General features: G+C 40.1%; 59 protein-coding genes and 2 pseudogenes (2 of these 61 only partly in view). 40 read left to right on the forward strand and 21 right to left on the reverse strand.

The window, feature by feature from the left end:
* The 4 genes from F885_RS15870 to F885_RS15855 all read left to right on the forward strand — a co-directional run.
* Window positions 1-935, forward strand: partial view of an OsmC domain/YcaO domain-containing protein gene (locus F885_RS15870; protein WP_005313677.1) — the end only. 1,270 nt of this gene lie to the left of the window's left edge; the window shows 935 of its 2,205 coding nt (coding positions 1,271-2,205); the start codon falls outside the window, past its left edge; the stop codon is at window positions 933-935.
* Window positions 936-1,214: 279 nt separating this feature from the next.
* Entirely contained in the window at window positions 1,215-1,526 is a 312-nt protein-coding gene (copM, locus tag F885_RS15865; protein ID WP_005188315.1) for a CopM family metallochaperone, read from the forward strand.
* A gap of 107 nt (window positions 1,527-1,633) precedes the next feature.
* Complete coding sequence (fdx, locus tag F885_RS15860) at window positions 1,634-1,975, forward strand: ISC system 2Fe-2S type ferredoxin (protein ID WP_005188318.1); 342 nt, start codon at window positions 1,634-1,636, stop codon at window positions 1,973-1,975.
* 105 nt (window positions 1,976-2,080) lie between these two features.
* The gene (locus F885_RS15855; RefSeq protein ID WP_004653564.1) at window positions 2,081-2,269 is read left to right on the forward strand and encodes a heavy-metal-associated domain-containing protein; all 189 of its coding nucleotides are present in this window, start codon (window positions 2,081-2,083) and stop codon (window positions 2,267-2,269) included.
* 99 nt (window positions 2,270-2,368) lie between these two features.
* Here F885_RS15855 and cueR read toward each other — a convergent pair whose 3' ends face one another.
* From cueR to F885_RS15840, 3 genes are all read right to left on the reverse strand, one after another.
* Window positions 2,369-2,827: a Cu(I)-responsive transcriptional regulator gene (gene cueR, locus F885_RS15850; protein ID WP_005313681.1), complete on the reverse strand. Its 459-nt coding sequence runs from the start codon at window positions 2,825-2,827 to the stop codon at window positions 2,369-2,371.
* A gap of 11 nt (window positions 2,828-2,838) precedes the next feature.
* Window positions 2,839-5,325, reverse strand: coding sequence for a heavy metal translocating P-type ATPase (locus F885_RS15845; RefSeq protein WP_005313684.1), 2,487 nt, complete (start codon window positions 5,323-5,325; stop codon window positions 2,839-2,841).
* Between the two features lie 177 nt (window positions 5,326-5,502).
* Window positions 5,503-7,035 (reverse strand): flavin-containing monooxygenase, encoded by a 1,533-nt coding sequence (locus tag F885_RS15840; protein WP_005313686.1) that lies wholly within the window; start codon window positions 7,033-7,035, stop codon window positions 5,503-5,505.
* Between the two features lie 115 nt (window positions 7,036-7,150).
* Between F885_RS15840 and F885_RS15835 the strand changes: the two genes are divergently transcribed.
* The 5 genes from F885_RS15835 (at window position 7,151) to F885_RS20990 (ending at window position 12,050) form a co-directional block, all read left to right on the forward strand.
* The gene (locus tag F885_RS15835; RefSeq protein ID WP_005313688.1) at window positions 7,151-8,176 is read left to right on the forward strand and encodes an AraC family transcriptional regulator; all 1,026 of its coding nucleotides are present in this window, start codon (window positions 7,151-7,153) and stop codon (window positions 8,174-8,176) included.
* Window positions 8,177-8,279: 103 nt separating this feature from the next.
* Entirely contained in the window at window positions 8,280-8,993 is a 714-nt protein-coding gene (locus tag F885_RS15830) for a response regulator transcription factor (protein ID WP_005313691.1), read from the forward strand.
* A gap of 85 nt (window positions 8,994-9,078) precedes the next feature.
* The gene (gene iaaH, locus F885_RS15825; RefSeq protein ID WP_005313703.1) at window positions 9,079-10,542 is read left to right on the forward strand and encodes an indoleacetamide hydrolase; all 1,464 of its coding nucleotides are present in this window, start codon (window positions 9,079-9,081) and stop codon (window positions 10,540-10,542) included.
* Window positions 10,543-10,721: 179 nt separating this feature from the next.
* Window positions 10,722-11,747, forward strand: a complete 1,026-nt coding sequence (locus tag F885_RS15820) for a M20/M25/M40 family metallo-hydrolase (RefSeq protein WP_005313705.1) — start codon at window positions 10,722-10,724, stop codon at window positions 11,745-11,747.
* Between the two features lie 153 nt (window positions 11,748-11,900).
* Window positions 11,901-12,050 (forward strand): hypothetical protein, encoded by a 150-nt coding sequence (locus tag F885_RS20990; RefSeq protein ID WP_004806924.1) that lies wholly within the window; start codon window positions 11,901-11,903, stop codon window positions 12,048-12,050.
* A gap of 52 nt (window positions 12,051-12,102) precedes the next feature.
* Here F885_RS20990 and F885_RS15815 read toward each other — a convergent pair whose 3' ends face one another.
* The 3 genes from F885_RS15815 to F885_RS15805 all read right to left on the reverse strand — a co-directional run bounded on the left by F885_RS15815 (window position 12,103) and on the right by F885_RS15805 (window position 14,894).
* A complete protein-coding gene (locus tag F885_RS15815) occupies window positions 12,103-13,485 on the reverse strand; it encodes a heavy metal sensor histidine kinase (RefSeq protein ID WP_005313707.1) in 1,383 nt (460 codons plus the stop codon).
* On the reverse strand, window positions 13,475-14,158 hold the full coding sequence (locus F885_RS15810; RefSeq protein WP_005203769.1) for a heavy metal response regulator transcription factor: 684 nt from the start codon (window positions 14,156-14,158) through the stop codon (window positions 13,475-13,477). Before F885_RS15810 ends, F885_RS15815 begins: the two co-directional genes overlap by 11 nt.
* A gap of 130 nt (window positions 14,159-14,288) precedes the next feature.
* On the reverse strand, window positions 14,289-14,894 hold the full coding sequence (locus tag F885_RS15805) for an HvfX family Cu-binding RiPP maturation protein (protein ID WP_005313710.1): 606 nt from the start codon (window positions 14,892-14,894) through the stop codon (window positions 14,289-14,291).
* A gap of 163 nt (window positions 14,895-15,057) precedes the next feature.
* Here F885_RS15805 and F885_RS15800 point away from each other — a divergent pair, with 163 nt between their 5' ends.
* From F885_RS15800 to F885_RS15735, 14 genes and pseudogenes are all read left to right on the forward strand, one after another.
* Entirely contained in the window at window positions 15,058-15,366 is a 309-nt protein-coding gene (locus F885_RS15800) for an HvfA family oxazolone/thioamide-modified RiPP metallophore (RefSeq protein ID WP_005313719.1), read from the forward strand.
* Between the two features lie 69 nt (window positions 15,367-15,435).
* A complete protein-coding gene (locus tag F885_RS15795) occupies window positions 15,436-16,296 on the forward strand; it encodes an HvfB family MNIO-type RiPP peptide maturase (protein WP_005313725.1) in 861 nt (286 codons plus the stop codon).
* Window positions 16,247-17,005 carry an HvfC family RiPP maturation protein gene (locus F885_RS15790; protein ID WP_005313729.1) on the forward strand — a complete coding sequence of 253 codons (759 nt, stop codon included), beginning with the start codon at window positions 16,247-16,249 and terminating at the stop codon, window positions 17,003-17,005. The genes F885_RS15795 and F885_RS15790 overlap by 50 nt, the downstream gene beginning before the upstream one ends.
* Entirely contained in the window at window positions 17,002-17,622 is a 621-nt protein-coding gene (locus tag F885_RS15785; protein ID WP_005188352.1) for an RNA polymerase factor sigma-70, read from the forward strand. Before F885_RS15790 ends, F885_RS15785 begins: the two co-directional genes overlap by 4 nt.
* Window positions 17,616-17,795, forward strand: coding sequence for a zf-HC2 domain-containing protein (locus F885_RS15780; protein ID WP_004653549.1), 180 nt, complete (start codon window positions 17,616-17,618; stop codon window positions 17,793-17,795). Before F885_RS15785 ends, F885_RS15780 begins: the two co-directional genes overlap by 7 nt.
* Before the next feature lie 200 nt (window positions 17,796-17,995).
* A complete protein-coding gene (locus F885_RS15775) occupies window positions 17,996-18,985 on the forward strand; it encodes an acyl-CoA desaturase (RefSeq protein WP_005313755.1) in 990 nt (329 codons plus the stop codon).
* The gene (locus tag F885_RS15770) at window positions 18,982-20,295 is read left to right on the forward strand and encodes an NAD(P)/FAD-dependent oxidoreductase (RefSeq protein ID WP_005313760.1); all 1,314 of its coding nucleotides are present in this window, start codon (window positions 18,982-18,984) and stop codon (window positions 20,293-20,295) included. Before F885_RS15775 ends, F885_RS15770 begins: the two co-directional genes overlap by 4 nt.
* Window positions 20,261-21,076 carry a DUF1365 domain-containing protein gene (locus F885_RS15765; protein WP_005313763.1) on the forward strand — a complete coding sequence of 272 codons (816 nt, stop codon included), beginning with the start codon at window positions 20,261-20,263 and terminating at the stop codon, window positions 21,074-21,076. Before F885_RS15770 ends, F885_RS15765 begins: the two co-directional genes overlap by 35 nt.
* Complete coding sequence (locus tag F885_RS15760) at window positions 21,051-22,250, forward strand: SAM-dependent methyltransferase (protein WP_005313764.1); 1,200 nt, start codon at window positions 21,051-21,053, stop codon at window positions 22,248-22,250. Before F885_RS15765 ends, F885_RS15760 begins: the two co-directional genes overlap by 26 nt.
* Before the next feature lie 34 nt (window positions 22,251-22,284).
* Window positions 22,285-23,064 carry a DUF1295 domain-containing protein gene (locus F885_RS15755; RefSeq protein ID WP_005313767.1) on the forward strand — a complete coding sequence of 260 codons (780 nt, stop codon included), beginning with the start codon at window positions 22,285-22,287 and terminating at the stop codon, window positions 23,062-23,064.
* Between the two features lie 8 nt (window positions 23,065-23,072).
* Window positions 23,073-23,537, forward strand: a pseudogene (locus F885_RS15750) (SAM-dependent methyltransferase); the annotation flags it as partial.
* Between the two features lie 42 nt (window positions 23,538-23,579).
* Window positions 23,580-24,509 carry an IS5-like element ISAba10 family transposase gene (locus F885_RS15745; protein WP_005313773.1) on the forward strand — a complete coding sequence of 310 codons (930 nt, stop codon included), beginning with the start codon at window positions 23,580-23,582 and terminating at the stop codon, window positions 24,507-24,509.
* Between the two features lie 47 nt (window positions 24,510-24,556).
* A pseudogene (locus F885_RS15740) lies at window positions 24,557-25,153 on the forward strand (class I SAM-dependent methyltransferase); the annotation flags it as partial.
* A 33-nt stretch (window positions 25,154-25,186) separates the two neighbouring features.
* Window positions 25,187-26,515, forward strand: coding sequence for a sensor histidine kinase (locus F885_RS15735; protein WP_005313780.1), 1,329 nt, complete (start codon window positions 25,187-25,189; stop codon window positions 26,513-26,515).
* On the opposite strand, the gene F885_RS15730 is transcribed toward F885_RS15735, so the two are convergent.
* The 5 genes from F885_RS15730 to F885_RS15710 form a co-directional block, all read right to left on the reverse strand.
* Complete coding sequence (locus tag F885_RS15730; RefSeq protein ID WP_004806955.1) at window positions 26,512-27,207, reverse strand: response regulator transcription factor; 696 nt, start codon at window positions 27,205-27,207, stop codon at window positions 26,512-26,514. The two genes, F885_RS15735 and F885_RS15730, sit on opposite strands and share 4 nt — an antisense overlap.
* Window positions 27,208-27,222: 15 nt before the next feature.
* Window positions 27,223-27,717, reverse strand: a complete 495-nt coding sequence (locus F885_RS15725; protein WP_005313783.1) for a chalcone isomerase family protein — start codon at window positions 27,715-27,717, stop codon at window positions 27,223-27,225.
* Between the two features lie 60 nt (window positions 27,718-27,777).
* Entirely contained in the window at window positions 27,778-28,146 is a 369-nt protein-coding gene (locus tag F885_RS15720; RefSeq protein WP_005313786.1) for a hypothetical protein, read from the reverse strand.
* Between the two features lie 34 nt (window positions 28,147-28,180).
* A complete protein-coding gene (locus tag F885_RS15715; RefSeq protein ID WP_005203749.1) occupies window positions 28,181-28,747 on the reverse strand; it encodes a nuclear transport factor 2 family protein in 567 nt (188 codons plus the stop codon).
* A 156-nt stretch (window positions 28,748-28,903) separates the two neighbouring features.
* On the reverse strand, window positions 28,904-29,203 hold the full coding sequence (locus F885_RS15710) for a DUF3817 domain-containing protein (protein ID WP_004806966.1): 300 nt from the start codon (window positions 29,201-29,203) through the stop codon (window positions 28,904-28,906).
* Window positions 29,204-29,635: 432 nt separating this feature from the next.
* Here F885_RS15710 and F885_RS15705 point away from each other — a divergent pair, with 432 nt between their 5' ends.
* Window positions 29,636-30,610, forward strand: coding sequence for an NAD(P)H-dependent flavin oxidoreductase (locus tag F885_RS15705; protein ID WP_005313788.1), 975 nt, complete (start codon window positions 29,636-29,638; stop codon window positions 30,608-30,610).
* A gap of 118 nt (window positions 30,611-30,728) precedes the next feature.
* Here F885_RS15705 and F885_RS15700 read toward each other — a convergent pair whose 3' ends face one another.
* Both F885_RS15700 and F885_RS15695 read right to left on the reverse strand, forming a co-directional pair.
* Window positions 30,729-31,973, reverse strand: coding sequence for a saccharopine dehydrogenase family protein (locus F885_RS15700; RefSeq protein WP_005313791.1), 1,245 nt, complete (start codon window positions 31,971-31,973; stop codon window positions 30,729-30,731).
* 36 nt (window positions 31,974-32,009) lie between these two features.
* A complete protein-coding gene (locus F885_RS15695) occupies window positions 32,010-32,906 on the reverse strand; it encodes an acetoacetate decarboxylase family protein (protein WP_005313793.1) in 897 nt (298 codons plus the stop codon).
* Window positions 32,907-33,331: 425 nt separating this feature from the next.
* Between F885_RS15695 and F885_RS15690 the strand changes: the two genes are divergently transcribed.
* The gene (locus F885_RS15690; RefSeq protein ID WP_005313795.1) at window positions 33,332-34,162 is read left to right on the forward strand and encodes an alpha/beta fold hydrolase; all 831 of its coding nucleotides are present in this window, start codon (window positions 33,332-33,334) and stop codon (window positions 34,160-34,162) included.
* Between the two features lie 211 nt (window positions 34,163-34,373).
* Entirely contained in the window at window positions 34,374-35,612 is a 1,239-nt protein-coding gene (locus F885_RS15685; RefSeq protein ID WP_005313797.1) for an NADH:flavin oxidoreductase/NADH oxidase family protein, read from the forward strand.
* Between the two features lie 748 nt (window positions 35,613-36,360).
* On the opposite strand, the gene F885_RS15675 is transcribed toward F885_RS15685, so the two are convergent.
* On the reverse strand, window positions 36,361-37,167 hold the full coding sequence (locus tag F885_RS15675; RefSeq protein WP_005313816.1) for a type 1 glutamine amidotransferase domain-containing protein: 807 nt from the start codon (window positions 37,165-37,167) through the stop codon (window positions 36,361-36,363).
* Between the two features lie 127 nt (window positions 37,168-37,294).
* Window positions 37,295-37,708: a MerR family transcriptional regulator gene (locus tag F885_RS15670; RefSeq protein WP_005203732.1), complete on the reverse strand. Its 414-nt coding sequence runs from the start codon at window positions 37,706-37,708 to the stop codon at window positions 37,295-37,297.
* Between the two features lie 90 nt (window positions 37,709-37,798).
* Here F885_RS15670 and F885_RS15665 point away from each other — a divergent pair, with 90 nt between their 5' ends.
* Window positions 37,799-38,494 (forward strand): type 1 glutamine amidotransferase domain-containing protein, encoded by a 696-nt coding sequence (locus F885_RS15665; RefSeq protein WP_005313818.1) that lies wholly within the window; start codon window positions 37,799-37,801, stop codon window positions 38,492-38,494.
* A gap of 133 nt (window positions 38,495-38,627) precedes the next feature.
* On the opposite strand, the gene F885_RS15660 is transcribed toward F885_RS15665, so the two are convergent.
* The gene (locus F885_RS15660; RefSeq protein WP_005313833.1) at window positions 38,628-39,293 is read right to left on the reverse strand and encodes an FMN-dependent NADH-azoreductase; all 666 of its coding nucleotides are present in this window, start codon (window positions 39,291-39,293) and stop codon (window positions 38,628-38,630) included.
* Between the two features lie 127 nt (window positions 39,294-39,420).
* Here F885_RS15660 and F885_RS15655 point away from each other — a divergent pair, with 127 nt between their 5' ends.
* From F885_RS15655 to F885_RS15610, 10 genes are all read left to right on the forward strand, one after another.
* Window positions 39,421-40,278 (forward strand): LysR family transcriptional regulator, encoded by an 858-nt coding sequence (locus tag F885_RS15655; protein WP_005313836.1) that lies wholly within the window; start codon window positions 39,421-39,423, stop codon window positions 40,276-40,278.
* A gap of 151 nt (window positions 40,279-40,429) precedes the next feature.
* Window positions 40,430-40,951, forward strand: a complete 522-nt coding sequence (locus F885_RS15650; RefSeq protein WP_162180558.1) for a sigma-70 family RNA polymerase sigma factor — start codon at window positions 40,430-40,432, stop codon at window positions 40,949-40,951.
* Window positions 40,952-41,959 carry a FecR family protein gene (locus F885_RS15645; RefSeq protein WP_005313841.1) on the forward strand — a complete coding sequence of 336 codons (1,008 nt, stop codon included), beginning with the start codon at window positions 40,952-40,954 and terminating at the stop codon, window positions 41,957-41,959. It abuts the gene before it with no gap.
* Between the two features lie 196 nt (window positions 41,960-42,155).
* Window positions 42,156-45,314 (forward strand): hemophilin receptor HphR, encoded by a 3,159-nt coding sequence (locus tag F885_RS15640; RefSeq protein WP_005313845.1) that lies wholly within the window; start codon window positions 42,156-42,158, stop codon window positions 45,312-45,314.
* A gap of 188 nt (window positions 45,315-45,502) precedes the next feature.
* The gene (locus tag F885_RS15635) at window positions 45,503-46,294 is read left to right on the forward strand and encodes a Slam-dependent surface lipoprotein (protein ID WP_004806996.1); all 792 of its coding nucleotides are present in this window, start codon (window positions 45,503-45,505) and stop codon (window positions 46,292-46,294) included.
* An 82-nt stretch (window positions 46,295-46,376) separates the two neighbouring features.
* Window positions 46,377-47,867: a hemophilin secretion modulator gene (locus F885_RS15630; protein WP_005313848.1), complete on the forward strand. Its 1,491-nt coding sequence runs from the start codon at window positions 46,377-46,379 to the stop codon at window positions 47,865-47,867.
* Window positions 47,868-47,878: 11 nt separating this feature from the next.
* Window positions 47,879-48,793, forward strand: coding sequence for an energy transducer TonB (locus tag F885_RS15625; RefSeq protein WP_005313851.1), 915 nt, complete (start codon window positions 47,879-47,881; stop codon window positions 48,791-48,793).
* A 32-nt stretch (window positions 48,794-48,825) separates the two neighbouring features.
* Entirely contained in the window at window positions 48,826-49,425 is a 600-nt protein-coding gene (locus tag F885_RS15620) for a biliverdin-producing heme oxygenase (protein ID WP_085946065.1), read from the forward strand.
* 28 nt (window positions 49,426-49,453) lie between these two features.
* Complete coding sequence (locus F885_RS15615; RefSeq protein ID WP_032858955.1) at window positions 49,454-49,900, forward strand: YbaN family protein; 447 nt, start codon at window positions 49,454-49,456, stop codon at window positions 49,898-49,900.
* A gap of 113 nt (window positions 49,901-50,013) precedes the next feature.
* Entirely contained in the window at window positions 50,014-50,688 is a 675-nt protein-coding gene (locus F885_RS15610; protein WP_005313854.1) for a YjjG family noncanonical pyrimidine nucleotidase, read from the forward strand.
* On the opposite strand, the gene F885_RS21175 is transcribed toward F885_RS15610, so the two are convergent.
* Window positions 50,683-51,114 (reverse strand): hypothetical protein, encoded by a 432-nt coding sequence (locus F885_RS21175; protein WP_032859028.1) that lies wholly within the window; start codon window positions 51,112-51,114, stop codon window positions 50,683-50,685. The genes F885_RS15610 and F885_RS21175 overlap by 6 nt on opposite strands.
* A 161-nt stretch (window positions 51,115-51,275) precedes the next feature.
* Between F885_RS21175 and mhpT the strand changes: the two genes are divergently transcribed.
* Entirely contained in the window at window positions 51,276-52,538 is a 1,263-nt protein-coding gene (gene mhpT, locus F885_RS15600) for a 3-(3-hydroxy-phenyl)propionate transporter MhpT (RefSeq protein ID WP_005313858.1), read from the forward strand.
* A gap of 59 nt (window positions 52,539-52,597) precedes the next feature.
* Here mhpT and F885_RS15595 read toward each other — a convergent pair whose 3' ends face one another.
* The 4 genes from F885_RS15595 to F885_RS15580 all read right to left on the reverse strand — a co-directional run bounded on the left by F885_RS15595 (window position 52,598) and on the right by F885_RS15580 (window position 56,516).
* Window positions 52,598-53,029 (reverse strand): SRPBCC family protein, encoded by a 432-nt coding sequence (locus F885_RS15595; protein WP_005313868.1) that lies wholly within the window; start codon window positions 53,027-53,029, stop codon window positions 52,598-52,600.
* Between the two features lie 450 nt (window positions 53,030-53,479).
* Complete coding sequence (gene cydB / locus F885_RS15590) at window positions 53,480-54,484, reverse strand: cytochrome d ubiquinol oxidase subunit II (protein WP_005313870.1); 1,005 nt, start codon at window positions 54,482-54,484, stop codon at window positions 53,480-53,482.
* On the reverse strand, window positions 54,477-55,922 hold the full coding sequence (locus F885_RS15585; protein WP_005313871.1) for a cytochrome ubiquinol oxidase subunit I: 1,446 nt from the start codon (window positions 55,920-55,922) through the stop codon (window positions 54,477-54,479). The genes cydB and F885_RS15585 overlap by 8 nt, the downstream gene beginning before the upstream one ends.
* Before the next feature lie 144 nt (window positions 55,923-56,066).
* Entirely contained in the window at window positions 56,067-56,516 is a 450-nt protein-coding gene (locus tag F885_RS15580) for a DUF2946 family protein (protein WP_005313874.1), read from the reverse strand.
* 292 nt (window positions 56,517-56,808) lie between these two features.
* Here F885_RS15580 and F885_RS15575 point away from each other — a divergent pair, with 292 nt between their 5' ends.
* Together F885_RS15575 and F885_RS15570 are read left to right on the forward strand one after the other, a co-directional pair.
* Window positions 56,809-57,222, forward strand: a complete 414-nt coding sequence (locus F885_RS15575) for a hypothetical protein (RefSeq protein ID WP_005313877.1) — start codon at window positions 56,809-56,811, stop codon at window positions 57,220-57,222.
* A 122-nt stretch (window positions 57,223-57,344) separates the two neighbouring features.
* Window positions 57,345-57,671, forward strand: the 5' portion of a protein-coding gene (locus F885_RS15570) for a D-Ala-D-Ala carboxypeptidase family metallohydrolase (protein WP_005313879.1). It continues 429 nt past the right edge of the window; only the first 327 of its 756 coding nucleotides appear in the window; the start codon lies at window positions 57,345-57,347; its stop codon lies beyond the right edge, outside the window.

A 57,671-nucleotide genomic window follows, 5' to 3' on the forward strand; every position in this document is an offset into this window, starting at 1 on the left:
CAAGCTTTGAAGTGGCATTAGAGCGTAGTTTGACTGAATTGTTGCAAGGCCGTAGTTTTGAAGGTTTAAACGATTTACCGCAACCAACTTTCCAAAGCAATGCCGTTACTGAACCAAACAACTTTGTTGAACACTTCATTGATTCAAGCGGCTTGGTCTCTTGGCGTTTCTTTAGTGCCAAATCAGATTATGACTTTGTCGAGTGGGACTTCACCAATGAAGGTGAAAATTCAAATGCTGAAGAAGCTGCAGAATTGTTCGGTATCCTTGAAGAAATGGGCAAAGAAGTCTACATGGCGGTGTATGAGCACTTAGGTGCAACCGCATGTCGTATCTTGGTGCCTGATTATTCTGAAATCTATTTGGTTGAAGACCTGATTTGGGACAATACCAATCGAGCGATCTTATTCCGTGAAGATATCCTCAATCTACATCGTTTAGATGAAGAACAGCTGGAAGCCTTGGTCGAGCGTTTAGAAGAATGCGAACTGGATGATTACACCGAAATCACCACCTTGATCGGGATTGAGTTCGATGACAATACGGTTTGGGGACAATTAACCCTGCTTGAATTGAAACTGTTGATCTATCTTGCTTTAGAGCAGTTTGAAGAAGCGAAAGAGTTGGTTGAGACTTTCTTGCAATACAATACCAACACGGTAGAACGTGGTTTGTTCTATCAATGCATGAATGTGGTGTTAGAAGTCTTACTCGATGATGAAATGGAGCTTGAAGACTACGAAACCAATTTCCGCCGTATGTTCGGCAATGAACGTATGGATGCTGTGGTTGGTTCTGTTGAAGGCACGGTCCGTTTCTATGGTCTCACACCAACCAGTATGAAACTGGAAGGGCTTGATCGTCATTTACGTCTCATCGACAGCTATAAGAAATTGCATAAAGCACGTGCTAAAGCAGTTGGCTTAACTGGCTAAAACACAATAAATATTGCTTTAAAAAGTGCATGTTGATCATGCACTTTTTTTATTTAGAATCCACAAAACTTTGTTTTTGAGTCACTCAAAATTTTAATAAATTGATGGCTTGACCTTGCAATTATTGGAAGGACTACAGTGTCTTTCATAAAGGTAACTGTGCCACATGAGATAGAAACCCTCATCTATTGATGGTGTCACTTCCTTTATTTTCATCCATATAGCATGCCAATCATATCTGAAATGAATGTGATGCTGCTGAATAGCAAGGAAACAATAATGAGTGAACAACAATTGGCAATAACGCCTAACGAAAATGATGCAAGTGATATTTATAGCCTCTCTACGCGTGCTTATATGGAACTAAGGAGCCGTATGCATGCTGATATGCAAATCAATTACACAGGCAATGCCGACATCGATTTTATGCGTGGAATGATTCCACATCATCAAGTGGTCATAGATATGGCCAAGGTTGCCTTGAAATATTGTTATGATTCAGAAGTTCGCATGTTGGCAAAAAATATTATTTTGGCTCAAGATATTGAAATTAAAGTGATCAATGCTTGGTTACAACGGCATTTATTATAAAGCTTTCGATCTTATTCTTGATTTGATAGTTCCATCAATAAAAGGCTGAATCAAAACAGCCTTTTATGGATTACAGCTTTTCGTAATTAGGTAGAAAGGTAGCGATTATGCCGAAGATAACCGTGCTTCCACATGAAAAAGTCTGTCCAGAAGGCAGTATTCTAGACATTAAAACGGGTGCAAATCTATGTAGAACTTTACTCGATCATGGGATTGAAATTGAACATGCCTGTGATCTTTCAGGAGCTTGTACCACCTGCCATGTCATTATTCGAAAAGGCTTTGAAAGTTTGCAGGAAATGGATGATGTTGAGGCTGACTTGCTTGATCGTGCTTGGGGTTTGTGCCCAGAATCACGACTGTCTTGTCAGGTGAATATTCAGGATCAGCCTTTAGAAATAGAAATCCCTAAATATACGATCAATTATGTTTCCGAAAAGAAGGAATGATCACATAAAATATTGTTGATTTTAATGTGTAAAAGACTTGACCTTACCATTATGGCAACCTTTATAGTGTGTTTATCTTCTTAAATAACTGAATGGAGTTTTACGATGGAATTTCATGTCGAAAATATGACCTGTGGTGGCTGTGCACGTGGTGTAACCCGTGCGATTCAAGCGGTAGATGCCAATGCAAAAGTGATTACTGATCCGCCTAACCGCAGTGTTAAAGTTGAAACCACAGCCTCACAGCAACAAGTAGTCGAGGCTTTATCAGAAGCAGGTTTTCCACCACGTTAATCTGTTCATAAATGAAAAGCGGCTTAAATAGCCGCTTTTTTGTATCAATGGAATAGATAAAAAATAAAAGGCGATCATAAGATCGCCTTTTATGCTGTTTTACTTGCGTCCAGTGAGTGGGGACAGCGAGAGCAAATCATTATGATGATGGATGTCCTTGATTTCATGGCTTGGTTCTTTTAAGCCTTCGAGAATCGGACAGTCGGGGCGATTGTCACCCGCACAGCAGTCGACTAAATTCTGGAGTGTTTGCGCCATTTGCTGCAGGTCTTGGATACGCTGTTCCAGCTTATGGATATGTGCCTGAGCCAGTTGTTTTACATCGGCACTTTGACGATTGCGATTATTCCATAAATCCAGTAAATCAGTGATTTCAGTAACCGAAAAACCCAACTCACGACTGCGTTTGATAAATTTCAATCGTTCCACATCATTCTCTGAATAAGAGCGGTAACCTGCATTGCTGCGTCCTGCCGCAGGAATTAAACCAATTTGCTCGTAATAACGAATCATCTTGGCCGTCACACCTGAAGCTTGAGAAACTTTACCAATATTCATAAGATCCTCCATTAGCCTTTATGCGCAGACGGCGGTTGGAAACGACGTAAACGTAGGGCATTCCCAAGCACAAACACACTGGAAAGTGCCATCGCACCGGCGGCAAAAATCGGTGACATCAAGATGCCATAAGCAGGGTATAACACACCCGCAGCCACTGGAATCAATAGAGTGTTATAGGCAAAGGCCCAGAATAAGTTTTGGTGAATATTACCAATGGTTGCTTTAGACAAAGCAATCGCATTGGCCACACCTTGCAGGTTCCCAGACATCAACACCACATCCGCAGATTCAATCGCCACGTCAGTACCTGTGCCAATTGCAAGGCCGACATCTGCTTGAGCTAATGCTGGTGCATCATTGATCCCATCGCCCACAAAGGCAATATTGCCATATTTTGCTTTCAGTTCCTGCACGGCATTGACTTTACCTTCAGGTAGCACTTCGGCAATCAGTTCATCAATCCCAAGTTGTTTGGCAATGGCATGTGCGGTACGAGCATTGTCACCGGTAATCATTGCTACTTTTAAACCCAACTGATGCAGTGCTTGAATGGCAGCAGGCGTTGTCTCTTTAATTGGATCAGCAACCGCAATAATCCCAGCCAAAGCACCATTAATTGCCACATAAAGTGGAGATTTTCCTTCATCACCCAAACGCTGTGCTGTATGGGAAAATGGGGTGATATCCAGACCAAGTTGAATCATGTAGCGGTCTGCACCGATATAGATGTTCTGGCTTTCATTCACGGTGGCATTAACACCCATCCCTGTGACTGAATCAAATCGATCAACTTGAGGCAGGGTCAGACCTTGATTTTTTGCGGCATCGACAATAGCTTTAGCAATCGGATGCTCAGAAAGCGACTCCACTGCGGCAACGAGGCTGAGTACATGATTACGCTCAAAAGCAGATGTCACCTCAAAATCAGTCAGTACTGGATGGCCTTCGGTCAAGGTCCCTGTTTTATCAACGGCAACCACTTGAGCATCTTTTAACAGTTGTAGCGCTTCACCTTTACGGAACAGGATGCCAAGTTCCGCACCACGTCCAGTACCGACCATAATCGAGGTGGGGGTTGCCAAGCCCATAGCACATGGACAGGCAATAATCAGTACCGCAACTGCATTGACCAGTGCAAAAGTTAAAGCAGGTGATGGGCCGAAAACTAGCCATACGAGGAAGGTGAGTAAAGCGGCAATCATCACTGTGGGCACAAACCATAAAGTCACTTTATCGACCACGGCTTGAATCGGCATTTTAGAGCCTTGCGCCTGCTCGACCAGGCGGATAATCTGTGCCAACATGGTGTTGCCACCGACAGCGACGGCTTTAAAACTTAAAGTACCGTTCTGGTTAATGGTTCCACCCACGACTTGGCTACCAATATTTTTCTCAACAGGAATCGGTTCACCTGTGATCATCGATTCATCGACAAAGCTTTGGCCTTCAATGACTTCACCATCGACAGGGATTCTTTCACCTGGTTTTACAATGACAAAATCACCTGCAAGTACTTGGTCGATTGGAATATCGATTATCTGATTATCTCGAGAAACATGGGCAACTTTTGCCTGTAAGCTGACTAAGCGTTGAATAGCTTCAGAAGTGCGTCCTTTGGCTTTCGCCTCAAGAAAACGACCCAGTAGAATCAAGGCCACAATCACAGCAGCAGCTTCGTAATAAACATTGACCGTGCCAGCAGGTAATAGCTTTGGTGCAAAGGTTGCAACCAGTGAAAATAGATAAGCCGCCAATGTACCGACTGCAACCAAAGAGTTCATATCGGGTGCTAAACGGAATAAAGCGGGAAGACCTTTGAGATAAAAACGACGCCCTGGGATAATCAGCACTAGGGTGGTTAAAACGAATTGGAGGTACCAACTATTTTGCATACCAATGCTTTGTTCAATCAGATGATGAACACCCGGAATTAAGTGTGAGCCCATTTCTAAGATAAACACAGGTAAGGCTAAAATAGTGGCAATAATCAGGTCACGTTTGAGTTCAGTTCGTTCTTGATCTTTTTTCTCAAGTTGTTCACTTTGATCTGGAATGGATGCCTGAATCTCTTTGGCATCGTAACCTGCTTTATCAATCGCTGCGATTAGGCTTTCTATGCTAGCCGTACCCGTTACCGTGGCACGTTCAGTTGCTAAATTGACGTTGGCAGTTTTTACGCCATTAACCGCATTCAAGGCTTTTTCAACACGACTAACACATGAAGCGCAGGTCATGCCTTCAATCGACAATTCAACCTTGTCTGCTGGGACGTCATAACCTATTTGCTCTATGGTTTGAATCAGCACTTGTCGGTCTACGGGCTTAGCAAGCTTGATATCTGCACGTTCTGTGGCTAGATTCACTGATGCAGACTGAACGCCGTCAACTTTTTTGAGTGCTGCTTCAACCCGTCCAACACAACTTGCGCAAGTCATACCTTCGACTTGAAGGCTGACATTCATATTATTAGACGATCTTTTTGTTTGCGTTTCCATAAGTTATACCTATAGAGATAATCTGATTGCTTTCAGCATAGACCTTAACATTATGGGAAGGTCAAGCGGATTTATCAAATTTTAGGATTTTATGCAAACGGAGTTGGGGCAGGCTCATGGATTGTCCTTTATTTCATTCAAGGACAATCCAAATGCAGAATGGTTTAATGAGGGAATTTAAACAGCTATTTTTTTGGCTTGATCGTCTATCTCAGCCTGTGACTGTGCCGATTTTTCTACTTGAGTATAATTTTCCAGATCAAAACGACGAGTACGTTGACGGTATTCCAGTGTAAAACCCGGCCAGTTATTGGTATTTTTTCCTGTCGCGGTTTGGTACCAGCTGGTGCAGCCTTGCGACCACATGGTTGACTTCATACGCTCCTGAATTTCTTGATTAAACTGTACTTGGATTTCAGCTTTCAGATCGGTGAAGGATAAATTGTTTTGGATATGGGTTTGAAGTGCATCTAGGATATAATTCACTTGGCTTTCAATCATGTAGACGATTGAGTTATGCCCAAGATTGGTATTTGGGCCATACAGCATGAAGAAATTAGGGAAACCGCTTACAGTTAAGCCTAAATACGCTTCTGCGCCATCGACCCATTGGTCTTTTAATCTTTTGCTATTGAGTCCTGTAATTTGCATGGGTGCCATAAACTCAGTTGCAGCAAAACCAGTTCCATAAATAATGACATCGATTTCGCGGTGTTTGCCATCTTTATCGACAATACCATTTTCAGTAACTTCCTGAATTGCGGTATTGATGACCTCAACATTAGGACGAACCAAACTTCGATACCAATGGTTTGAAATCAGAATTCGTTTACAGCCAATCGGATAATCAGGCATCAGACGATAGCGAAAATGCGGGTCTTTGATTTCTTCACGGATATGCCGTTGAAAAATATATTCGGCCAAAGGAATTTCATTCAGCGTGGCGGTAAAGCTCTTAAGGCGAATCTCGTTATAACTATATTGAAATACACGATCAAGACTTTGCAAGATCGGTAGTTTTTGAAATGCTTTTCGTTCCAATGTTGAATAAATACGGTCTGGTTTTGGGATGACATAAGGTGCGGAACGTTGATAGATATCTAAATGAGCTACTTGTTTTGCGATCTCTGGGACAAATTGAATCGCACTGGCACCTGTCCCAATGACTGCCACACGTTTATTATTTAAGTCGTAGTCATGCTCCCAACGTGCTGAATGAAAAGCTTTTCCTTTGAAACGATCCAAACCTTTAATTTTCGGGTACGCGGGGCGGTTGAGCTGACCCACCGCAGCAATCAGAAATTCTGCCTCAAATTTTTTCCCAGTTGAACTCTGAATCTGCCAAATACCTTGAGTGGCATCAAAATCAGCACTGGCAATCTCAGTATTAAACCGGATATGCGGATAAAGCTGATGTTTCTCGGTGCAGTGTTTTAAGTACTGATGAATTTCCTGCGATGAACCATAGCGGTTTTTCCAGCCAAGATCTTGTTCAAAAGAAAATGAATATAGGTGAGAAGGAACATCACAAGCAGCACCTGGATAGGTATTGTCACGCCAGACACCACCGACATCATTGACTTTTTCAAATAAGGTAAATTGTTCAAATCCAGCAAGTTTGAGCTGAATGGCTAGCCCTAATCCACCAAATCCAGTTCCAATAATGGCGATACGAATATTTTTATTTGAAGATAATTGTTGTTTAAACATAACGGACTCAAGTGAAAAGTATCATGTATTGCTTGCAGAATAATCGTTTCATGCATTGATTTAGAGGATGGATCAGGACAAAATATTGTGATTAGCGGACATTGAGAAAATAGGTTTGAACTACTTATGGTCATATCAACGTAGTATCCATAGTGTTCGTCTCATGGCAGATTTTGCGGCTGAACTGGGGGTGAGTCATGCACAAATCCTCAAGGGAACAGGACTGGAGCAGCAACAGTTGCTTGATCCAAATATGTTGGTAACTGGGCAACAGGAATTCCAGCTGATCCGCAATTTAGTCGAGACATTTAGCCAGAGACCTTTGCTTGGCTTGGAGGTTGGTCAGCGTTATCACTTTACCACCTTTGGTTCTCTCGGCTTAGGTTTGATTAGTAGTGCCAATATTCGTGAAGCCTTGAACTTTGCTTTGGCCTATTTTCCTTTATCCTTTGCTTTTAGTCAGTTTGTGTTATCAGAACAATCCGAGTCGAATAGTATTCGAATTGATATAGAGGTAGATGAAGGAATTCCTCAAACATTATGGCAATTCATTATTGAACGAGATATTGCCGCACTGATAACCGTCCAACATGATTTGATTCCAGAGAATCTCTGCCAAAAAGTAGTATTTGGCTTTCAGTCCTGTGGAGAACAACAGCCTTATCATGAATTGTTTGGGGTGACGCCTGAATTTGGTGGATTGAAAAGCTTTATTATATTAAATGCCGAAAAAATAGATCAAAAGTTGAGTATGGCAAATGAACTGGTGCTACATTCAGCTGAGCAACAATGCCGAGAAATACTGGATAAGCGGCAATCTCAAAAAAAATATACCGATCAAGTCCAGCATATCCTTATGAATAGCAAAGGGGAAATTCCAGCGATGGAAGAGGTTGCAGATCGTTTATATCTAAACTCCCGCACCTTACGTCGTTATTTGGCGCAAGAACACACAACATTTATTAAAATTAGGGAGGAAGTCCGAAAAATGATGGCAAATTCCTATTTGTCGTCAACACAAACTTCAATTGAGCAAATTTCTGAATGGTTAGGCTATGCCGAACCCGCCAGTTTTATTCATGCTTATAAGCGCTGGTATGGCAAAACGCCCCATGCAAGCCGACTAAAAAATAAAATGTAGAAAATAACGATTCAGTGGCATATAAAAGATAGACAAAAGGGAATAACTGTTCATCTTAATTCTAGAATGGACAGGTATCAGGAAGATAGAAAGGTAGCAGGCGATGCTTTTAGAACACGACTTAAGTCGATCCGAATTTAGTCTTTTGTCAGAAATATTATGGAAATTAGGTTCAGGAAAAGGACAGGAGCGTTTACGTGAAACCGTGTTGGTAGATATCGCGACTTTATTAAGAGCCGATTTTGCTGCGTCTTATATTTGGGATGCAAAACTGCATCTATCTAAACAAGGTATTATGTGGCAAATCGATCCCAAAGCAATTCTAGAATATGACCGTATTTGGCAACACGATGACCCGATTACCTCTCGGCTGCGGGAACGGCAACAAGCGACTTTAGTGAATGAAATCATTTCGATATCAGAACTAAAGAAAACGGATTATTACAATGAGTTTTTACGCCCTTATGGCTTGTATCATGGTTTAAATATTTATTTTGTTCGGGATGGGATAGATATTGGTGATTTGCGTATTTGGCGCGCCAAAGACTCGAATATGTTTAGTGGGCGAGAGAAAAGGATCTTAAATCTAATTGAACCTTATATGACCCAAGCTTTACCCATAGATTTATCGACCCAATACTTTTTGACCCCACGGGAGCAGGAAGTGGTCATGTTAGTGAGTAAGGGATTGAGTGATAAATATGTTGCCAATTTACTGAATATCAGCTTTACCACGGTGAGAACGCATTTAAAAAGTGCCATGAAAAAAATGGGTTGTCATAATCGTACTGAAATGGCTGCATTGATGCATGCTTAATAGCCTCCTCAATTTTGAGGATATCTAACAAACTGAAAACGGTACAAATTATAAACATTATTACTTAAATGGATTTTAAGTCACAATGTTAAAGATGAAAGAAAAAGTATTTTTAGATCAAGGTATTCATCTTGATAAAGCCACAATCAAGGAAATTACAGCACTAGTTACTGAGAGCAAAGTTTCTTGTGAACAATTGCTAGATCACTATTTCGAAAAGATTGATGCGCAACAGTCCCTCAATGCTTTTATCAGTCTTGATTATGCTGCAGCGCTTCGACAGGCGCAATTTTGGGATCAATCTATTGCGGAAGGCAAACCGTGTCCTGCACTAATTGGGGTATTGCTGGCGGTTAAAGATAATATTCATGTTGCTGGTTTTAGCAATACGGCAGGAACACCTGCTTTAACCAGATTCAGACCCAAAGTAACGGCTCCAGTGATTCAAGCATTGATTGATCAAGGTGCGATTGTAGTCGGTAAAGCCAATATGCATGAATTGGCATTTGGCGTGACAGGTTATAATACTGCAATGCATATTGAGGGTGTGATTGGCACTCGTAATGCGGTTAATCCTTTACATATTGCAGGCGGTTCTTCTTCGGGAAGTGCAGTCGCGGTTGCTGCAGGCATGGTACCGATTGCGATGGGGACTGATACCGGAGCATCGGTCCGATTACCCAGTGCATTGAATGGCTGTGTTGGTTTTCGCCCCACGGTTGGACGCTATGCTCAACAGAGTATTACGCCAATCTCGCATACACGGGATACCGCAGGCCCAATGGCACATTCGGTATCCGATATTATATTGATTGATCAATTGATTACTCAACAACAAATCCCTGCTCGTTTGTCGAAGAAATCCATCAGGCTTGGGCTATGCGCATATTTTTGGGAAAATCTGGATGAAGAGGTTCAACAACAGGCTGATCAGGCACTACAACTTTTAAAAAATGCGGGGATTGAAATCATCAGTGTAGAAATGCCTGAGTTAGGGCAGCTGAATCATCGTATTTCATTTCCAGTGGTGATCTACGAAGGCAAATATGATCTGATTGAATATTTAAAAAATCATGAAGTTGGAATAGAACTAGACGCTATCGTAGAGCAAATTTCAAGCCCAGATGTACAGCAACTATTTAAGCAGAATATTTTGCCTGAATTGATTGTAGATAAAACGGGTCAGTCTGTGGCGGTCGAAGCTTTATATCAGGATGCGATCACAACGGCGCGACCACAGTTGCTTTCACTTTATGAAAAAACCTTCAATGAACATCAACTCAATGCTTTAATTTTTCCAACCTCCGCCATTGTTGCACCACTGGCGAATGAGCAAGTGAGTTCAATTGAAAATTTCCAAAGGCTGATTCGCAATACCGATCCAGGAAGCAATATTGGTTTACCAGGGCTGAGTTTACCGATTGGATGTGGCACAAAATCAAAATTACCTGTTGGATTGGAAATAGATGGTTTACCGAATACAGATCATGACATTCTTGCGCTTGGCGAAGTACTCGAACAGATTTTTAGCAGTTTAAATCATGGCTAAAATAACCTCGGTCTCAGTACAAAGCCTGTTTCATTGAGAACGGGTTTTGTCGGTCATTTGGAATAAGCCACGATATGTTCCTGCTTGGAGAACAACACAAGATACAAATCGCAATGGCAAATCACCATGCACAAATCTAGTATTAAGCCTACTTTATAAAAACGGTTTAAATTTGTTTTATGTTTTTTAATAAATTTTTAGGTGTTTGTGTTTTAACTAGCATGTTTGCAATCAGTGGTTGTCAAAAAAACGAGCCGCATTCCAAAGAAAAAATTGAAGATGTGAGTCAATCTGGTTTAAAACTGGATGCAGCACAGATGATGACGCATTTACATGCATTTGAACAAATTGCCAAACAGCATGGTGGCAATCGTGCTGTGGGTACGCAAGGTGGTTTAGCAAGTGCAGATTATATTTTAGATCAGGCCAAGAAAGCAGGTTTTAGTACAGAGCTTCAGACTTTCGAAAATCGGGAAAAGACCAAAGGCAGAAATATTATTGTTGAGATTCCCAGTGAGTCAAAACAAAGCATAATTTTGCTGGGAGCACATTATGACTCGGTCAAAATGGGGCCTGGTATCAATGACAATGCTTCAGGCGTGGCCTTATTGCTCGACTTGATGACACAATTATCAAGCCAAAAAGTAAAACTGAAACACACCATTCATCTGGCATTTTGGGATTCGGAAGAAGTCGGGATTGCAGGTTCTCAAGCTTATGTGAAGAAACTGACTGCTGAACAGTTAAAAGCCATCAAGGCTTATATTAATGTGGATATGGTTGGCACCAAAGATCCTGAAATCCTGATTGCAGATGGTGATAAATCATCTATAGATGAAATGGAAAAAATGCTAAAAGAGCGTGGCATGCAAGAACAGGACTACAAACCTTTACTTGATGGTTTACGTAGTATTCCAAGCCATAGTGGTGATGTCGCATTAGAGAATACGCTCAAAGCATTTTTTAAAGCAAAAAATTTGGAAATTAAAGAAGATGTTGCAACTCTAACCGCAAGTGATACAGCACCGTTCTTAGGTAAAGTGCCTGTGACCTCTGTGATCTTGTTTAATGAGCAAATGAAAGGGGATGAGCTGGAGTTCGCGCCGTGCTATCACAAAGCCTGTGATACGATTGAGCAGGTCGATCCAAAGTCAATGCAATTGGCAGGTGATGCTGTGATTCATTTATTAACATCTTTAGATTGAGACTAATATCACATTGAGAGATCATCTATATTAGATCAACCGTTGTATTATTAAGCATTGATGGAAATGACAAAATTGTCATTTTCAGGTCATGCTGCTGTTGGGCTACCTGTTCTATCTTATAGAGAGTTAAGAGAGAACAGGTAAATAGAAATGAAAGCATTGGTTAAACTCATCTTCATCCTATCGTTTGCATCAACAGCGAGCTTAAGTTATGCAGATGGTGGTTTAATGTTCTTGGAAAAAAACCAAGAACGTAATGCAACTGTACAAGGCAATGATGGCCAAACGCCATCTAAATAATTCTGAGTTTCACAAGGATCATATAACTTCTCCCAAGTTGTATGGTCCTTAATCATTCCGCTTTAAAAATTATTCTAAAGACAATATTTTCTCCTTCGATAAATACATCAATTTTCGCAGCGTGAATTTCGATAATTGACTTGGTAATGGCCAGTCCTAGCCCCGTACCATCTTCGGCCTTGTGTCGCGATGAGTCCAGACGATAAAAACGGTCAAAGAAGCGAGACAGCTGTAAAGGGCTTAAAGTTTGCATTTCAGCAGACACTTTATTTTTAATCTGAATGATCGAATGCTGAGGATCTTGGCTGAGTTTGACTTCTAAAATCGAGTCTGGCTCACCATATTTAATTGCATTCGAGATTAAATTATTAAAGGCTCGACGAATCATTGCAGGTTCGGCCTGAATAGATGCCTGACCTGTTTGCTTGAGTTGTATCTGTTTTTCTGATGCAAAAGCTTCAAAATATTCAAACAGCACCCGCATTTCTTGCTTTAAATCGATTTCTTTTTTGTTTTTTAAGGCGAGGTTATGATCCGATTTAGCTAGAAACAACATATCTGAAATCATTTTTGCTAAGTGTTCGTATTCTTCTAAATTTGAAAAGAGTACATCTTGATATTGCTCAATGGTTCTTGGCTTGGTTAAGGAAACTTGGGTTTGCATCATCAAATTATTGATCGGTGTCCTAATTTCATGGGCCAAATCACTTGAGAACGCAGAAAGTTTATCGACTGAAACCTCCAGTCGATTGAGCATGTCATTAAATGCCGTTGCCAAAGGGGTGAGTTCAATGGGTATATTACTGAGATCAAGGCGATTGGACAGATTATTTGCAGAAATGTTTTCTGACAGTTTTGCCATTTTCCGAATCGGGCCAAGACCTTGCCAAGTGGCCAACCAACCTAAAAACATCAGACCAATTACACCGAGTAGACCAATCATGAGCAACTGCTGTTTAAATGAATGCAGGAAGTAATAATTATCGGTGACTTCAATTGCAGCAATGATTTGCATGTTCTGATTGGTTTCGCCATAGCGAAGAACCTTATTCACCATGATGCCTTGATAACTCTGATCCTTATTTTTCCAATTAATCCATTGCCCATTTTGAGTTTGTATTAATTGGCTGAGATCGGTGTGATTATTCTTTTTGTTATAAATGGTCTGACCATTGGCCAGTTTGATCTGAATCACCAAATTATCATGCCCAATCAAGGCCTCATCTAAACCGTCCTTAAAATTGCTAGGTTTCTGTTGGAAAAGATTTTCAATCAGCTGAATTTTTCCTTCAATTTCTTTTTGATTTTGTTGATAAAAATAATTGACCACATGCTGATTGACGAATATTCCCATAACGATCAAGATCAGAATCGTGAATAGAGTGGAAATAAAACTGATTCGAAAGCCGATTGAACGAAATAATTTAGTTCTCATCTTCGATCTCTAGGACATAGCCCATGCCACGGATGTTTCTAATTAGTTTGGGGCTAAAGTCGGTATCAATTTTATTTCTGAGCCTGCGAATCGCGACCTCGACCACGTTAGTATCACTATCAAAATTAATATCCCAAACCAAAGCAGCGATCAGTGATTTTGGTAAAACTTCACCTTGTCTACGCATAAACAGTTCAAGTAAGGAAAATTCTTTGGCGGTCAGATCAATGCGTTGCCCAGAACGCACCACACGGCGTTTAATTAAGTCGAGATGTAGGTCTGCAACGGCATAGAAGGTTTGCTCTTCTTTAATTTGCCCACGTTTTAATAGGGTTTTAATACGTGCAAGTAGTTCTGCGAAGGCAAAGGGTTTAATCAGGAAATCATCTGCACCTAGTTCTAAGCCTTTGACACGATCTTCGATCTGATCTTTTGCAGTAAGAAACAGCACTGGAAGGAAGGTGTTTACTTTGCGAATTTCCGTGAGGATTTTCCAGCCATCCAGCTTCGGAAGCATGACATCTAAAATAATCAGGTCATATTGTTCTGTCACAGCATGATGCAGACCAGAAATGCCATCTTGACTCCAATCTGTCACATAGCCTGCTTCAGTTAAGCCTTTTTGGAGATAATCACCTGTTTTTTGTTCATCTTCAACAAGAAGTATTCGCATGCTTTCATCGAGCCCAAAGTTTTATCGTGTCATTTTAGCGTCAAAGATAATCAGATATTTATAAATGACAAAATTGTAATATTGCAGTCAGCTTCCTGACTTTATTCACCTTGAAACCATTTTGACAAAGCTACTTCGAAAATTTTCGCTTTATCCAATAATCTAAACTGAAATAACGACCGCCACCCAGCACAATCAGAGCCAATAACATGACTAGATAAGTCACAGCAAACTCAATTCCATTATTTAAAATCACAAATGAGCCGCTGGATGTTAGCCAGTCATAATGACCATAGTTTTCTAGAATTCCCCGAGCTGCTTCCAGTTTTTCAGCAGAGGCAAGCACTTGTGCATTGGCAAAGGGTGCATTGGGATCAGCAATCGCTTGCCAGCCATTTGGCAGGTGTACAGTGACAATCGCCACCAACATGGTAATGATCAATGGAATACTAATCCAACGTGTCAAAAGACCGAACGTCAAAAGTACAGCCCCAGCAAGTTCCGTCGAGGTTGCCAGTGCAGCCATGATATGCGGAAAAGGTAAACCCAAGCCCCAATCGCTATTGCCAAACCATTGCACCGTATCTTGAAAATGCATCAGTTTATTGGTGCCTGCCATCCAAAAGATTGGAACGAGATAACAACGTAAGGCAAGTGCCGCAATGCCGTTCGCATGTTTGAGTGCTGAGCAGAGGTTTTGATAGTGCTGAGCGAGAGAATATAAAAAGTTCTTCATGATCATTTCACACCGAATAGGACTGATTGATCATTAGTCGAATAAGGGAGCGTTTTCTTACATAAACTTTTTTTTATTTTCACTGTAATAAATTGAGCGTTACGCCGTCTAACTTTATGTACCTCTGTACAAACCGAGCATTTACCTTAAAAGGAATACAACAATGAGCAAACTTAATTCAATGACCTCCGTAGCAGCATTATTGGCACTCTCTATTACTGGCGTAACTCAAGTGACTGTTGCAGCAACGACAACGGCAACCGAGACCCATGCAAGCAAAGCTGCTGACGGAAAATGTGGTGAAGCGAAATGTGGCGCCAATAAAGCCAAACAACAACAAAAATCTGCTGAGGCCAAATGTGGTGCAGCAAAAAAAGCAGCAGACGCGAAGTGTGGCGCAGCCAAGAAAGCTGCTGATGCAAAATGCGGTGCAGATAAAAAAGTGGCTGACGGCAAGTGTGGGGCTAAATAGTCCATTCAATCATGGGTGATGTCGGTCTAAAACCTAGATCGGCATCATTCTAATCATAGGAGTTTCACCATGGCTGAATTGGCTGGTGTAGGTCTGGGCTTAAGACGTGAGTTTATTGATGCATTTTTAAATGCTGAAACCCACCCAGATTTTATTGAAGTTGCTCCTGAAAACTGGATGGGCTTTGGTGGTCGGCATGCCAAGCTGCTTGGACAATGTGTTGAGAAAGCACCTTTAATCTGTCATGGATTGTCCTTATCCATTGGTGGGCCTCATCCACTCAATCTTGAATTTATCCAGCAGGTTAAAATTTTTCTACAACGCTATCAGGTGCCGATTTACTCAGAACATTTAAGCTATACCCATGATGGCGGCTATTTATATGATTTATTACCCATTCCGATGACAGAAGCTGCTGCGAATTATGTGGCGGAGCGTATTTTGCGGGTACAGGATATTTTAGGGCAGAGGTTGGTGATTGAAAATGTCTCTACCTATTTAATGCCCAATGCAGAAATGCGTGAAGCGGAATTTGTACGTGAAGTGCTGCTCAAAGCAGACTGTGAATTGCTGCTTGATGTAAATAATGTCTATGTAAATAGCATTAATCATGGCAGTGATGCGTATGCTTTTATTGATGTGATGCCCAAAGATAGGATTCGTTACTTACATGTTGCTGGCCATGAGCAAGTTGAAAAAGATCTATTGATCGATACACATGGCGCAGCAATCAGTGATCCTGTTTGGCAGCTCTTACAATATAGCTATCAAGTTTGTGGAGTTAAGCCGACTTTACTGGAACGAGACTTTAATATTCCATCTTGGCAACAGTTACAAAATGAATTGACCAGTATCAAAAATATGCAACAGGAGGGTCGTGATGAAGGCAAGGCAGATATCCTTTCATACCACGCAGCGACAGTTCTGTGACTGGATTCGTGATCCTGAATTAGAGTTACCACAAAACTTTTCAGCGCACCGTATGCAGGTCTATCGTGATTTGTTGTTTAATAATGTCTGTTCATTTATCAACTTGGTCTTTCCTGTAGCGCGTAGCATCTTACCTGAACAGCAGTGGCAGCAATTATTGGCAGAATTTTTTCAAAAATCACAGTGTCAGTCGCCGTTATATAACGATATCTCGCTGCAATTTCGGGAATATCTCACGGAACAACAACATCCGATATTACAACAATATCCTTGGTTGGCAGAGCTATTGCAGTATGAATGGTTAGAACTTTATTTGGACACAGTCGAAATAGAAAGTCCTACTCTGACAAAAGATAAAAATTGGCAATTGATTACCCAAGTTTGGATACTGGCCTATCAGTATCCCGTTTATAACTGGACAACGACAATTACGCTTGAACAGGTAGAACCTGCGCCAAGTGCTATTATGGTATGGCGAGATGATCTAGATCAGGTCTGTGTTGAACCTTTGTCACCTTTATTCGCCATGTTGCTTGAACAACTGAACCAAGCGAAGTTAACCGATTCAGATCTTTATCAACTGATCAAGACTGTGCTTCCTGAGTTTTATGAACATGAAATTCAACAACAAATCTATGCGTTAAAAGCCTTATTAATTCGGTTAAGATTAATTCATATTCCTTATAATAATGAAGAGATACAGGGATGAGTTCAGCTTCAGCAAAAAATCATGATGATCTATTCAATCAATTGCACAATCCTGCTTTTTTACAAGATTTAAGACAACAGATGCTGAAATTTGCAATTTTACAACTGTCTTCAATACAGCAAGCTGAAGATGTTGTTCAAGAAGCACTGACCAGCGCGTTTCAACATCTAGACTCATTTAGCGGACGGGCGGCATTTAAAACGTGGGTGTTTGCAATTTTAAAAAATAAGATTATTGATTTGATTCGGCAGAAATCTCGTTTAGTCAGCATGAGTGAGTTGTTTAAGGATGAAGAAAGTGAGCTGAGTATAGATGAGCTATTTGATGCTTCTGGACATTGGCATAAATATGAAGCACCACAAGCATGGCAAAGCCCTGAAGAAATGATGGAGCAGCAAGATTTCTGGATTATTTTTGATGCCTGTCTTAATCACTTACCTGCCAAATATGCACAGGTATTTATGCTACGTGAGGTGATCGAGCTGAGTTCCAATGAAATTTGTGAGAAGCTGGAACTGACGGTTTCACATTTTAATGTACTAATGTATCGCAGCCGCACCCGACTACGTGAATGCTTAGAAAATAAATGGTTATTGCAGGAGGATTGCTCATGTTGACATGCCGCCAAGCCACTCAATTATTATCCGAGAAACAGGATAGAGCATTGCTGTTACGAGAGCAGAGTAATCTGCAATTGCACTTATTTGCTTGTCGTTCTTGCCGTCGTTATGGCAAACACATGAAAACTTTAAGTGTGTTATCAAAACAATTTAAAAATGTTGATCATTAAGCTTTTAAACTACTCAGTTTAGGCTATATTAATATGCTCTAGGGGATATAAGAGATTAATTTCTAAAATAATATTTTTTTAAGTTTTTTGCACAAAGATAAAGAATAAGCGCTAGGCCTGAATGCTATGGGCTTCACATAAATTTCATATCGAATTGACTAAGATTATAAGCATAAGAAGAGATGGGTTAGGAACAATCAATGTTAAAGTTTTTTCTGGGATGGATAGACAGTTGGTCGATTACGGATACTTCTGGATTAGCAGAATTCGAAGCATCTAAAACCAGCAAAGATACTCAGATCCAATGGTTGCGAATTATTCCGTTTATTTTATTGCATATCGCTTGCTTAGCTGTGTTTTGGGTGGGCGTTTCATGGTTCGCTGTCTGGTTTATGGTTCTCTTCTATATGATTAGAATGTTTGCAATTACAGCATTCTTCCATCGGTATTTATCACATAAAACATTTCAAACATCACGCTCAGTACAGTTTATTTTTCTTCTGATTGGGACCATGAGCGCACAACGTGGTCCACTCTGGTGGACGGCACATCATCGTTATCACCATCGTTTCACCGACACTGAACATGACCCACATTCATCTACACATGGGTTTTGGTATAGCCATGTTGGATGGTTCTTGAATCAGCAGAACTTTTCCACTCGCAAAGAAATTATTAAAGATTGGCTAAAATTCCCTGAGATTGTTTGGTTAGACCGTTTTAGTTTTGTCATTGTTTTAATAACCGCTTTTGCGATTTATTTGCTAGGCGATTGGTTAGCCTTTGCTTATCCCAATTTGGGTACTTCAGGACCACAGTTGCTGGTTTGGGGATTTGTGGTTTCAACGCTGTTATTGATTCATGCGACTTTATGTATTAATTCGCTGGCTCATCTGTATGGACGTCGAGATTTTGATACCCGAGACAACAGTCGTAATAATCTGTTTTTATCGATCATCACTCTAGGTGAAGGTTGGCATAACAATCATCATTATTATGCTGGCAGTACACGGCAAGGTTTTTTCTGGTGGCAAATTGATGTCACTTATTATGTTCTGAAAGCGATGTCTTTTTGTGGACTCATATGGGCAATCAAGCCTGTGCCTCAACGGATATATGATGCGCATAAAATCCATCTAGACAGTTTGAAAACTAAGATAGAAAAGAACAGTGACGGGGGTGTTTTATGAAAATTGCAATCGTCGGCTCTGGGATATCTGGATTATATGCGGCTTGGAAGTTATCAAAACAGCATCAAGTTACCATCTTTGAAAAAGAAAACTATTTTGGTGGACATACCGATACACATGAGTTTCGGATTGATCAAAAAAAAGTTGCCATAGACAGTGGTTTTATTGTTTTTAACGCACATAACTATCCATTATTTAGTGCGATGCTTGCCGAGCTTGGAGTCAAAGCACAGAACAGCGACATGAGTTTTTCAGTCAATAATCAGGTGACGGGGCTACAATATAATCCTTCAAAAAAATGGTCGTTATTAACGAGACCACAAAATTTTCTAAATAAAAACTTTCGCTTAATGTTATCGGATTTAGTTCGCTTTTATCGAGAAAATAAAGAGATTGCTGTTGATGAACTTGATACAAATTTAAGCATTGAAGAATATCTCAATAAACATGGTTATTCACAAGTCTTTAGAGATGAGCACTTATATCCAATGTGCGGAGCACTCTGGTCAAGCCCTGTGGAGCAGATTGGCAAGATTCCGTATAAGTTTGTCGTTAGTTTTTTTCAGCATCACCGGATGTTGCAATTAAAAGATCGCCCACAATGGCAAACGGTCAAAGGCGGATCAGCATCTTATATCTACGCGATTCAGCGTGAATGCCCAACGCTCATTTGGAAGAAAACTGAAGTACAACATGTAATAAGAAGTGAAAATCATATTTCAATTATAACTGCGCATGGGCAGGAGCAATTTGATTGGGTGATTTTTGCCAGTCATGCCGATGATACTTTAAAGTTGCTTAAAGAGCCTTCCGAGAAAGAGCATGACATATTAGGGTGCTTTGCTTATCAAGATAACGTGATGGTCGTCCATGCTGATAGATCAATCATGCCAAAATCCCAATCGCAGTGGGCCAGTTGGCACGTATATGTTACAGCTCAAAAAGAAGCTTCGGCGGATAGCGTTCATTACGGGTTTAGCTACTGGATGAACAGTTTGCAGAATCTGGACTGTAAGACGCAGGTTTTTTCTACGCTCAATCCAAATATGCCAATCGCCAAAGATCATATTTATGTTGAACGACATTATCGGCATCCTGTGTTCAATCAAACTGCGATTGCAGCACAATCTCGCTGGCATGAGATAAACGGCTACAAGCGTAGTTCATTTTGCGGTGCTTACTGGGGATGGGGATTTCATGAAGATGGTGCGAGAAGCGCTGACCGCGTCGTGAACCATCTGATGTCAATTGCTGATGAAGATATGGGGGGAGTCGATGTTAGAAGCTCAACTTGCAATTGCGAAAGCTAAAATCAGGCATCGCCGTTTTAGCCCCAAACCTCATCAGTTTGAGGCGACATTGAGCTATTTATATTTTGATCCAGATCGAATAGCGGAAAATCTCAAACAATCAAGGTTATGCTCTACAAACCATTGGAATATTCTCAATATATCTGATCAGGATTTCCTTAAAGGCTATAGCGGTAATTTGCGAGAAAAAATAACAAAAATTTTATTGCAGCAAGCAGATACGATTTTGACCACGCAATCAGAAATCCGTGTCTTGGCCTTACCACGAAGCTTGGGTTTTAGTTTTAATTCGGTTGTGTTCTATTTCATTTTAAATCGTCAAAAACAGCCTGTCTTCATACTGAGCGAGATAACCAATACACCTTGGAATGAGCACAAGGTTTATGTACATGATTGCCAGCAGAAGTTGAAAAATCATAGTCCTTATGACAGTTATGAGTTTGATTTCGAGAAAAGTTTTCATGTCTCGCCATTTATGCCAATGGATATTCAATACAAATGGAAATTTAACTTCTCTAATAGTCAAAATGTGATTCATATGCAGCTTTATCAAAACCAGCAATTCATTTTTGATGCAACGATGCGGTTTGGATTAGCGCACATCACACTTCCTTCACAGCTTAGTCGTTATGCTATTCAACATATATTTGAACCTTTCAAAATGTTAGCTTCAATTTATGTACAAGCATTTCAACTATGGCTTAAAAAAGTTCCATTTTATCGACATCCCAAAAAGAATAAGGATTTAGAACGAGATGATAAAAACGCTAATTTTTGGTGAACAAGACACACTTCCATTGGTTTTACGCGGCTTGCTGAAACTTCGACATGGACAAATTCACTTTCGTGGTGAATGGAATGGAACTGTCGGTGAAGTTTCTGATCTGGAAGTAACTGTAGATATTCATCACGAAGATCTAATTGATCTCATTTTTAAAAATGGTGTGCTTGGTGCCGCGGAGGGCTATATTCGTGGCTATTGGAGTAGTGAAAATCTGGTCGAACTCATTCAGATATTGGCAAGAAATCGCGACGTTTTGGATAAGATCAATCAAAACCTTATATCACAAGCCAGCCAATTGTTATTAAAAGCATGGTATAGATCCCGCAAAAATTCGTTGGCAGGCAGCCGTAAAAATATTGCGGAACACTATGATTTAAGTAATGAATTTTTCAAATTATTTCTTGATTCTTCCATGATGTACTCTAGTGCAGTGTACAAGCACAAGGAGATGACGCTAGAGCAAGCTTCTGATTATAAAAAAGAGTTGATCTGTCAGAAGTTACAACTTAAACCCATGGATCATCTGGTTGAAATCGGTAGTGGCTGGGGAGGTTTTGCTGTCTATGCCGCTCAGCATTACGGCTGTAAAGTAACCACGATTACCATCTCACAAGCACAATATAATGAAGCAATCCAAAGAGTTGCCAATGCTGGTCTAAGCCATCGAGTTAATGTCCAACTTAAAGATTATCGGCTACTAGAAGGGAAATTTGATAAGTTAGTTTCGATCGAAATGATAGAAGCTGTTGGTGAGCAATATTTATCTAATTACTTTAATCAATGTAGAACCTTATTAAAACCAAATGGCCTAGGTCTGATTCAAGCCATTACGATCGAAGATGCGCGATATAAAAAAGCACTGCATAGCGTAGATTATATTAAGCGCTATATTTTTCCCGGGAGTTTTATCCCATCTATCAGTGTGTTAACACAAGCGGCTTCAGAGCAGAAGTTACGCTTGAAACATCTGGAGGATATTGGCCAAAGTTATGCTGAAACCATTCATCAATGGCGGGAACGTTTTTTAAATGCCAAAGCACAAGTTCTTGCTTTAGGTTTTGATGAAAACTTTATTCGAATGTGGGACTTTTATTTGTGTTATTGCGAGGGCGGCTTTAAAGAAGGGGTCATTAGCGATGTACAGCTTTTATTTGAAGCAAGTCCTTATTAATTATCCACTGATTTAAGGTATCAAGGAGACAGTGATGTTGTGGCAATTGTTTTTACTTGATGCTGTGTTAATGACAGGTTGTTGGTTATGGGCAACATACAATCACCGTGCTGGCATCGTTGATGTTGCTTGGAGTTTTTGCATTGCGCTGAATATTCTGCTGACTGCATGGTTAGTGGATGATGCTTTGATGAATGTTAGATTGTTTATTGGCATATTCAGTTCAATCTGGTTTATACGTTTAAGTTGGCATTTATGGCGTCGGTATCAAGCGGAATCAGTAGAAGATCGCCGATATGCCAATATGCGTCGTGCGATGGGGAAATATCAACATATTGGTTTTTATTCCTTTTTTATGTTTCAGGCGGGTTTGGCAATCTTATTTAGCATACCGATGTGGACTTTGCTTCATGTGCCGAGTTCTGTCTGGAGTCCACAAACCCATGTTTTTTTGATCATTGCGGGAATTGTTATGCTGATTGCATTTCTAGGTGAAGTGGTCGCAGATCAGCAATTGTTTCATTTCAAGCAACAAAAACAAAATGATGGCAAAACCATGGATCAAGGTCTGTGGCGTTATTCGCGGCATCCCAATTATTTTTTTGAATGGATACACTGGTTTGCATATCCACTAATAGGACTGGCAGCAGGGTTGTACAGTCTATGGATATATCCAGTCTTGATGTGGCTATTTTTGTATTACATCACCGGTATTCCATTTAGTGAACAACAAGCATTAAAAAATCGAGGTCAAAATTATCTCGATTATAAAAAACGAACTTCAATGTTTATTCCGTGGAAACCAAAAGAGTAGGTACGCACATGGACTTTATTATTAATCAATCATTAAAACTTGTTGAAAGTGGTTTAGTACCTGATCAGGCGATTCGTGCAGCAATTCGTGCTCTCAGTAAGAAGCGTTTGATTCAAGAAGGTCGTTATGATCCCGAACAAGGTGCTCAACGTTATATGGATGTGCTGAATATGTTGAAGCATAGCCAGATCGCAATTGAAACCGATAAGGCCAATGAGCAACACTATGAATTACCCACGGCTTTTTTTGAGGCGGTTTTAGGAAAACGACTTAAATATAGTGCCTGTTTCTTTCCACATGATCGAACTGGATTAGATGAAGCTGAAGAGTTCGCATTGCAGATTTATAGCGATCGTGCCCAATTAAACGATGGGCAACATATCTTGGAGTTAGGGTGTGGATGGGGTTCGTTTACGCTGTGGATGGCAGAGCGCTATCCAAATGCAAAAATTACGGCTGTTTCCAATTCAGCGAGGCTTTGTTGCATAAATAAATTTCATCCCCATACATGTTAGATGAATACACAATCAAAAAGCCGATACAAAACAACGAACTGGTCTGAGTACAATCAGGCTTTACGTCAACGGGGTGCTTTCACCATTTGGTTTGATCCCCAAATGCAATGGTCTGCAACACCTACTGGAAAAAAAGGACGTCAACCTACCTACACTGATATAGCAATTCAATTTGCCCTCACGATACGAAACCTGTTCCAACTGGCTTTACGCCAAACACAAGGTTTCATTCAAAGCCTTTTTCAAATGGCTCACCTCGACTGGAATGTTCCAGACTTCTCAACATTGAGTCGGCGAGCAGATAAGCTCCAGCCACTTCTACATAAATCAGCAAAAAATCCACAGGAAGACTTGCATATTTTAGTTGATAGCACAGGGATCAAAGTTACAGGTGATGGGGAATGGGTGCGTAAAAAATATGGCGTAAACCAACATCGTCAATGGCTGAAATTACATCTCGCGACAGATGCAAACAGTGGAGAAATACAAGCGGTTGAAGTCACGACCTGCCAATATGGTGATGCTGAAATGCTCCAACCTCTTTTAGATCAAATTGATGAACCCATTGCATCTGTCACGGCTGATGGTGCTTATGACACAGTGAATTGTTATGATGCGATTTTGAAACGGCAAGCAAATGTAATTATCCCTCCTCGTTCCAATGCTGCTTTATGGGCAGAAAATGAAATTGGTAAAGCAAGGAATCATGCAGTACAAGGCTGTTGGGACAGGGGTCAAAAGCAGTGGAAACGAGATATTGGTTATCATCGACGATCCCGAATAGAGGCTAAAATGTTTGCCTTGAAACGACTTGGACAAGGTGTATCTAGTCGATGCTTTAATCGTCAGGTGGTTGATTTGCAAATAAGAGTCGATATTTTGAATAAATTTACTCAACTTGGTACAGCTAAAACGGTGGCTGTTGCATAAATATCTGAAGATTAGACAACTCTACCTTTCGTCTATTTGTGCAACAAAGCCATTCAGCGACGCAACGTCAGCATATTTTGTCCAAAGCTGAGAAATATGGCTTGATGAATATTGATGTTATTACCTGTGATGTCAATGTCCTGGAATTGCAGCAAAACACATTTGATCGTGTTGTTTCAGTCGAAATGTTTGAACATGTAAGAAATTACCAAAAGCTTTTTGAAAAAATCCAATCGTGGCTCAAAGCGGATGGACTGTTATGGTGTCATATTTTCTGTCATCGTTTCTTACACTATCCTTTCGAAATCAAAAGTGAATATGACTGGATGTCGCGATACTTTTTTACAGGTGGATTGATGCCTGCAAGTTCGACATTTTTACACTTTCAACAGCATCTGGAATTATCGCAACATTGGCAATGGTCTGGAACTCATTATGAAAAAACAGCAAATGCATGGCTGGAAAACATGGATCGTAATGCTGAACAATTAAAACCACTTTTTGAAGAGGTATATGCACAAGATGCGGCGGCATGGTGGCAACGTTGGCGTATCTTTTTTATGGCTTGTGCTGAATTGTTTGGATTTGAGCAGGGGCAAGAATGGATCGTTGGTCACTTCCTGTTCAAAAAGAAAGTCGTATAATTAAAACAAGCAGTTGTGTAAATAGGCAAGATTATGTTTAAAACCAATAAAAGCGATGCCAATAACCGTCCACTGAGTCGGATGTTTAATCGTTATTATTGGTTGCAAATTGGATTGATCGCGCTTTCGATTATTATTGGGATTGCATGCAGTGCCTGGGTGATCAAAGGCTCATTGCTTAAAACCGCACTTGAACAAGAAATGGAGCATTACTGGATGCGTGTTGATCGTAATCCAAATGCTGATTTGCCCGATACTAAAAACTTATATGGTTACCGTTGGAAAAGTGAAAAACCACCTTTAGCATTTCAAAATCAATCGCTAAAACCAGGTGTTCACCGAATCTTTGTCGACGGAAAAGATCGTATGACTGTATATGGTGAAAAAAATGGGCAGCATGTGCTACTGGTTTTTGGTGAAAGCAATGTCAATAAAATCGTTTGGATGTTTGGTTTAGCACCGTTAATGTTCAGTCTTATTGTGCTGTATAGCATCTTATGGTGGTCAAATCGGCGGGCCAAACGTTATTTTTCGCCAATTACCCGTTTAGCAAATGCCTTAGAACATATTGATTGGGCACATCAGTATAAGGAGGTATCTCCATTCCAAGGAATCAGTACCAATGGCAATATGGAAGCTGAATATTTAAAACAAGCATTAGAAAAATACCATCAAGTATTGAGTGAGTTTATTAACCGAGAGCGCGAATTTACAGGCGATGTCAGTCATGAGTTACGGACACCATTGACGATTTTAAAAGGCAATGTGCAGCTGTGTCAGGTCAAATACGGTGAAGATAAATCACTACATCGTATTTCGAATACCATTGATGATATGCAATTACTGGTTGAAACTCTGCTGGCAATTGCACGTAATACAACCAATACATTGATTGCAGAGCATGTGAAGTTGTCCAATATCATCAACGATTTAGTCAGAGATCTGGAACCTGTCAGTCAAGGCAAGGGCGTGCAGATTTTTGTACAAGATGATGCTGAGGAATCAGCACGATGGATTTATCCATCCATGACCAAAATGGTGTTGAGCAATATTTTACGCAATGCACTGAATTATTCTCAAGGTTCTAATATTCATATCATTCAACGCAAAAATAGTATTCTAATTGCCGATAATGGGATTGGTATTGCAATGCCAAACGATTGTAAGGTTCAGGAGTTAAATAGTTCACAACTTCAAGTTAACGCCAAAGGTCACGGCATTGGTTTACAGTTGGTTAAGAAATTATGTACCCAGTTAGGTTGGCGAGTTGAGCTGTTTGACCGACAATATTATTTAAATACACATCCTCATCTGCAATTGGAAAATACAACAGGCTTAATCGTCGTCGTATATATAAATTAATGCGCTGTCATATCCAAAGCAACTTTTAGACCTACACCAGATATGGTATGGATCAATTTTTCCTGAAAAGGTTTATCGATCATCTTTCTTAAATTGTAGATATGGCTACGTAATGCATCGCTTTCAGGTTCTTCATCGCCCCACAGCTCGATAATAATTTCTTGTTTGGTAATCACTTTGGGAGAGTTTCGCATCAAAATTTTGAGTAATTTGAATTGAATACGAGGGAGTTCAATTGATTGACCTGCGCGTGTTATGGTTTGAGTCGCACTGTCTAGAATCAGATCGTGAATTTGAATTTTACTGCTTGATACTTCACCAAGAGATCGCTTAATCAGGGCACGTACACGCATGACCAGTTCATTAAAATCAAAAGGTTTGACAAGATAGTCATCTGTTCCCGCACTAAAGCCTTTTAATTTGTCGTCGAGAGTATCTCTGGCTGTTAACATCAAAATAGGAATATCTTTGCCTTGGTCTGTTCTGAGCCATTCACATAAGTCATATCCTGAACCGTCAGGTAAATTGATATCAAGCAAAAGTAAATGATAAGGATGTGTTTTTAAAAAGTTACGGGCGGCATCGAGGTTACGTGCATGATCTACAACAAAACCATGTTGTTCTAGAAATTCACAAACCGTGGCAGCAAGTTCATAATGATCTTCCACCATAAGAATAAATTGATTGTTCATAATAATTAGATCAAGTTATTGATTTAGTAATTGTTGCTTTAATTTAGCATTAAAAGGTGAGCTTCCAAACCATATTTTGAAATATTGATTCGCTTGCGGATCTGTGATCGAACCTAACAATTTCTGATTAAGAGAGAGCTTTAATTGTTTGTTCATTTGACTATAGGCTAAAGAATATAAATCACCTTTTTTTACAGGTTTGTACAGTTCAGTAATTTGGTTTAATACAGAGTCGTTAGCAAAATTGCTAATATTTTTTTTAAGATAATAGTTGGCTGCTTTTTTGAATGCCCATTCTGGAATATTTTGGTCGTAAGAAAAATCTAATTGAATATTTTGACTTTCCCAATTCTGATGGCAATTGTCCGCATAGTAGCTGACAGTGCCAACTGTTTTTGTAGTAACGACTAAAGGTACTGTTTTGCATTTCTGTATATTTGCATGAGCCGGATTAGAATTTAATATAAGAACTAAAAAACTAAATCCCAATTGCATAAAATAATTATTCATTTTTTCACCTAGATGCTACTGTTTAGTCAGTCTGTTTTATTCCTATATACTGAGTCATATTTAATAAGTGTAGAAGTTCAGACCACGTTCAATCCTTTGAATTTCATAGCTTGCATAGCCTAAATTGGTTTGAGTACGGTCTAAAATTGCATAGAGGAAAACACTATGGTTGGTTTCTAGTGGTGTAATAATGTGGTATTGATGATTCGTACACATGAGCACACTTTCTAGAAAATCATGAGGACTAATTTCATCCATTAATTTTTTCTGGTAGTTAAATAGATTCACACCTTCAGTCACCGCGAAATCAAAATTAAAAAACTCTTCACCTATAGTTTCTAAAATAGAACCATCAAAAGCATCGACTAAGGCCAAGATAATTAAACCTTCAATCTTATTTAATTGTTCTAATAACGAAATATTGTTCATAGTTTATTCTGCACTTATTTGCGTAAATCTTAGACTATTTCTTAAAGGGGAGAAGCAAAGAATAGCCTGTTCCGATATATGGAACAGAGCGATATAAACCATTCGCTGGGTCCCAATAGTCTTGTTGAAATATGATGAGATGTTCAGCATTCACTTTGATTTGGCTAATGCCATAGGAAGACATTGTTTTTATTCGACCAAACATTTTAAAATCATAGGTCATTTGCCAATGAATATAAGCCGAGTCATTTTTATGGGTTGCACTAATTAATTTTACCGATACCTTACTGACATGTTTATTCATTCCCTCAAAATGCTTCATCAGCTCTTTTTTAGTTGAGAATTGAGAGAGTGTGTCATTTATGTATAAATTATCAGCATAGAGTTGGCTTGCATTTTTTACAAAATTTACTGTGCCCATACTATTAAATGCGGAAACAAAATCCTGACCAATCATTTGAGCTTGTGCATCACTTAAGGGGATTCCACGGATTTGTTGATTTGCTTTCTCATAATCAGCGGTATAACTCGATATGCTTTTACAAGCAACTAAGGAGAGTAAGCTCAGTGTTGAGATAGCCAGTGTTTTTATAACATTCATATTGATGATCTCACTCCTTTTAAAATTATAATAAAATTTGGAATGTGAACCAGATGTGAAATCACGCATTGATCTGGTATGAATAGCTTTTTTATTTTTCAAACAATAAAAAAGGAAATCATTAGATTTCCTTTTTTCAGTATCAGTATAAAAGCCTTATAGCTTGGCTTGGCGTTGTGCGATGTATTTTTCGTTAAAGAAGCCACCAAATGGAATAAAGGCAAGCACAAATAATCGAAGCAATTCTACGCCAGACCAAAGTGAAGCCGTACGGACTAAGTTCCAAAGATAGAATAAAAATGCCAGACCATGAATCGGGCCCATAATCTTTGTCGCTATCGGTAAATCAAATGCGTACTTGAGCGGAATCGCCACGAGGAATAGCAACAATAAAGTGACGGCTTCAAGCACAGAAGCAAACCGCATCTGTTGCAACTTCTTTGTCATTGCGCTCATAAAATAGCTCCAGGAGATTGATAAAAGAATAAAAATTAACGAAGCATATCATCTTTAATAACTAGTGCATTGATATTGTTGGTAACGATTCTTATTTAATCATGCTGATAAAAAAGGGGAATCACATGGCAGCAAAAGAAAAGAATTTGCTACTGATTTAAGGCATGACCATGAGAGGCAAGAATCTTTGCTGATTAAAATTAAGTTAGATAGACAGGTAATATGCTGATATTTAATTCAATAATAGATTTTTCATTCAACTGCTTTGTCATTTTACTTACTAAACAGACGTGAATGTAAAGTTTATGCAACTTGTTGCATAAAAACTTTTATCTAGATATGATGAAGTGAATTTTAAAAAAGTGAAATGCTTCTTATTTCTAAAAAAAGCTTTATCTATTTGAAATAATGAGTATCTAAAGGATAAAAGTAATGTCAAAAATTCCAGAATTAATGAAAAACCTGAGACTCCCTGTAATTGGTTCACCGTTATTTATTATTAGCACGCCCAAGCTGGTGCTGGCGCAATGTAAAGCTGGTGTGATTGGTTCGATGCCAGCATTAAATGCACGACCTGCCGAAAAGCTAGAGGAATGGCTGAAAGAGATTACCGAAGGAATTGCTGAACATAATGCCTTACATCCAGACCGACCTGCGGCACCTTTTGCAATCAACCAGATCGTGCATAAAAGCAATAATCGTCTGGAACATGACATGGAATTGATTGTCAAATACAAAGTACCGATTGTGATTACATCTCTAGGTGCACGAACAGAAATCAATGATGCGACACATAGTTATGGTGGTGTAGTTTTACATGATGTTATTAACAATACCTTTGCTAAGAAAGCGATTGAAAAAGGGGCAGATGGTTTGATTGCAGTGGCTGCAGGTGCTGGTGGTCATGCAGGTGTCAAGAGTCCATTTCCATTAATTCAGGAAATTCGTGAATGGTTTGATGGACCTTTAGCTTTGTCGGGTGCGATTTCTACTGGTGATGCGGTTCTTGCTGCACAGGCGATGGGAGCAGACTTTGCTTATATTGGTTCTGCATTTATTGCCACACATGAAGCCAATGCCGAGGATGCTTATAAGCAGGCGATTGTCGATCATAATTCAGATGAAATTGTCTATTCCAATCTATTTACAGGTGTACATGGTAACTATCTGGCACCAAGTATTCGTGCAGCGGGGCTTGATCCAGCCAATTTACCCGAAGGTAATCTGAAAGATATGGATTTCAGTACACCGAATGAAGATGGTACACAGCATAAGGTCAAACCATGGCGTGACATCTGGGGATGTGGTCAAGGTTTAAATGCAATCAAAGCCACTACTTCAGTCGAAGAACTCGTGAGCCGACTTGAAAAAGAGTATCTCGCAGCAAGAAAACGTCTCATGCTTTAAGGTTTAAAATCAGGCCTTAATTTCTAAGGCCTGATAAGTTTTATGATGCTGTTTTTAACAATGAGTATTCACTTATTGAAACGTTTCCCTCAGAAAGTCGAGTTAAAAACAGAAGATTTTAAACCTGCTCAAAAGTAAGCCCAGCATGTTTTGTTAAACGTTGAATAAATCGATCATCAAACATGGTCGCAGGTGTCCAAAAGCCACCTTGAGCAGTCGATTTTTTGCCATCTTTGGCATGGTCAATGGCAAGACTCAGCGCTGCTTGTCCCAACATCTTTCCTGTAGAACCATAACCAGGATCACGGTCACCAGTTACTTTGACTTTTAGACTTTGTCCTGCATCGGTTTTACCCACAAAACGTAAGTCAAATCGTCCTGCCAATTGTTGCTCTGGCGTAGGGCCTTCTCCCGGCTTTGGTAATAGGTAACGTTCCATCACTTGGCTAATCGGTTTACTGACCGCAGCGAGCATAAATGCCCCCAGACCAGAGACCACAGCTAAGGCTTTTAAACGTCCTTTGAACCCTTCACCTGTCAAAATCGCTTCGTTATAGCGAAAGTTGTTGCCATAGGCATTACCCGATAAAGCATTAGAACGCTGTACCACACGTTCATTTACAGCGGCCATGACAAAAGGCGCAATCCATGCATTAAAATCAGGGTCGAATTTGGCGCTTTTGATATAAATCTGTCTTTGGGTATTGCCATGACCTGCGGGGCTGAGAATATATGGATTAAGTAGATCTTTACGCAATGCAGGATCAGCCGCAGCTTCTTGAATCACATTGATCAAACTCGCGACTGTACCGCCAGATGCACCACCTTTTAAGGTTTTAACCCGCATGGAAACTTGAGTGGCAGGCGCATTAAACTGCTGTTGTGCTTGTTGCTGCAGGTAATAAACGCCCATATCCGATGGAACTGAATCAAATCCACAGCAATGCACAATACGCGAACCTGAGAGTTGTGCTTGCGCTTCATACTTGGTGATCATGTGTCTAATCCACTGGGTTTCTCCAGTCAGATCACAATAATCTGTTCCGTTATTCACACAGGCTTGAATTAATGGTTCGCCATATAGAGCATAAGGACCAACTGTCGAAACCACTACACGTGTTTGTGCACAAAGTGCATCGAGTTCGGTTTGATTATTGGCATCGGCAACCAAGATCGGGACAGCTTGGCCAATAGGGCCAAGCGCATCTTTGACCTGTTGTAATTTCTGCTGTGAACGTCCAGCAATTGCCCAACGGATCTGTTCTTTTTGAGTGGCAAAATATTCGGCCAAATACTGAGTTAGAATCTGGCCGACGAAGCTAGTCGCACCAAAGACCACAAGATCATAATTTAATTTTGTCATTACTTGTTTTTCCTTAACGATTTGATGAGTTGAATATTAAAGTGCTTTGGGTAGGTGGAGAATAACTTGCGCGTCTTGAATCACATCTAAACGAAGAATTTTTGATGCACCAAGTTCATCTAATAATTGGCTTAAAGGTCCGCCATGACGAACTAATTTGACTTTTCTAGGCAGCAGTTTTTGTCCAAAAGATAAGAGATTAGATTGAACTAGGGTTTGCTGCCACTTGCCATCAACTAGATGTAACATCGTTGCTTGACTCATACGTGATTCAGATTTTACCTGCTTTAAGTGAGGTGTCGGTGCAATCAGGCTTAAATCGATTTTGCCAGATGTATCCGTTAGGCTCGCATTCACGTCTTTGGAGCTGATATCGACCTTAATTTCAGTGAGCCATTTAGGAAGTTGGTAACCATAAACACCACGGACCCGCGCAATTTCTGTATCTACAGGTAGCGCTAAAACATGTGCGTAAAAATGGTGTTGGCGAATCGAGCTGATGAGCTCTAAAGCATGAGAACCATGTGCATTAGGCTTACGGACCACAATTGCGACAGAGACTTCATTATATGGATCATTATCACAAACAGAGTATGTAAAGAAGGTAACAGCGACCAGCCCATAGCCAGGAAAGGCCTGTAAAGGCTCTAAAGGCGCGGGTAATTTTTGCTTGAGTTGTTTAAGTGGTGCTAACATCAGCACTTGTACATTGCCACTACGATAATAAAAATTGGGTGCCCAAACAGGCCCGACTCTTGATTCAACTAATTGTTTAGGCGTTTTGCGGAAGAAATCAATATTCCCAACGGCAGGGTCTTGTACAACTTGATCTAAATCAGGATTCATTCTAAACCGATCATAATATCCATCTTTGGGAACATTGACTTTATGTTGCCCAAACTCAACTTCAGTAAACTGTTTATTGCTTTGCATATTCGTAAACCTTTGATTGACCAAGTTGTTCAAAATGTCTGTCAGCGACTAGGACATTTCTCACATTTGAGTTCACTATAAGATTAAAGTGAACTTTAATGTCAAGCCGAAAAATTTGATATTTGATAAGTACAAAGCTAATTCGTGTGAACAATGTAAAGAAAACAAGTGCTGAAAACATTTAAAATTGTGAAAAAACCATTGATTTCAATAAGTAAGACTATTGATCATCTAGTTATTTTTAATCATTAAATTACATTTTTATTATCAGAATAGGACTAAAAGCATTGACCTTAATGCGAACTTTAACCTTAGTATAGAAGCACTATCCACACGGATGGTACTTAAAAAATGTAGTTATAAGCGTATTAATTAGAACATAGATCATGAATCGACAGTGTAAATCTTACACAGGAGAAACAAAGATGGCATTTGTTACGACAAAAGATGGTGTAGATATTTTTTATAAAGATTGGGGACCTCGCGATGCACAGGTCTTATTTTTTCATCATGGTTGGCCATTGAGTTCAGATGATTGGGATGCTCAACTGTTATTCTTTTTAAATGAAGGTTTCCGTGTTGTCGCACATGACCGTCGTGGACATGGTCGTTCCAGTCAGGTGTGGGATGGGCATGACATGGACCATTATGCAGATGATGTTGCAGCCGTGGTACAGCATCTTGGGATTAACAATGCGATTCATATTGGCCATTCCACAGGTGGTGGTGAGGTGGCTCACTATATTGCACGTCATGGCGAAGCGAATGTTGCTAAGGCGGTTTTGGTGAGTGCGGTGCCACCGATTATGGTTAAAACAGCCAATAATCCTGACGGTCTACCGAAAGAAGTCTTTGATGACTTGCAAAATCAGTTATTTAAAAACCGTTCGCAATTCTACTATGATTTACCAGCGGGCCCTTTTTATGGTTTTAACCGTCCAGATGTAAATCCGTCTGAACCTGTGATCTGGAATTGGTGGCGTCAGGGCATGATGGGTGGCGCAAAAGCACATTATGATGGCATTGTCGCTTTTTCCCAGACTGATTTTACTGAGGACCTGAAAAAGATTTCAGTCCCTGTATTGGTAATGCATGGTGATGATGATCAGGTGGTACCTTATGAAAATTCTGGGGCATTGTCTGCCAAACTGGTACAAAACGGGACTTTAAAAACTTACAAAGGTTTTTCTCATGGCATGTTAACCGTGAATGCCGATGTGATTAATCCAGATCTATTGGCATTCATCCGTGCATAGGCGGCATTGATTAGATTCAAAATACCATTCAAGAATAGAGGTATATTTGCCTCTATTTTTTATTTTAAAGATTTTTTGATATTGGTATCACTGGTTAAGTTTATGATTTTATTTCGATGATTCGAAAATACTGATAAAGTTTGATCAAACCTATTGACATTAAAGTTTACTTTAATCTTAAAGTAAACCCATACTCAATGAGGTAATCAAAATGAAAGTATTTGAACAATTAGTTTTTCCGAATGGTTCGCATATCCCCAATCGTATTGCAAAAGCAGCAATGGAAGAAAATATGGCCGATTTAAACCATGCGCCATCTGAAGAGCTGATGCGTTTATACCAAGCTTGGGCGGATGGAGGTGTAGGTTTGATTATCACAGGTAATGTCATGGTGGATTGTCGTGCCATGACAGGGCCAGGTGGTGTCGTACTGGAGGATGAAAAATATTTGGATACCTTCAAACGCTGGGCGCAAATCGGTCGTTCGAAGGGTGCACAAGTGTGGTTGCAAATCAATCATCCTGGCCGTCAAATGCAATCTAATTTAGGTCAAGAGACTTGGGCACCATCAGCGGTCGCTTTAGATTTGGGAAAAATGTCAGATCGTTTTAATATCCCAATTGAAATGAACCAAGACATGATTAATGAAGTGATCCAACGTTTTGCTAACACTGCACGTCTAGGAGAAAAAGCAGGCTTTACTGGTGTTGAAATCCATGCTGCGCATGGTTATTTACTCAGTCAGTTTCTTTCGCCACTCAGTAATAAGCGTCAAGATCAGTGGGGCGGCTCTTTGGAAAATCGTGCACGTATTTTGATTGAGATTGTTAAAGCGGTGCGTGCTGTGGTTTCAGATAGATTTACAGTGGCGGTGAAGCTGAACTCGGCTGACTTTCAACGCGGTGGTTTTAGTGCTGAAGACGCACAGCAAGTGGTTATGATGCTCAATGAACTGGCTGTTGATCTGGTTGAGTTATCTGGCGGTAGCTATGAAGCACCAGCAATGCAAGGTCAGGCACGCGATGGTCGTACCTTGGCGCGAGAAGCTTATTTTCTAGAGTTTGCTCAAGAAATTGGTAAAGTTGCGAAGATGCCTGTAATGGTGACGGGAGGAATCCGTCGTAAACAAGTGGCTGAACAAGTCATTGAAAGTGGTGTCGATATGGTGGGGATTGCCACAGCTTTGGCAATCGATCCAAATCTCCCAAATGAGTGGAAGCGAGGGCAAAATACGGCACCTGAGTTGAAAACAATTACTTGGGAAAATAAAACTTTAGCGTCGCTTGCCAATATGGCCACAGTGAAATTCCAGTTACGTAAACTCAGTCTTGGTAAATCAACCAATCCAAAAGTTTCTCCGCTTTGGGCGTTGATTTTGCAACAATCAGCAATGACATGTCGTATGCGCCAATATAAACAACGGATGCGTACATATTCATTTGCATCTTAAGATGGCTCAAGTCATTGTCACTATTCTGATAATAGATTGATTGAACAACAGCCAATTGCAGAACAATCTGTAATTGGCTTTTTTATGGGCAAGCAATTAAAAACATTGGAAAGGAAAAAGTGGTTTTTGATCATAAAGAATCTGCTTTACTTATAAATTTATTTTTTATTCTCTATTTAGCTCAATCCAACGCAGTAACAGGAATGAAGCATATGAACTTATGAAATAAGACTCGGATTACAGGTACGGGGAGCTATTTTCGCATTCAGTGGATATAGTTATCAATGGAATCTGGAGTGATTTCAGCAAGTCCAAGCGCATTTGGTTTTATGAGGTTAAATAGATGACCAAGCTAAAAAAGTTACGAATAACCCTTCTTGTGAGTGTGCTTATTTCTGTTCTCTACTGGGGAGGCGTAATTCTATTTAGCACTCACATCTTCCTAACCCCAGCTGGGGCAGATGGAGAACCCCATAAGGCTAATTTCCTGTTTAAGTTGTGGCTCGGATTATCATTTATGGGAGCCGTAATAAGTATAGTTGTGATGAATTTAAGAAAATCATAGCAGTTACCTAATTTTCCGTGAAGTATAAGGAGGTTATTTCTGAGCCCTCATCCTGAAATATAAGAGGACTATTTTTTGGGGAAAATTTAGGAAGGCTATGTTCAAGTTTAATAAGATAAAACTAAACTTATGTAGATGTTAAAAAAAACCAGATAATCAAATCTGGTTTTTATAGAAAAAAGTCTAATTCAAACTATTTAAGCGCTTAACGACTACCTCTGCAATTTCTTTACTGGATTGTGGATTTTGCCCCGTGATAATCCGATCATCAGCGATTACATAAGAAGTAAATGGAAGGAAAGCTCGTTTATATGTTGCTCCTCGTTGTACTAATCCATCTTGCAACGAGAAAGGCACTTGAGACTTAATTCCTGATAAAGTCTCTTCAATATTGGCAAAGCCTGTAACAGTACGACCTGCAATGAGGGGCTGATCCGTTGGGGTTTGAAGCGGCAATAACCCACCAACACCATGACATACTGCCGATACAACACCACCTTGCTGATAAATCTTTTCGCTGATCTGCTTTAGGCCTTGGTTGTTGGGAAAATCCCACATGGTGCCATGTCCACCCGTGTAATAAATCGCTTTATAGTGGGAAGGATCAATGGCATTGGGTGCTAGTGTATTGCTTAAGCGTTGTATGAATTGGGGATCATCCAAGTGCTTTTTTGCTGATTGATCAACATAAATTGGCTTAAGACTACGTTCATCTAGCGGTACAGCACCACCTTGTGGGCTGACAAAATCCATGTCATAGCCAGCCGCTTGTGCGACATCATAAAAATGGGTGAGTTCAGTCAGCCACAATCCTGTCGTATCTGATCGAGTTGGATAAGCTGAGTGGTTGGTCATCACCACCAAAATTTTGCCTTTTGGCTTAGCTTGTACGTGTTGTTGAGCAGTTTCGGTTGCATAGGTCATATTACTGATGAATATGAGCATAAAAATGCCAATCAACCACTTTGCAAAATTCCAAACGTTAAACATGACAGGTTCCTCATTTGATACCTGAGGTTGATGCTATGTTTAAAGTGAGGTTTAAGGTCAAGTACTTTTGCGGATTTCTTTATGAGTTGTCTTTGTGATTGCAGCTTAAAAACTGATAATTGACGTATTAAGCTTTGTCGTTGGTATAGTACAAATTGAGCAAACGCTGTGCATTTTCTTCGCAGGTAATTTCATCTGGTTTGCTATTGATCGCCACAATCATCATTTGCAGATTTTGCTTACTCACTGCCAGTTTTTGCTCTAGTTCTTCAATATCTTTGATCTTGCTTTCGAGCAAGCCAATGAGAATGTCATGATTCCATGAAGAGACATTCGATGGTAAAAACGCTTTAATTTCTGTCAGAGAAAAGCCAACTTGCTGTGCTTGTTGGATCAGGAATAGCTGTTTGAGATCATTTTCACTATATTCCCGATAGCCATTTGATTTGCGTTTAGCCTTCGGTAACAGCTTGATTTGCTCATAATAACGAATCGTTGGGGTGCTTAAACCACTTTGTTTAGATAATTCACTGATATTCATTACTGATTTTCTCTTGACATTAAAGCAAACTTTAAGCTTATAGTGATGCAAAAGCAAGATTAAAAATAAATCAAAAAGCAGAGGTGAAAGATGTCAAAACGTATTCTCCATGTGGTCACCAACGTCTCTAAATATGAGGGTATCGATCGTCCAACTGGATTATGGTTAGGGGAACTGACACATGCCTATGATGAGTTTGAAAAGCAACATTATATTCAAGATATTGTTAGCCCAAACGGAGGGCATTCACCGATAGAACCCAAATCATTAGCGCGTTTTGTTACCGATGCTTCTGTGCTTAAACGTAAAAATGATCCCGTTTTTATGCAGTTATTGGAAACCACCAAAAATCCATCTGAGATTAACTGGCAAGATTATGATGCAATCTATTACACTGGTGGGCATGGGGTGATGTGGGACTTCCTAGACAATGCTGAATTACAGGACATCAGCAAAAATATTTATGAACATGGTGGCATTGTTGCCAGTGTCTGCCATGGTTATTGTGGATTGCTGAATGTTCAGTTATCAAATGGACAATATTTAATTCAAGGGAAAAAGCTGACAGGCTTTGCATGGTGTGAAGAGGTATTGGCTGGTGTGGCAAAGAAAGTACCTTATAATGCGGAAGAACTGGCAAAACAACGCGGTGCACTTTATCAAAGAAAATTCATTCCATTTCTACCCAATGTGGTGCGTGATGCGAACCTGATTACAGGGCAGAATCCATTTTCTGCACGTGTTACCGCATTTGCGATGATCAATGCTTTAGAAGCTAAAGCATGAATTTTTCATCAGTGAAAAAAGTTAAAGAGAACATGGATAAAGTGACCGATAAGAATCACGCTATCCATTAATCTTCTACTTATTTTAGATGCCGAAATTATTCATATTCCATATGCAACGCGCTGTTCCGTTGCTAAAAAAGTACTAGTTTTGTTGCGAGTGTTTCTGCTTGATTCAATGCATTGTCTAAAGATTTTTGATGTCTAATATCTGCAAATTCTTGGTATTCAGATGCAATTTCATCAATATACTCAACCCCTAAATATTTGCTTAAAGTGCGCAGATGCGGCACAAGATGGCTTTGATTGGCGCGAATACCATCGGTGCCGAAACCAAATTCTCCACTTGACGTGATAATCACCAAGCGTTTGCCTGACAGTAAAGGTTGGAGTGGAAAGTCGCCACGCGCAAGGTCAAAGTCAAAGGTTTTATTGATACGAATGATTTGATCAAACCACGCTTTTAGTTGTGCAGGCATACCATAGTTATACATCGGTGATGAAATCACAATGAGATTGGCTGCTGCAACTTCAGCAATCAATTGATCAGATAAGGCTAAGATTTCCTTTTGCGCGGTTGTTCTTTTTTCTTCAGGGCTAAACACCGCACCAATCCAGTCTTGATTAATAAAAGCGGGTGGATTCATGCCTACATCACGATAAATATACTCATCTATCACTTGTTGCTGTTGTAAGGTCTCAATAAAGCGTTTCGCGATATTTTTGGAAATGGAGTTATGACTTGGATTTGGATTGAAAGCTGCTCGAACACTGGCATCAATATGTAATAGGGTTGTCATGATCGCTCACTTGAGGAATTAAAAGATAAACTCATCTTAAGAGGTCATTAGAGGCTAGACAAACCAGTAAATTACAGCTATGAATGATTTAAATTCATCTATAAAACTTATTTATGGAGTGTTGAAAATGCAGGTTTCTTTACAAGCATTGAAAGCATTTGAATCTGCTGCTCGTTTAGGCAGTTTTAAATTAGCTGCGGAGGAGTTGTCTTTGACACCAACTGCTATTTCTCATCACGTCAGCAATTTGGAAAGCCGTTTAAATGTGGACTTGTTTTATCGACAGGTTCGAAAAATCAGCTTAACAGAGACTGGCGAAAAATTAGCGATCGCAATATCTAAAGGATTTCGGACTATTGAAGATGCTTTAGAAGAGGTGAGTACCGCCAGCCGAGTGATTAAGATCACCACAACGTCATCCTTGGCAGCAATGATTTTGATCCCAGCCATGCAGACTTTTTCACAACTCCATCCAGAGATCGAGATTGAGATCTCTACAGGTGAAAGTTTGGACAATCATTTATATGCGCTACCGATTCGTTATGGTGCTGTTTCATCGGTTTCATCCTCAGACATTATTAAATATGAGTCATTTAATGTATTTTCAGCCGCAGGGCTATATACAGAGAATTGGCCTGAACAGTCGATTACACTGTTTAACACCGAATGGAAAAATAAGAATTTGCCTAAACCGCCATTTCAAACATGGCTTGAGAAAAATACTTTTGAGGAAAAAAACATAACTGTGCAGCACTTTGATCAAGAAATTTTTGGTATTCAAGAAGCTCTGATGGCCAATGGATTGGTATTTTGCTCAAACACATTGGTCAGTCGACTAATACAAGCAAAATTGATGCAATCATTAGTAACTGAAAGTGTGCAATCCGAACTATGTTATTACATTCCAGACAAAGAACAATTAAAGCGTAGAAATCGGCATATGAATGAACTGATTTTGTGGATAGAAGCACTGTTAAATCAATAAATTATTGCTTATTACTGTATTCTAAGAGCGGTGGAATATTGAACTTGTGCTTATAAAAATAACAGTCAACTAAAGTTTGTGCGATTCTTTCTTGATTTTATAAATGATAATAATTATCATTTAATCACACTTTGTTTTGAGTCAAATGATTGTGAACAAAACCCCTATGCTTGTAGATCAATTATACAGAAACCATAGAGGCTGGCTTCATCAATGGTTGAGACAAAAAATAGGCAACACTGAGCAAGCCGCTGATCTGGTGCAAGACACCTTTATCAAATTACTGCAAACACGCGATGAACTACTGGGCATTAAAGAACCTCGCGCTTATCTTACTTCAATAGCAAAAAACTTACTCATCGACCAAGTCCGTCGCAAACGCATAGAACAGGCTTATTTAGATGGCTTGAGCCAGATGGAATACATGCTGGATGCAGTTGCTTCGCCAGAAGATCAAATGCAGATTATTCAGGCCTTGGACCAGCTTTGTAAGGCATTGGAAGATGTCTCTGCTAAAGCACAACAAGCATTTATATTGCATTACCTTGAAGGTTATACCCATAAGGAAACGGCAGAACGATTGGGTGTTTCAACCAAAATGATTCAGAAATATCTAGCAAACTGTCTGGCTCGCTGCTATCTGATTCGTTTAGAAATGGATGTCAGCATTTAAATGGCAATCGATAAACAAGACCATCATCAACTGGTTGAAGAGGCTGCATTATGGATTGTGCAGTTAAGCTCAGATGATGAGCCAACCCGAAAAAAAGCTCAATTGCAGTTTAATCAATGGAAACAGAACAGCCAGCAACATCAAAAAATTGCAGCTGATATCGAGCAGTGTATTCGCTCAATCCAAAAAGTATCTCAAACAGCACAGCATAAAAAAGTGGTTCAATCAGCACTTAAAGCAGGTTTAGGGTCTGCAAAAGCGTATAAGCATGTTCGTGCGGGGAGCGCATTTGTCATTGCATTCTTTATCCTCAGTGGCAGTTTCCTTTATGTGTCTGATACCTCTATTGCCTATATCGGTGCTGATATTCAAAGCGATTCGGCGCAGTGGACAACACAAACCTTACAAGATGGTTCGCGCTTAATTCTACGGGGCAAGAGTGCAGTCAATATTGATTTCCAAGCAAAGCAAAGAGTGGTCGAATTGGTGCAAGGGCAGGTTTATGTTGATGTTGCCAAAGATCCAAATCGCCCATTTTTAGTCAAAACCAAACATGGGCAGATTCAAGCGCTTGGAACGGCATTTAGTGTGGCATTTACACCTTCAGCAACAGAATTAAAAATGTTGCATTCGCGAGTTCGTGTACAAGCCGCAGCAAATGGTTATTCAGCTCAACAAGTGATTGTAAGTGCGGGACAAGCCGTCAGTATGAATCAGAACGGAGTGCAGCCAATTTCGGCACTCAATATTTATAATGAACAACAAAAGTGGAATAAACATCAATTGATGGTAGAGGATTTACCGCTCGATCAGGTGTTAAAAGAATTAGATCAAAACTACAAAGGCAAAATCTTGTTTAATGCTGAAGCATTACAAGATATCCAAGTAAATGCAGTGTTGCCCTTAGACCAAACTCAAGATGCACTTAAATTATTAGCAACAGTATTTCCTAACTTAAAAGTTTATCAAATAACACCTTATCTCATTGTTATTTCATTAAAAAAATAGTTGCTATATTCATTGTAAAATGAACGAATTTTAAAAAGTTTTTATTTTTTTAAAATTTAGGTTCCACTTTTTTTAAAGCTGCTCGTCATAGTAAGTAGAAGCAATAAATTTGGGATCATTTTATCTCAATAGATTTAATGATTCTTATTTACATTTACTGGGGTGGGCAAGAATGAAGAAAGTCGGAGATGGTCAAATGCGAAGTCGGAACTTATTTCGATTTTCAACACTCGCATTTGCTGTACATACAGTGTGTATTGCGAGTTTAGCTTTACCGATGCAACATGCTTATGCAGAAACCGTTGCGGCAAAATCTTATAATATTCCTGCAGGGACTTTAGCCAATGTATTGAATCAGTTTGCTGAACAATCGGGGACTTCAATTGCCATTGATGCACAGCAATTAAAAGGGCAATACAGTTCAGGATTAAAAGGTAACTTTGCATTAGAGCAAGGTTTTCAGCATATTTTAGCATCTTCGGCATTCTATGCAGTCAAAGTCGGTCAAGGTTATACACTGGCAAAAAAGACAGCTAAAAATAGTAATGCACCTTCAAGTGCCTCAGTAACTGCGATGAATCATACATCTTCGACTCAAGCTCAAGATGACGAAATCTCTGTTCGTTTGACGCCAATGGTGGTCTATGGTCAAGAAGATCGTGATACTCAGGGCAGCAATCGAGTCTATGATGCCAATCGATCTTCTGTTTATGCAGGCAAAGACTATATTGAGCGTTTTAAAGGCACCAATCCAGCCGATGTTTTGCAAGGGATGGTTGGGGTTTATAGTGGTGATGCCCGTAATAGTGGTGCTTTAGATCCGAGTGTACGTGGTGTGCAAGGGGTAGGTCGAGTGCCATTAACCATTGACGGTACTGAGCAGTCGATTGCGGTGTGGCGTGGCTACAATGGGGTGAATAATCGGAATTATATCGACCCTAATCTGATTGCGGGCATTGAAGTCATCAAAGGCCCATCACTTGAACGGAATACCACAACCTCAGTCGGTGGTGGAGTTGTGGTCAAGACCTTAGAAGCGGATGATATTGTTCGTCCGGGTAAAACCTTTGGCGCAGAACTAAAAGTAGAAGGTTCTACCAATGCCATTGATCCTTCATTGCCCGACATGAGTAAAATCGGCAAAAACTATAATGATACGACGCCGTGGGAGGATATCAATGGTCAAAAATACGATCCAGATATTTATAAAAAGAATCGAACCCGCAATGATAATTCTAACTTTTCGGGAGATGATTTAGCAGGTCGACTCGCATTGGCAATGAAACAGGATAAATTTGATTTATTGGCTGTTTATGCTGTTCGTGAACGTGGCAACTATTTTTCAGGCACACATGGCGCTGGGTATTACAAACGGGCTGAGCCAAGTAATAGTCTTGATTTTATTCCTTATTTTGCGCATTCCTATAAACCTGGTAATGAAGTCCCCAATACCTCAAGTCAGATGGAGTCTTGGTTATTTAAGGCAGGTTATCGACCAAGCGATGATCAAGCGCTGAAATTCACTTATCGAGATACCAAAAATAGATTTGGTGAGATCATGCCTTCACGAATTGAATGGGGGTTAACCCCTGAAATTGGTGTACCGCAATGGCCACTCAGTGATATTCGTTCTAAGGCCTATAGCTTAGAATACAAATATAAACCTGAGAATAATCAGTGGATTGATTTTTATACCAATATTTGGCAAACCGACACTGAAAGCCAAACCTATACACGGGGTGGATGGCCAACGATTATTGATTTTAGAGATAATCGTCTGATCAATACGGCAATCAGTCATTCAGACAATCGACGCCAAGGTATTAGTATCAGTAATAAAGCACAATTAACGAATCAGCTCGATTTAACTTTGGGGGGAAGCTTCTTAAAAGAAAAGCTCACATCTGATGATATTTATGGTGAATACGGTCCAAGTTATTCCTTATATCAAGCTTTACCTCGTGCCGGACGTCGTGAAGAAAAGACCTTTGATTTTAATTTTAACTATCGACCAGCTTCTTGGCTAAGCTTTGATGCGGGTATGCGTTACCGCTCTTATTGGGCCTTTGATGACTTCTTAAATAAATCAATCAGAGATGGGATTGATCCTTCGTTAAATCCATTATTTACCAAGAAAAGTAAAGTCAAAGAATACAACTTTGAATATCGAACCATGCCAGAAAGTTATGATGCTCAGCAACAACGTATGCTAAACCTTTTAACGCAACGTTATGCAGCCAACAATCCTGATTGGGATGGCCGTTTAGAAACGGTGCCTGCATCAGAAACGACGTTGTATAGCCGAATTTGGTCACAGAAAAATACACTCACTTGGAAAGCTGATGACAATGGTCATTTGGCCCTAGCGGATAATATATTGAACCAACTGAATGCCTTAGGCCAGAAGTATGTGGTTATCGGGAATGGTTTTCAGCCTGTTGTGATTGAGCAGGTCCCGATTGAATCAGCTCAGAAAGTAAAAGACAGTGGCTGGGCACCTCAACTTGGTGCATCCATTCATTTGACTGAAAATAATCGGCTTTATGTACGCTATGCAGAGGAATATCGCTTACCGAGCTTATTTGAGAGTACAGTTGGTTTCTCAGCAATGATGCCATATCAGGAGATTAAGCCCGAACATGCGTTTAATTATGAAGTGGGTTATGTCTATGACATGCGGAATTGGCTCAGCTCAGCACGTAATGCCGATATTAAGCTGGCCTATTACTACAACAAAACCAAAAACGTAATTGAGCGTAATCAAAATCTGATTTTTACCAATATGGATGAGCAAAAGCTTTCCGGTATTGAGTTGCAAAGCCGTTTTGATAATGGTGCTTTCTTCACTGATTTAAGCATGGCTTATAACCTCAAAAATGAAGTCTGTGACAGCAATAGCGCCATTAATAAAATGATTAATAGCGGTACAGTACAAACAGATCAAGGTATTCAATTCCGCGATGCTTATCAACGTTGCGTCGATGATGGTTTTCCGAACGGCTATCTCGTGACGATGTCGACACCTGAGCTTAGCGCACATGCTTTATTAGGCGCGCGCTTTCTAGATGAAAGATTGGAGCTTGGTGCGCGAGCAACTTTCTACAAAGGCTATGAAAGTCCATTACGTAAAAATAATGATGCTGGTATCAATAAAGGCTATTACCTCAATGTGCCTCTCGCTTGGGACGATACGTGGATTTTTGATGCCTATGCACGCTATCAAGTTGATACCTATAACACAGTTGAATTTGTAGGTAACAACCTTTCAAACCAATTTTATATCGATCCACTCACTCGGAGTGCAATGGCTGCACCAGGTCGTACTTTGAAAGTCAGCTGGACCACCAAGTTTTAACACAGAATTTAATTCCAACCTTCACATTAGTCGGAATTAGATAAACGTAAATAATGATATTGAATGATTATTATTTACAAAACCAAGGGGCAGTTATAGATCTTACTGTTCCTATAACTAAATAGATAACGATAGCGTTATCTTCATTGAAACAATAACTTAGCTTTAGAAAAATGGAGTAACAATAAATGAAAATCTCTCAACTATTCATCGGTCTTGTTGCATGTTCTGCTGTGTTTGCACATGCAGGTATTGATGGTGCTTCAAGTAATGAAAACAATATCATTATTGGCGCTGCTGCAAATGCCAGCCACCCAGGTGGTGCAGCAGCCGTTTCTGTACAAGCTGCTGGTTCACCATACAATGCATTTACAGGTTTTAGCTCGCTAAAAGGTTTGGCACAAGCGTTTTCTGCACGCGGTACAAGCAATACCGATGTTACTGTCGGTAGCAAAACTTTTAATATCTCGCATATTCCTGTTTCGGCAATGCCGCCTTCACACAGTGCCTTAGGTAATTTCAATTTTGGTCAGGTGGGCACACAGGAAGTCTATTTTGGTGAATGGTGGAAAGCAGGCGATACAGCTGCGAGCGCAAGTCATACTGTTTATTACGCAGGTGACAATACCAATACGACAGTACCAACCTCTGGTACGGCGACCTACACCGTTGCAGGGATTAATGGTTCAGCAACCAATCTGTTAAGCGGTAATTTGACTGCTAACTTTGGTGCAGGCACTTTACAAGGGTCATTAACTGGAACAGGGACTGCTGTTTCAAGCTTAAGTTTGAACGGTGTGACATTTAGTCCAGGTACTGCTGAATTCAGTGGCGCGGCAAGTGCAAATGGTACAGCTGGGGTAAATAATTCAGGTATTGTTCAAGGACACTTCTTTGGTGCAAATGCTGCAGCTTTAGCGGGTATTGCCGAGTTTAATAATGTTACATATAACACTGCATTTGGCGGTGCGAAGAACTAATTATGGCGAAAGGAATCTACAGCAGTAGATTCCTTTTTCTTGTTTATGACTTGATGATTTCTACTTTTGCTTTGCGGTTTTTATGAAAAGAACATTGCTGTGCTGTTTGATTTTATTGGCGAGTTCATCACTTTATGCAGATGATGAGACACAACTTCGCCTGAATCAAAACTTGGATCAGAATTTATTACAACAACAGCATCAATTACAGCAACAAGGGGCAATTCGGAGCACGGATGAACTACCCAATATTGTGATTAATGGACAAGTATTTGAAGTTGAAAAGAACCAAGATGATCTGGCAAAAGCTTTATATTTGGCGGTTATGCAAAAGCAATGGGGCAATGCGGCAGTCTATCTAAAGCATTATCAACAATATGATGGCTATGATCAAGCTTTAACAGACTTTGCCGAGGGTGCATTGGCTCGTGCTCAAGGGCAGCTCAAATTGGCGGAGCAAAAATTTCAAAGCAGTTTAAAGCAACAACCCAACAATCTTATTTGTGAACTTGAGTTAGCGCGCGTGCTGTTTGAACAGCAGAAGAATAAAGAAGCAGCACGCCTTTTTACATCCATTCAGAACAAACTGGTACTGAGTGATCGTAGTGTGATACCGCCAGAGGTAGAACAAACGGTTAATCTGTTTGTCAAAGCACTTGATCAGCGGGATTCGTGGCAAGGCAGTGTGGCCATTGGTCCAACCTATGCCACCAATCTGAATAGTTCTTCTGAGCAAAGTAAAACATGGATGCTGTATGGCATTGACCAAAATGGCAATGTGATTCCGATTCAAGAAATTACCCGTGATAGTCCTAAAGCTGAGTCCGCAACGGGTGTGGACTATGAAACCAGTGTAATGAAACGCTTTTCGCTCTATGGTAATCACGGAGTTTCCTTACGTGGTTTGGCTTATGGACAGTCTTATAGTGATCATGCGGACTATAATGAATCTACTGTCAATATCAATGTGGGCTATAGTTTTTTTGATTTAAAAAATCAAATCACAATTGCACCTCTATTTGAGCATAAACGTTATGCCAATGATGGCTTGTACAATGCTTGGGGTGCGCGCGCAGAATGGATGAGATTTATCTCCGCCGATAAAGCACTCAAGCTTGAAGCTGAAATCAAAGATTTGAATTATCAAAAATATAAGACCTTAGATGGTAAAGAAAGTTCAGCCATGCTGACTTTCTGGAAGATTTTGCCTGAGCAATGGACGCTATTTGGTGGTTTGGATGTACTCGATCATGATACCCAAGAAAAATATATGGCAGCGTATCAACAACAAGGCGTTCGTTTAGGTGTGAGTAAACCGTGGAGTATCGGATTAAACACCACTTTATTCAGTTCATATCGCTGGCGTCAGTTTGATCGATATACGGCAACATTTGATACACGACGTCATGATTTTGAACAGAACTATACCTTTGTGCTGCAAATGCCGCGTTTCCAGTTTTATGGCATGACGCCAAATTTGACCTATCGCTATAACCGCAATAACAGCAATGTGGATTGGTTGTACTCCTATGATAAACATAATGTCAGCCTGAAACTTGAGCACCGTTTTTAAGGGGGATGGCGATGAAATCAAAATTCTTCGATCAGCACGATGTTCTTGCTAACAAAGTACCAATGGTTTGGATTGACACACGTTCTCAACAAAAGTGGATCACAGTCATTCTGGTTTTTGTTTTGCACCTATTGGGACTGTGGTCGCTGAGTTATTTTATTGAACCTTATACTTTGGCAACATCACCTAAAGTAAATGCACTTAAAGTCCATTTTGTCTCTTTATCAGTGTCAGAGCATGCATCTCCTCAAGCAACAGCAAAAGTTGAAGCGGCCCAAACATCAACAATCCCCGCATTAGAAAAACAAACAAGCACTCGCGCTGTTCCGACCAATACTGAAAACACAGAACAAAAAGTGATAACCAGTCAGAGTGCTATGCATGAAGTGCTCAAGCAACAGACTAGCCACAAAGTTGAAACTTTAGCCGAGAAGTCCATAGCAGAAATAGCGGCTCAACCTTCAGAAAGCAAAGCAACACAAGAGACCCAATCGGATCAATCATCACAGATGTTGACAGAAAATCCGCTCAGTTCGAAACAACAAATAGGACAGACTCAATCCCAGTCGGGTGGTGTAAATATAGCAGCAACGCAACAGGAATTGGCTCGTGCACCTGAAAGCCAAGTTGATCGTGATGAGCCCGTTCAGGTCAGCAGTGTTGATGTGTTGAGCTTTGGCAAGCTTGCTTACGATGATCGGGAACTTAAACAACAAAACCGTGTGGTGGAATTACGGCTACGTATCAATGAAAACGGTCAGCCCATCGAGATTCAATTAAAACAAAGTTCAGGGATTAGCAGTCTAGATCAGCGTGTACTACAAGCTGCTCGTCAGTCCAAATTCAAACCTTACAAGATCAACGGTCGCGCAGTGGCCGTTGTTGTGGATTTCCCAGTGCAACTCAAACTCAGTCGGAGTCGTTAACCGATGAGTCCTATTCTTTTTCTAGGAGAATAATCATGAACGCAGCAACAGAGCAAATGATTGCCAATCGCCTTTCTCAGCGTCTAAAGCAAGAAACAGCGGCAGAACATGAACGTATGCACCAGTTAATGGCGCAAGCAGATGTATTTTCAAGCAAGGAGAAATACGCCCAATTTACCTTATCGCAATATTATTTCCAGCAGGAAATTGAGCATCTTTTTGAACAGGAGGGGGTTGCTGGACTGATTCCTGATTTGGGCATACGTGGCCGCTCACAACAAGCATTTGATGATTTGCAGGATTTGGGTATTCAGCCCGTAGGTCAGACATTACAAAGTGCTGAAGTCAAATTGCCTGAAGCACTAGGTTGGATCTATGTGTCAGAAGGCTCAACTTTAGGTGCCGCATTTCTGTTTAAACAAGCGCAGAAGCAGTTAGGTTTCTCTGAAACATTTGCAGCGCGCAATTTGGCGGCTTATCCAGAAGGTCGGGCAAAGGTGTGGAAACGTTTTGTTGAGGCACTAGATGAAGCAGCCTTTGATCAAGTGTTACAAGATCGTGTTGTGCAAGGGGCATTAGATGCTTTTGGCTATTTCGGAAAGGCATTAATCCAGCTCGATGAATTGAAATAAGTGATCAGGCAGTAACAGCTTATTCGGTATGGAGAACATTAATCGCATGGATAATCAAATGAAAACAGAGACCTTATCGCCTACACCACAGCCAGCAAGCAAGTTAGCGCGTTCAGTGTGGTGGCGATTATTGTTTATCTGTTTGGCTTGGCTATGCATCGCTTTAGGGATTCTTGGCATTTTTATTCCAGGGCTACCAACGGTTGATTTTATCCTGTTAGCAGTGTTCTTTGCAGCCAGAGGCTCTGAAAAGCTCTATCAATGGTTTCTCAACCATCGTTTTATCGGACCGATTATTCAAGAATGGCAAGAGAACCGACGTATTCCCAAAAAAGCAAAATATATATCTACCGTGAGTATGAGTATTGCTGCAGGTATTATGATATGGACTATTCCACATCCGTGGGTGGTCTATCCACTGATTGCCTGCATGGCAGCAGTGTTGGTCTGGATGTGGATGCGAGATAAAGACTGAGAGCATAGTCAGACGAGAATATCGAGCATTGAGCAGGCCACATCGGCTTGCTCTTTTATCACTCGGTATAATAAAATTATCTCAATATTTGCTTCGGTTGTAAGATTGCTCTGATGTACAAGGCTATATTCTTTGATATTGATGATACTTTGTTGAATTTTAGCATTGCTAACCGCGCTGCATTTATTCAATCTTTTGCTGAATTTAATTTAGATCATGATGATGCTACTTATTCAACCTATAAAGCCATTAATCATCATTTATGGGAAAAGCAGAAGTTAGGTCAAATTACGGTACAAGATGTCATTAATAATCGATTTAAACAATTATTTCTGGCATTAAACCTTGAACTTAACCACGATCATTTCCGTGATACCTTTCAGGGAAATTTAGCCAAACAGCATACGCTTGAGGCTGGTGCAGCTGAAGCCATTGATTATTTAAGTCAAAAATATAAGCTATTCGCTGCATCCAATAGCATTCTTATTCAACAAAAAGCTCGTTTAGACTTGGCTGGCTTATTGCCACATTTCTCTGATTTATATATTTCAGATGACATTGGCTATGAAAAACCAGATCAGCGTTTTTTTGAAACCTGTTTGCATAGAAGCCAGATTGCGAAAGAAGAAGTCCTGTTTATTGGGGATAGCCTTGAAGCGGATATGAAAGGTGCTGCTTCTTGTCAGATCTCGACCTGTTGGTATAACCCAAACAATTTACCCAATCAGTTGCAATTAAATATCACACATACCATTCAGCATTTATCTGATTTAGTAAAGATTTTATAAATCGATGCGATCTGGTTGATGGGATTTAAGATGAATCAAAATCAGCCAGTAACAAATCGCTGGAATGAGGGCGATAAGCAAGGAAAAAATATCCGCGTAGACCAGCCACCATTGCTTTGGGAGTTGGCCTGTATGAGTCCAAGCTAAAAGAGTAAAAAAAGGTGCCGCAACGACGAATGAACTTAAGCAGATTGTCAGAAAATTCAGATACTGATAGCGGTTTAAGACAAGCGAGAACAAGAATGAAAATGGAACGGTCAAAAGGCAATAAGCCAAATAAACCAGAAGATGCCCGACAATAACTGCAAATATTGAACTGAATTTAAACGCATTGTTCATGAGAATAAATAGCATAGCCATCAAGCAGAGTAAGGGAACTGGAGCTAATAATAGCGATTTAAAAATGATCTTTTTCTGATATTTCAAATCAAATCCCTCAAACCACGAAATTATGAATTGCATAATTTTAATACATATTGCGTAACTATATTCGCTCTGCTAGTCTTTTTAGCGACTTAAAGGATATTTAAATCGATATTTGGAATTTTAGATCGATAAACTGGAAGAATCAAAAAGGGAAGATAACAATGTTAAAAGAGACCAATAGAGAGGCAGGCGCTTCAAAACAAGCAATCGTGATTACACTCATCCTCTGTTTCATTTTTGCCATTATTGAAGGATTTGATCTGCAATCTATGGGGGTTGCTGCACCACGGATGAAAGCAGAAATGCTGTTAAACAGTACCGAGATGGGCTGGGTGTTTAGTGCCGCCGTTTTAGGCACATTACCTGGCGCACTGATTGCAGGTCGAATTGCTGACTCGATTGGGCGCAAAAAAGTATTTATCACTTCGATTGCAATTTTTGGCTTGATGTCTTTAATGACGCCCTTTACCAAAGATTTGAATTCCTTACTTTTAGTTCGATTTCTGACTGGACTCGGCATGGGTGGGGCTTTGCCCATCGTGATTACCATGGTTTCAGAAGCGGTACCTGAAAAGTATAAAGCGACGGCTGTCAGTGCGATGTATTGTGGTATGCCGATAGGCGGCGTTTTGACTTCCGTGGTTGCCTTGTCTTTGACAGCAGATCATGAATGGCGACATATCTTTTATATAGGCGGGATTGCCCCTTTAATTTTAGTTCCTATTCTTATTTTCTTTTTACCTGAATCAAAAGCATATCTGAACCAAATCCCTCAGGTGAGTACACAAAAACCAAGTGTGTTAAACGTCCTTTTTGCCAAACCACGTGTCGTGGTGACGTCTAGTCTATGGCTCAGCTTTTTTGGTACCTTGTTGGTTTTAGCATTGTTTCAGAACTGGTTACCAACGTTAATCTCAGGACTAGGACTTGATAAGCAACAAGCCAGTTATATTCAGATTGGTTTTAATTTAGGTGGTTCGATTGGAGTATTGATTTTAGGTTTGATGTTGGATCGACTGAATAAATTCTTGATTGTTGCCAGTGTGTATGCGGGCATTCTGGTTTCATTAATTGGTTTAGCCTATTCCAATAGCGCGTCGAGTTTTATCTTGTTTGCTACATGTTGTGGTATGTTCGTGATTGGTTGCCAGTCAATTTTATACACCTTGGCAGCCAAGTATTATCCTACTGAAATGCGAGGCACGGGAGTGGGGGCTGCGGTTGCTGTAGGACGCTTAGGTGCTTTTGCAGGGCCTTTAGTTGCAGGTTATCTACTCGGAACTGGGCAAAGTGAGATTGTTGTAATTGCCTCTAGTATTCCTATGATCTTATTGGCCGCAATCTCAGCATTAATTTTACTACGTAAGCCAGAGCATTCAATTACTCGGAAAGAACCTCTAGGCACAGTGACATCTTCACTTTAAGCATAGCGTAAACCTTGACGGTAAGAACGAAACCGTCAAGGAGCAATGCCTAAACAACATTAAAATTTTAGTTTTTTCAGACCACGGTTAATACCGTTTTGTAATGCAGCCTTAATAATTGGGCCAATCAAAGGAACACGGCCTTTAAAGCTAATGGTGTAATCCAAGCGAGTGCGATCACCGCCTAAATCGGTAAATTTCATAACGCCACGATGTGCTTTAATTGGACTAATACCACTGGTAATCGCGTATTCAATCAATTCATTTTCTTGGTAAACCAAGTTTGTTTCAACAAATGACGGGGCTAAAGGAATCGAAAGTTTACGTGCAGAACCCACGCCATTTCGCGCTTCTTTGCCATTACTGATACGCGTGATTTTTGCGGGTGCAAAAATCTTGTTGAGATTTTCATGTTCACTGAGAACTGCAAACACCTTGTCTATGGGCGCATTGAATTCTTGTATTATTTTGACCTGTTGTGTTTTTAACATATTGGAACCCTTCCAAATAATTTGACATGATGGATTGTCAGTATGTTGATGTTAGCATGCTTTATATACATTCTGAATTTACCTTTATCGGAAATTCACTTGCTTTTTTATACAGCTTAGTCATGTCGATTTTCAGATTAAGCATGGTCGCAAGATTTTATTGGAATTGACTTGGCACGATAGCTGCCCAACGTTTATAGCCCTATGAAAAAGTAGATAAATCAGAAAAACCAAGTTGTTCTGCGACCTGCGTGAGGCTTAAATTCCCTGATACCAATAAAAAAGACTATACCTCGGTATAGTCTTTTTTATTGGAAGGAATAATGTCAGCTTAATAAGCGAGTTTTAACAATACTCTAAAGAACATTGCAATCGCCAGTAAACCTAGAAACCCAGCGAGCCAAAGTACGATAAACCATTGTGTTTTAGATAGTTTCATTACGCTGCCTCCTAGTGATAACCTGTATCACCAACCCGTACTTTATCTCTAAACACCCAGTACGACAGGATGGTATAGCCGATAATGATCGGAATCAGTATCACAGCACCAATTAAAGCAAACTTCTGACTGGAATATGGTGCAGCAGCTTGCCAAATGGTGACCGAAGGCGGAATGATATTCGGCCAGAGACTGATCACAAAACCCGTAAAGGCCAAGAACACTAAGGCCAAGGTAAAGATAAACGGTTTTAACTCTTGGCGTTGTTTACATGCTTTTAAAATCAGGAAGGTAAAGAGTAAGACCAAGATAGGTACTGGGCTAAAATACAGTAGATTTGGTAGGGCAAACCAACGGGCTGCAATTTCAGGATGAGTCAGTGGAGTATATAAACTGACACCTGCAAAGACCACAAATAGTAAGATGATCAATTTAGGCATCAGCGCATACATCTGGTCTTGTAATTCATGGTCGGTTTTCATAATCAGCCAACCACAGCCCAAAGCGGCATACATGGCAACCACACCCAGCCCCGTAAATAAGGCAAAAGGCGTCAGCCAGTCCAGACCTGAACCAGAAAAAATACCATTAGTGGTCTGGATACCCTGAATATAAGCACCTAAAATAACACCTTGCAGGAAGCTGGATAGAATTGAACCCCAGATAAAAGCTTGATCCCATAAATGCTTGGTGCGATTCGCCTTAAAGCGAAACTCAAATGCAACACCACGAAAAATCAAGGCAATCACCATCAGAGTAATCGGCATATATAAAGCTGATAACACCGTTGAATAAACCAGTGGGAAAGCTGCGAACAAACCTGCACCACCAAGTACCATCCAAGTTTCATTGCCATCCCAGACCGGTGCGACAGTATTCATCATCACATCACGTTCTTCGCTATTTTTAATGAAGGGGAACAGAATTCCGATCCCGAGGTCGAAGCCGTCGAGAATGACATAGATCAATACACCCAGTCCGATAATGCCGACCCAAATCAAAGATAAATCAATCATGGTGCTTCTCCTCTTTGGTTGGGTCTTCTTGATCAATGCTTTCATCGACCGCACTTAAAGGACGCATAGGTGTTTTGAAGTGTCCATGACCTGCTGGCTCAAGATCCACAGCCTCAACAAATTGTGGACCTTTATGCATCAGTTTCAGCATGTAATAGATCCCAATACCAAACACAACACAGTACACCACCACAAAAATAATCAGGGTCAGACCCACTTGTTCGGCGGAAACAGGTGAAAGTGCATCTTTGGTACGCATTATCCCATAAACCACCCAAGGCTGGCGGCCAACTTCGGTGGTAAACCAACCTGCCAGTACCGCGATAAATCCTGATGGACCCATGACTAAAGCAAAGCGGTGAAACCATTTACTTTCAAACAGCTTTCCAGTTTTTCTGAGCCAAGCACCGGCGAAGGCAAGTAAAAGCATGAGCATACCTAAGCCAACCATGACACGGAAACTCCAGAATACAATGGTAGAGTTTGGTCGATCTTCAGGTGCGAAGTCTTTTAAGCCTTTAACTGTACCATCCATAGAATGAGTCAAGATCAGACTACCTAGATTTGGAATCGCGATCGCGTATTTGGTACGTTCTTCTTGCATATTAGGAACACCGAATAGGTAGAGTGGCATACCTTCATCATAATTGGTCTCCCAATGTCCCTCCATCGCAGCAAGTTTTGCTGGTTGATGCTCTAAAGTATTCAAACCATGTGCATCCCCAACAAATACTTGTAAAGGTGCCAAGACAAGAATAAGCCACATCGCCATAGAGAATGAGGTCTTGACCAAGGCATCACGGCGACCTTTGAGCAAATGCCAGGCAGCAGTTGCCGCAACCAATAAAGCTGCAACCATAAAGGCCGCAATTGCCATATGCACCAGTCGATAAGGGAAAGAGGGATTGAAGACGATTGCCCACCAATCGGTTGGCACAATAATGCCATTCTCGATCGCAAAACCTTGAGGCGTTTGCATCCAACTGTTGGAGGACAGAATCCAGAACATGGAGATACAGGTACCAATCGCGACCATTAAGGTGGCAAAGAAATGAGCCTTGGGACTGACACGCCCCCAACCGAACAGCATGATACCCAAGAAGCCCGCTTCCAAGAAGAAAGCACTCAGGACTTCATAAGTCAGTAAAGGGCCTGTCACACTTCCTGCAATACGGGAAAACTCACTCCAGTTTGTGCCGAACTGGTAGCTCATCACCACACCAGAAACAACCCCCATACCAAAAGCAACCGCAAAGATTTTGACCCAATACTTAAACAGGTCTTTATAAATTGGATCTTTAGTCCGTAACCAACGCCACTCTAAAACAGCCAAGAAGCTGGCCAAACCGATAGAAATCGCAGGGAAAATAATATGGAAGGAGACGGTAAAAGCGAATTGTATTCTTGCCAATTCGAGTGCAGTAAAACCTAAAGTCATGACAGCACCTCATCTTGTTGCTGATGAGATAAACTTGAGGTTGAATAAAGCTCTACCCAATTAAGCGTATGATTAGAAAAAGAAAACATGACGATAATCTCTTGAATAAAAGTTTTTCAAAACTAAAAAGTTTTGAGCTTCAAGTCAGAATGAGATTAAGAGAGGAGGTGCTCGACCTTGAGGAGTGAGAAAGAGTTGTTGAAGCTGAAAGAAAACATGGAAATAGTTTTCAATAAAAGCCAGAAATCGAACCTGAATTCGGACTAGAATTTGCTTTAGATCGACATCTGGTAAAGGCAATACATGGCTATACACCACACAGTATTGACACTGATGGTTTGCATCATGGTGGTGATGGTGACTTGCCGACGTTTTAACTTCAGCTGAAAAAGCTTGATGCTCATGTACAGTATCATGTTGAGCAGCAATATGATGATGGCTATGGAGCGGAGAGGTAGAATAATGGTCTTGTAATAAAATTTGGGTAATAGTCTCACATACTGGAGAAACTTGATATTTCTCTGGCAGCAATGGCTGTAAAAACACAGCGATTTGTAAAAAGATTGCATAGAACCCAAGCAATCTTCCAAGCATCAACACCCGATTGATCTCTTTATGGAAACCATTGGAGAAATACTATAACAAAGAAATCTTTTTTTTAAAGAGGATACTTAATTATTTTTAATGAATAATGATAAGTTTTTACATGAATAATTATTAAATTTCATCACTATAGCCGTATTTTTGTGCATTTTACCGTTAAATTTTGCTTAATAATTTTAAGGACTTTTTTATATTAGGCCCAAAATGTTTAGCTTTAGCGTTTATTTATTAGCAAAGCAAAAATAGCTAATATGTTATCAATTTAAAAATATAGATGATGAGAATGAAAAAAAGCTTAAAGCTAGATCATGATGCACTTTTTATGCGGTTATTCTTCAAATCTTCGCCTGAAGTTACGGATGAAGAGGTGGAATATTACCGTGAATATCCTGATCAAATTGATGAAATAACAGCTCCAATCAATATCCATAAATTTTTTCTCTGGGCTGGTGCATTTTTAGGCATTGTGATTGTTGCGATTGCAAAATTTCTTAAATATTCAGGTGCATTGAGCTTTTTATCAGAGGGCATCTTTGAATTTGTCATTGATATCATTTATGAAAGTGGGATCGCACTCATTGGTGCTGCGGTAACCGCTTATATGCTTGGTGTCGTGTTGAATAAGCAACAAGATAATGCTGCAAAGTGGCGTGAAGAAATTCGTCGAAGAATAAAAGGAGATCAGACTCAGCCCTAAGCATCTAAGAGTTATTTGTTTAATGTTTGAGCTTGCACCATCAATTGTTATGTTATAACATAACAATTGATGGTAATAAAATTGCCATCTGTACTTTGATGACTGGGTGGTGGTGTATCGACATGAGGAATATTTATCTTTTAGGTTTTTTTTTGTGTGTTTCAGCATGTCAATACAATACCCAAAACCCTAAACAAACGGTTCATCCTATTATTAAAAGCTCATCTTTTACGAATAAGATCAATAGTATTTCCAATTTTTCACAACAAAATACGGCTCCATCTTCATATTTAAAATGGTCAGGCCAAATTGAACATCAGCTACAGATAAAGGCCTATAAAACTTTTTTAAAAAATAAGGGGCTGGTTTTTTATATTCCTGACTATGAATTTCTACAGACTGCTAAGGATTGGCAAAAGTGCCATGCCAATGAATATGAAGTTCCTCAT

Origin of the sequence: Acinetobacter higginsii, assembly GCF_000369845.1 — a bacterium.
In the GTDB taxonomy this organism is placed as follows: domain Bacteria; phylum Pseudomonadota; class Gammaproteobacteria; order Pseudomonadales; family Moraxellaceae; genus Acinetobacter; species Acinetobacter higginsii.

Coding starts and splice junctions, on each gene's coding strand:
- copM (WP_005188315.1), top strand. CDS start 1,215: ATGAGTGAACAACAATTGGCAATAACGCCTAACGAAAATGATGCAAGT.
- fdx (WP_005188318.1), top strand. CDS start 1,634: ATGCCGAAGATAACCGTGCTTCCACATGAAAAAGTCTGTCCAGAAGGC.
- F885_RS15855 (WP_004653564.1), top strand. CDS start 2,081: ATGGAATTTCATGTCGAAAATATGACCTGTGGTGGCTGTGCACGTGGT.
- cueR (WP_005313681.1), bottom strand. CDS start 2,827: ATGAATATTGGTAAAGTTTCTCAAGCTTCAGGTGTGACGGCCAAGATG.
- F885_RS15845 (WP_005313684.1), bottom strand. CDS start 5,325: ATGGAAACGCAAACAAAAAGATCGTCTAATAATATGAATGTCAGCCTT.
- F885_RS15840 (WP_005313686.1), bottom strand. CDS start 7,035: ATGTTTAAACAACAATTATCTTCAAATAAAAATATTCGTATCGCCATT.
- F885_RS15830 (WP_005313691.1), top strand. CDS start 8,280: ATGCTTTTAGAACACGACTTAAGTCGATCCGAATTTAGTCTTTTGTCA.
- iaaH (WP_005313703.1), top strand. CDS start 9,079: ATGTTAAAGATGAAAGAAAAAGTATTTTTAGATCAAGGTATTCATCTT.
- F885_RS15820 (WP_005313705.1), top strand. CDS start 10,722: ATGTTTTTTAATAAATTTTTAGGTGTTTGTGTTTTAACTAGCATGTTT.
- F885_RS20990 (WP_004806924.1), top strand. CDS start 11,901: ATGAAAGCATTGGTTAAACTCATCTTCATCCTATCGTTTGCATCAACA.
- F885_RS15815 (WP_005313707.1), bottom strand. CDS start 13,485: ATGAGAACTAAATTATTTCGTTCAATCGGCTTTCGAATCAGTTTTATT.
- F885_RS15810 (WP_005203769.1), bottom strand. CDS start 14,158: ATGCGAATACTTCTTGTTGAAGATGAACAAAAAACAGGTGATTATCTC.
- F885_RS15805 (WP_005313710.1), bottom strand. CDS start 14,894: ATGAAGAACTTTTTATATTCTCTCGCTCAGCACTATCAAAACCTCTGC.
- F885_RS15800 (WP_005313719.1), top strand. CDS start 15,058: ATGAGCAAACTTAATTCAATGACCTCCGTAGCAGCATTATTGGCACTC.
- F885_RS15795 (WP_005313725.1), top strand. CDS start 15,436: ATGGCTGAATTGGCTGGTGTAGGTCTGGGCTTAAGACGTGAGTTTATT.
- F885_RS15790 (WP_005313729.1), top strand. CDS start 16,247: ATGAAGGCAAGGCAGATATCCTTTCATACCACGCAGCGACAGTTCTGT.
- F885_RS15785 (WP_005188352.1), top strand. CDS start 17,002: ATGAGTTCAGCTTCAGCAAAAAATCATGATGATCTATTCAATCAATTG.
- F885_RS15780 (WP_004653549.1), top strand. CDS start 17,616: ATGTTGACATGCCGCCAAGCCACTCAATTATTATCCGAGAAACAGGAT.
- F885_RS15775 (WP_005313755.1), top strand. CDS start 17,996: ATGTTAAAGTTTTTTCTGGGATGGATAGACAGTTGGTCGATTACGGAT.
- F885_RS15770 (WP_005313760.1), top strand. CDS start 18,982: ATGAAAATTGCAATCGTCGGCTCTGGGATATCTGGATTATATGCGGCT.
- F885_RS15765 (WP_005313763.1), top strand. CDS start 20,261: ATGTTAGAAGCTCAACTTGCAATTGCGAAAGCTAAAATCAGGCATCGC.
- F885_RS15760 (WP_005313764.1), top strand. CDS start 21,051: ATGATAAAAACGCTAATTTTTGGTGAACAAGACACACTTCCATTGGTT.
- F885_RS15755 (WP_005313767.1), top strand. CDS start 22,285: ATGTTGTGGCAATTGTTTTTACTTGATGCTGTGTTAATGACAGGTTGT.
- F885_RS15745 (WP_005313773.1), top strand. CDS start 23,580: ATGAATACACAATCAAAAAGCCGATACAAAACAACGAACTGGTCTGAG.
- F885_RS15735 (WP_005313780.1), top strand. CDS start 25,187: ATGTTTAAAACCAATAAAAGCGATGCCAATAACCGTCCACTGAGTCGG.
- F885_RS15730 (WP_004806955.1), bottom strand. CDS start 27,207: ATGAACAATCAATTTATTCTTATGGTGGAAGATCATTATGAACTTGCT.
- F885_RS15725 (WP_005313783.1), bottom strand. CDS start 27,717: ATGAATAATTATTTTATGCAATTGGGATTTAGTTTTTTAGTTCTTATA.
- F885_RS15720 (WP_005313786.1), bottom strand. CDS start 28,146: ATGAACAATATTTCGTTATTAGAACAATTAAATAAGATTGAAGGTTTA.
- F885_RS15715 (WP_005203749.1), bottom strand. CDS start 28,747: ATGAATGTTATAAAAACACTGGCTATCTCAACACTGAGCTTACTCTCC.
- F885_RS15710 (WP_004806966.1), bottom strand. CDS start 29,203: ATGAGCGCAATGACAAAGAAGTTGCAACAGATGCGGTTTGCTTCTGTG.
- F885_RS15705 (WP_005313788.1), top strand. CDS start 29,636: ATGTCAAAAATTCCAGAATTAATGAAAAACCTGAGACTCCCTGTAATT.
- F885_RS15700 (WP_005313791.1), bottom strand. CDS start 31,973: ATGACAAAATTAAATTATGATCTTGTGGTCTTTGGTGCGACTAGCTTC.
- F885_RS15695 (WP_005313793.1), bottom strand. CDS start 32,906: ATGCAAAGCAATAAACAGTTTACTGAAGTTGAGTTTGGGCAACATAAA.
- F885_RS15690 (WP_005313795.1), top strand. CDS start 33,332: ATGGCATTTGTTACGACAAAAGATGGTGTAGATATTTTTTATAAAGAT.
- F885_RS15685 (WP_005313797.1), top strand. CDS start 34,374: ATGAAAGTATTTGAACAATTAGTTTTTCCGAATGGTTCGCATATCCCC.
- F885_RS15675 (WP_005313816.1), bottom strand. CDS start 37,167: ATGTTTAACGTTTGGAATTTTGCAAAGTGGTTGATTGGCATTTTTATG.
- F885_RS15670 (WP_005203732.1), bottom strand. CDS start 37,708: ATGAATATCAGTGAATTATCTAAACAAAGTGGTTTAAGCACCCCAACG.
- F885_RS15665 (WP_005313818.1), top strand. CDS start 37,799: ATGTCAAAACGTATTCTCCATGTGGTCACCAACGTCTCTAAATATGAG.
- F885_RS15660 (WP_005313833.1), bottom strand. CDS start 39,293: ATGACAACCCTATTACATATTGATGCCAGTGTTCGAGCAGCTTTCAAT.
- F885_RS15655 (WP_005313836.1), top strand. CDS start 39,421: ATGCAGGTTTCTTTACAAGCATTGAAAGCATTTGAATCTGCTGCTCGT.
- F885_RS15645 (WP_005313841.1), top strand. CDS start 40,952: ATGGCAATCGATAAACAAGACCATCATCAACTGGTTGAAGAGGCTGCA.
- F885_RS15640 (WP_005313845.1), top strand. CDS start 42,156: ATGCGAAGTCGGAACTTATTTCGATTTTCAACACTCGCATTTGCTGTA.
- F885_RS15635 (WP_004806996.1), top strand. CDS start 45,503: ATGAAAATCTCTCAACTATTCATCGGTCTTGTTGCATGTTCTGCTGTG.
- F885_RS15630 (WP_005313848.1), top strand. CDS start 46,377: ATGAAAAGAACATTGCTGTGCTGTTTGATTTTATTGGCGAGTTCATCA.
- F885_RS15625 (WP_005313851.1), top strand. CDS start 47,879: ATGAAATCAAAATTCTTCGATCAGCACGATGTTCTTGCTAACAAAGTA.
- F885_RS15615 (WP_032858955.1), top strand. CDS start 49,454: ATGGAGAACATTAATCGCATGGATAATCAAATGAAAACAGAGACCTTA.
- F885_RS15610 (WP_005313854.1), top strand. CDS start 50,014: ATGTACAAGGCTATATTCTTTGATATTGATGATACTTTGTTGAATTTT.
- mhpT (WP_005313858.1), top strand. CDS start 51,276: ATGTTAAAAGAGACCAATAGAGAGGCAGGCGCTTCAAAACAAGCAATC.
- F885_RS15595 (WP_005313868.1), bottom strand. CDS start 53,029: ATGTTAAAAACACAACAGGTCAAAATAATACAAGAATTCAATGCGCCC.
- cydB (WP_005313870.1), bottom strand. CDS start 54,484: ATGATTGATTTATCTTTGATTTGGGTCGGCATTATCGGACTGGGTGTA.
- F885_RS15585 (WP_005313871.1), bottom strand. CDS start 55,922: ATGACTTTAGGTTTTACTGCACTCGAATTGGCAAGAATACAATTCGCT.
- F885_RS15580 (WP_005313874.1), bottom strand. CDS start 56,516: ATGCTTGGAAGATTGCTTGGGTTCTATGCAATCTTTTTACAAATCGCT.
- F885_RS15575 (WP_005313877.1), top strand. CDS start 56,809: ATGAAAAAAAGCTTAAAGCTAGATCATGATGCACTTTTTATGCGGTTA.